We start from the raw sequence: 47764 nt of genomic DNA, 5'->3' as shown, positions 1-47764 counted from the left end.
CTCGCCCAAGCCAGCCACGCTTACCAATATTTGGCGGTGTTCGACAAGGACAAAACCAAAGCCCTGTATCACGGCAAGCGCATCGCTTCGCCCGAGCAGCGGCTGGCGCTGCTGTCTAAAGAGCGGGGTTGCACCTGCCCGGGTTGCACGGTCAAGGGCTACTGGACCCAGGTCCATCATCTGGAGGGCTGGTTCGCCAAGCGCCGCACGCACATCGACGAGCTGACCCTGGCCTGCGGACCGCATAACCGCATGGTCGAACTACGCAAATACACCACCTGCAAAAACGCCCACGGCCAAACCGAATGGATCCCGCCCAAACATCTCGACCACGGCCGCCCCTACATCAACTGCATGCACCACCCCGAAAAACCACTCAAACCCGACGACGACGACGAACCGTAGGGTCAGAACGCGTCCGTCCGGGACACTAGTGTCCGTACCGCCTACTTCCAGGCGAACAGCGGTTGCTCGAGTTCGTCGACCGGGTCGTGCCTGCCTTCCAAACACCACCATCGAAGTTGCAACAGCACGGCGCCAGTCGGTGCGTGAATCAAGTCGTTACCCAACGGCATCTGGACCACCGGCCGCGGGCTCTCCGGGATCGAAATGAAGCGAGGGGAATCCGCGCGCAGTAGTTGATGCAACCCCACTCGGTATACGGCGACCACCTCCGCCGGCGCAGGCCGCAGATCGAGCCGGCCACCGCCCCAGATGACCACCGGGGTGATCACGTATCCCGACCGGGTCGGGTAGTCGTCGAGCAGGCCCAGCACGGCCGAGCCGGGCAGCGTGACGCCGACCTCCTCGTCCAGTTCACGGAGCGCGGCGTCGACGGCGGTTTCCCCCGGGTCCAGCCGACCACCCGGCAGCGCCCACTGCGCGGCATGCGACGAGAGACGAGATGTCCTGCGGCACAGGAGGAAAGCCGCACCGCCGGCTACGTCGACCATGTGTCCGTCAAGGCCGCCCGGCATTGGCCGGTCGGCGATCCAGTCGTCCACCGGCGCGGGGTCCACCCTGTCCTCGCCGGCCTCGGAATCGACGAGAACCACCGCTACCGCGGCATGCCGCTTCGTGGGGTCGGTCACCGCACGCCGCTCGTGCTGCGCCAGCCGGCCCCGAATCTGTTCACGCAGCGCGTCGTCGTAGCCGATGGTCACAGCTCGACCATAGGCCGCGCGACGACCAGCACGCACCCCGATGTGACTCGGCCAACATAGTTAGGGCGCTAACTATTGGCGTACTATGGGATACAAAGCAATTCCGAAACTCAGGAGCGATGATGGCTTCCGCGCGCCCGAACCTCTGGCAGTACCTCACGTACTCGTACGGCCGGCGTCTGCCCGACTCGATGCGCGAGTGGGTTGCCGACGACCTCGCCGGCCCGGGCGCCATCCGCCGGCACATGATCCGGGTCTCGATACCGCCCCTATTCGTCCTTGCGCCGTTGTGGCTGCTGCCGGCGTCGTTGTACGTGCACCTGGAGATGACGGCGCCGATCTACATCTGGAGCCTGCTGATCGCGTTCGCACTGAACAAGGTGTGGCGACGACACCGCCTGGCGCAGCACGGTCTGGATCCCAATCTGGTCGACGTACTGAAGCGGCAACGCGACGCGCACATCCACGAGGACTACGCACGCCGCTTCGGGCCGCGCCCGGAATCAGCAGAGTGGCAGGCGAACAGTAGCCCGTTCTAGTGCGAGGAGCCGCGACGATGCGCCGACAAACGGCCACGGCAATTGCCCCGGACATCGACCCCTTGTCGTTGGAGCGTCAAGTCTGCTTTGCGCTGGCCGTGACCAACCGCGCGGTGCTGGCGGTGTACCGTCCGTTGCTCGAGCCACTCGGACTGACCCATCCGCAATACCTGGTGATGCTGGCCCTGTGGGACAACGCCAAATCCGGCGGAGCGCCACTTTCGGTCAAAGACGTTGCCGCGCTGCTGCAAATGGATCCGGCGACCCTTTCACCGATGCTCAAACGGCTGCAGGCGCAGGGCTTGATCACCCGTACCCGCAGCGCCGCCGACGAGCGGACCACCCACATCGAGTTGACCCCGCAGGGGCGCAAGCTGCGTCGCCAGGCGCTGAAGGTTCCGCCGGCGGTGGTCGAACGGCTCGGTGTCGATCTTGCCGAACTCGAGCAGCTGCGTGAGGCGCTGACCAAGGTCAACGCCGCGGCCCTGGGGGTCGGCGCGCTCGACCTGCAGGGCGCATCCGGCGGCCGACCACGGGAAATACCGTAAGCCGTACAGTACGATCCTTTGGATGGCTGGCCATGTCGTCCACAAACCCACGTTCTGCCGGATCTGCGAGCCGTTGTGCGGCATGGTGGCCACCGTCGAGGACGGCAAGCTGGTGGCATTGCGTCCCGACAAAGACCATCCGCTGTCCGCCGGGTTCGCCTGCCAGAAGGGTATTGCGTTCGCCGAGGTCGTCAACGATCCCGACCGGGTGCAGACACCGTTGCGCCGCACCGAGACCGGGTTCGAGCCGGTGTCGTGGGACGACGCGCTCGACGACATCGCCACCCGCGTCGCGGCGATCCACCGCGCGCACGGCTCCGGCGCATTCGGCTGGTATTTAGGCAATCCGGCGGCATTCAGCTACTCGCACCTGTTCGCCGCGATGTCGTTCATCAAGGGCATCGGCCGGCACAGCCACTTCTTCACGTCGTCGTCGCAGGACACCAGCAGTCGGCTCATCGCCAGTCAACTGCTTTACGGATCGCCGATGTCGGTGCCGATCCCGGACCTGTCGCGAACCGACCTGCTGGTCATGATGGGAGCCAATCCCGTTGTCTCGCACGGTAGTTTCCTGACCGCCCCACGCATCAAAGACCGCATGCACGACATCGTCAAGCGCGGCGGCCGCGTGATCGTGGTCGACCCGCGCCGCTCGGAGACAGCCGCCCAGTTCGAATGGCTGGGCATCGTGCCGGACACCGACGCGTATCTGCTGCTCTCGCTGTTGGAAGTGATGTTCAGCGAGTCGCTCGTCGATCGCGCTGCGGTGACGGACTGCGCCGACGACGTGGCGTGGCTGGAACAGCAGTGCGCGCCGTTCACTCCGGAGCGCACCGAGCGGCACACCGGGATCGCGCCGGCGACGGTGCGCACGCTGGCCAGGACGCTGGCGTCCACGCCGCGGGCCGCGGTGTACGGGCGCCTCGGCACCTGCGTGGGCAGACAGGGCACCTTGACCACCTATCTGATCGATGCGGTGAACCTGGTCGCGGGCAACCTCGACCGTCCGGGTGGCAGCGTCTTCAGCACGCTCGGGATGCCGGGACAGAAGTGGACGCTGAAGTTGGCGGGCTGGTCGCTGCGCCGCACCTACCGCCGCAAACGCACCCGCGTCGGGGGTTTCGGCGCGGCCATCGGGGCGGAGCCCGCCGCGCTGATGGCGAAGGAGATCACCACGCCCGGCAATCGGCAGATCAAGGCGCTGTTCGTCGGGGCCGGCAACCCGGTGCTGTCGGTCCCCAATGGCGACGAATTGGAGCGCGCCGTTGCCGGTTTGGACCTGATGGTCGGGCTCGACCTGTATGTCAACGAGACGACGGCGCACTGCGACTACGTGCTGCCCGTCACCACGATGTACGAGCGCGACGACTTCGCCGTGACTTTTCAGACGTTCCAGGCCACGCCATTCCGTCAGGTCACCGAGGCGGTCGTGGAGCCGGTGGGCCAGGCGCGCACCGAGTGGGACATCATCACCGATCTGATCGCCCGAATGGCCACCCGCACACCCGTGTTCGCAGCGCTGTCCGGGTTGCGGCGCGTGCTCGCCGCGACGGGCAGAAGTATGCAGCCCAGGCCGGTGGTCGACCTGATGATCCGGATGTCCGAAGGGGGCGACCGATTCGGTATCCGGCGCGGCGGGTTGACCTTCCGCCGGCTGTCCGGCCGTCATCCGCACGGGGTCGTCGTCGCACCGCACCTCCGAACCGGTCTGCTGAGCGAGGTGGTTGCATACTTCGACGGACGAATCAAGCTGCGGCACAACGCGATCGCGCAGGAGATCACTGCGCTGTCGAATCGGGTTGCCCCGGTGGAGTACCCGTTGCGGATGATCGGCATGCGCGAATCGCGTTCGGAGAACTCATGGCTGCACAATTCTCCACTGTTGATGCGCGGCAACCGTTCTCACACCGCGTTGATGCACGCCGACGACGCCGCGCAGCGCGACGTCGTCGACGGGGACACGGTCACGGTGCGCTCGCCGTACGGGCAGATCACCATCGCGGTGGCGTTGAGCACCGATCTTGTCCGCGGAACCGTCGCCATTCCCCACGGGTGGGGCCACAAGGGCACCGGCAGATGGCAATTGGCCAACCGGGCCGGCGGTGCGAACGTGAATCAGCTGACGTCCAGCGCCCCCGAGGACCTGGAGGCGCTGGCCGGCATGTCCTGGCTGACCGGGGTGCCGGTCGAGGTGGACGGGGCCGGCTTCGCCAACGGATCTCGGTAGCAGCGGCTCAGCCGGCGGGCGCCGAAACCGCCTCTCCCGTCCCGGAGAAACCCGCCGCGTCGCGCAACTCGGCAAAGGCGGCGACGAACGCGTCGGTCACCTCGTGGGTGTCGTCCAGCGTCGTGTCGTCGCTCAGAACCGCGACGCTGAGTTGGTCGACATAACTCCAGACGGTGATGTTCAGCGCGGCGCCCGCGGCCAGCGGTCCCACCGAATAGAACTCGGTCACCACGGCACCGGCGACGTGGCCCCGTTCGCGGGGGCCGGGGACGTTGGAGACGATCAGGTTGAACAGTTGGTTGGGCGCCTCCCGCCGCGACATCCACCCGAACGTCGCGCGGGTGAGTGTCGGCGGCACGAACTCCAGCCACCGACCGACCAGGGTCGGGCCGAGCAGTTGGTGATCCTCCTTCGCGATGCGCGTCGAGGTCCGGATCAGCCGCAACCGCTCCATCGGGTCCTCGACCTGCACCGGCAGCGACACCAGCATCGTCGCCAACGCGTTGCCGGTGATCCGGTCCGGCGAGGTGTCGGTGGCCGTGGGAATCGAGGCGACCAGCGGCCGCTGAGCGGATTCGCCGTGGTTCAGCAGCACCCGCCGCATCGCACCTGCCGTGACGGTCAGCACCAGATCGTTGATGGTCACTTCGAGCTTCTTGCTGACCGCCTTGACGTCGGCCAACGGCAGCGCGGCGCTGGCGAAAGTCCGTCCCGGCGAGAGCTTGTGGTTGAGGAAGCTGGGTGCCGGATCGAACCGGTCGGCCAGTTCCGGCTCCCGCAGACGCTGACGCGCCCGGCGCTGCAATCGGTAGGCGCCGATCACGCCGTCGCGGACCGCCGACGGCAACGTCCGGATCCGGCTCGCGTGGTCGCGGGCCGCGAACCGCGCGACATCCCCGGTGGTCGGGTGCGGCACCCCCGGTTGCGCCCGTCGCGCCGGGTCGGCGCCGGGGTCCTCCATCGTCCGGGCCATCAGATTGGCCGAGGCGACACCGTCGGCCAGCACGTGATGGACCTTGCCGATCACCGCGACGCGACGGTCGGCCAGACCTTCGGCGTAATAGAACTGCCACAGCGGGCGGCTGCGGTCCAGCGGTGAACTGGCGATCGCGCCGATCACCGCGTCGAGTTCGCGGCGGCCGCCCGGGGCGGGCACCTGCACGTGTTGCAGGTGATAGTCCAGGTCCAGTGGGGCGTCTTCGTGCCAGATCGGGCGATGGAACCGCAACGGCGCCGCCACCATCTGGTAGCGCATCGGCTCGAGCACCGGCAGTCGGTCCCGGAACACCTCGCGGAACGCCTCGAACGTCGCCTTGCCCTGGAACTCGGAGGTGTCGACGACCGCCACCTTCAGCGTGTGCTGGTGGACGTTCGGCGTCTCGCTGGCCAGCATGAACACGTCCCAACCACTGAGTCGCTTCACCGCCGCTCCTCTCAGCGAACGCGTCGGGCTACGGGACTGCCCGCCTGCCATCGTGGCACGCGGGCAACCGGCGGTGTACCGATTCGACCGCTTGGCTGACCCCGGCGACGAATGCCGTCGGCGCGAAGGTGCACCCGGCGTGCCCGGCGTCGATCTCGATCGCTTCCGCGTCCGGGATCTGGTCGGCCAGCCACTGCTGCCGACGGACGCCGAAGGCACGATCCTTCATGGTCACGACCACCGCGGTCGGCACGTCGATGTCGGCCACCCAGGACGTCGAGTCGAACCGGACCACTTCGGCGACGGCGCGGGTGATGCCGCCCGGCGACGTGGCGCGGAACTGACCCAGCACCCACTGGTGGTCCGGCAGCAGACCGCGGCTCACCGCTGCGGCGGGCTCGCAGCGCCGCGGCGCCGGGGTGAGTGACTCGATGAGGGCTGCGAACAGGCCGGTGGCCACCCGTTCGTAGGCGGCGCGACTGACCGCGGCCGCGGCGGCGCACAGCACCAGCCCGTCGACCCGCTCGCGGTGGCGCCGCCAGACCAGTTGGGCCACCAGGGATCCCATCGAGTACCCGACCGGCACGAAGGAGTCGATCTCCAGGACGTCGGCCAGCGCGGCGACGTCGTCGGCGCAGTCTTCCAGCAGCATCCGTGGCGGCGAGATCCCTTGTCCGTGGCAGCGCTGGTCGAATACCACCACGCGACCGAATTCGCGGATCACGTCCAGCGCGGGATACCACGTCATCATCCCGGTGCAGGCGAGCGAGTGCAGCAGCACGAAGGTCGGGCCGTCGGAGGGACCCGAATCGAAGACATACGTGCTGCCCCGGCCAGGGAGGTCCACGACCGCGCCGGCCGGGAGCTGACCGACGGGAGCCACCGCGGGCACCTTCGGAAACCGCATCATGGGGGACTCCACCGCAAGCTGTCGATGGGTAATTAGAACACGTTTCAGTTTCCGCCCGGCGCGGTGGCCGGTCAGCGGCGGTTGTGATCGCTACCCGATCGATACCTCGAGTGCCTCGTCCATCGGATAGGCGTCGATCAGCTGCGCCACCACGTAGTCGGTCAGAGTGCCGCGTTCCCCGTCGGCCACTTCGAACAGCAGGTCGTCGCCGAGCGGCGCCAGCATGCGTGACTTCAACCCGGCCGCCGTTATCAGCTGGTCGACGTTGATCATCGCCAGCTTGACCAAGTCGGCGACGCTGCCCTCGACGGACATCTGCACGGCGTCGCGCTCGGCGGCCAGCCGCAACCGGTGGACGCTGCTGGACAGGTCGGGCAGATACCGCCGGCGGCCCAGCAGTGTGGACGCGTACCCCGTCCGGCGCGCGTCCTCGACGAGTTCGCGGTGACCAGCCCCGGCGGTCATGTGGTCGATGATCCGCCTCTCGATGTCGCGGTAGCCCACCGTCATCAGCTGGTAGCCGTCCGCCGCGACCAGCGCGGCGCGCAGCTCGAGTCCCAGAGCCGGCCGCGACCACGCCAGCCGACCAGTCACGGCGCCGGTCGGGACCAGGATGGGATGGATGCGCCCGTCCGGGCCAATCGATTGCGGCAATTCATCACCGGCCACCCTTGCCTGATCCACCGCAATGCCCGTGGTCTCCAGCCGTGCCAGCACCCCGGCGGCCGGCAGCTCCACCCGTCCCAGCAGGGATGAGGCGTCGATTCGCGCCAATTCTTCGTCGAGCACATCGGCCAGGTCCAGGACTGCGCAGGTCCGCAGGATCAGCGCCTGCATTGCCGGCTCGCTGGCCGAAAAGTGTTGTTCTGCAACGGCTTCGGCGGGCAACGCGCAACGCATATGACGCACCAGGAGGTCGTTGAGCGACCACCGCCGCTGCTCGGGCCGCAACAAGTGCGCCGCCAGCAGCGTGTCGGAGGTGACCCCGCGCAGCGTCCAGCCGCGACCCGCCAGCGCATGCATGGTCGCCTTCACGTCGTGCACCGCCTTGGGTGGGCCCGGATCGGCCAGCCACGACGCCAATGCTGCTTCGTCGTCGGCGATCAGCGCCGCGATGTCGATAGAGCGGCCGTCGCCGTCTGCGGCAACAATCGCCAGCGCCTGGTCGCCGACGACGGCGAGGCCGAACCGATTGCCCAGACTGTGCTCGGCCAACCACGCGGCGAGCTCACCGGCGCGCAACGCCCGCCCGCGTACGTCGAAACCACCCGGCACGGTGAACAATTTTGGTGGCTGACCCGGCGCGGTCGCGACCCGGGTGTGTACGCGTGAACGCGGCGAACCTGAGCCGCTGCAGTACGGTTTGGGATCCCCAACCGTCGGCCCTAGCTACAGCAACCGCGATCGCCACCGCCCGCGTCGGCTCCCCGGTGATCGTCCGTGATGTCAGGCCCAGCGCATCGGCGTCACAGCGCTGGTCGCCCGCGCCGCCAACTGCTCGTACTGGTGCACCAGCACGCTCTTGCCCTGCACCGTGATCCAGCCGTAGTCGCCGAATTCCAGCAGCACCTTGTTCGCCGTCTCGCGGGAGGTGCCGGCCAGCTGGGCGATCTCTTCCTGCGACAGTCCGTGGTCCAGCCGCCAGGAGGTACCCACTCGCACCCCGAATCGCTTGGTGAGCAGCACCAGTTGTTGGGCGACCCGTCCGGGCACGTCGTTGAAGACGAGATCCGAAACGGTGTTGTTGGTACGGCGGATCCGGCGGGCCAACAGCCGCAGCAGCTGGTCGGCGACCTCCGGGCGCCCGTCGAGCCAGGCACGCATCGTGTCGCCCTCCATCACCGCCGCGCGGACCCGGGTCAGCGCCACAGCGGTGGAGGAACGCGGTGCGGGATCGAAGACCGAGAGTTCGCCCAGCATGTCGGACGGGCCGAGCAAGGTGATCAGCGTCTGCCGGCCGTCGCGGCCCTTGCAGCCGATCTTCACCTTGCCCTCGGCGATGATGTAGAGGCAGTCGCCGGCCTGACCTTCGACGAAGATCGTCTGCCGACGGGCGAACGTCACCATCGGTAGCGACTTCGCGAGCTCACTGAGCACACCCCGGTCCACGCCGTGGAACAACCCGGCCCGCGCCACATTGTCGTCCAGGTCGTCCACCAGACCCTGCCTCTCGTGTAGTGCGCAATGATCATACAGCACGACTAGACGACTTGTCTGACTTGTCTAGTCGCGGCCGCTTGCCAGGTCCCTGCGCGGCTCTGGTGTCGTTCCAAACCCCATCGGGGACTGCAGCCGTGCGGGCGGCAGGTGCTCCGTAGGCTGCATGAGGAGACGATGGAGGTTGCTGTGGCAGGTTCGAAGGCTGGCCAGATCCCGTTGGTGGACTATCTGGTGCTCGACGACGGCGAGCCGCACCTCGTCGCGCAGGAATGCACCACCTGCGGCGCCCGGTTCTTCGACCGACGCAACGCCTGCGCCGCGTGCTTCGCCACCGAGTTCACCACGGTTCCCGTCGCGACCGAGGGCACGGTGCGCACCTTCACGATCGTCACGTTCGCTGCGCCCGGGATCCCCACCCCGTTCGTGGCCTCGGTGGTGGACTGTGACGGCACCCAGGTCCGCGCCAATCTCATCAACGTCGAGCCCGACCCCGAGCATGTCCGCGACGGGATGAAAGTGCGGCTGGCCACGTATCCGCTGGGCACCGACTCCGAAGGCACCGAGGCGATCGGGTTCGGGTTCGAACCCGCGACCTGAGACGCCGCTCAATCCAACGCAAGGAGCAACGATATGGGCGCCAGCGACGAGATCTGGATCCTTGGCATCAAGATGACCAAGTTCGGCAAGCACCCGGACTCCGACACCGTCGACTTGGCCGCCGAGGCCGCGACCGGCGCGCTTGCCGACGCGGGTCTGACGATGGCCGACATCGGCGTGCTCGCCGCCGGGAATCTGATGGCGGCCAACGCCGGAATCGGGCAGCAACTACAGAAGCAGATCGGTCAGACCGGCATCCCGGTCTACAACGTGGCCAACGCGTGCGCGACCGGCGCCACCGCGTTGCGGACCGCGATCATGGCCGTGAAGGCGGGCGAGGTCAAGTACGGAATGGCCGTCGGCGTGGAGAAACTGTCCGGTGCCGGATTGCTGGGCGGGGGCGGCAAGAAGAAGAGCGACGCCGACGTCTGGGCGCCCAAGGGCCGCTACGGCGCGGTCGCGCCGGTCGACGGGCGGATCGGCACCGAGGCCATGCCCGGCGTCTTCGCCCAGATCGGCACCGAGTACGGCCACAAGTACGGCGGGACGAGCTTCGAGTTGTTCGCCAGGATCAGCGAGAAGAACCACGCGCACTCAACGCTGAACCCGTTGGCCGCCTACCAGAAGCGCTTCACCCTCGACCAGATCATGAACGACGTGATGATCGCCTACCCGAACACGCGGGCGATGTGTTCGGCCAACTGTGACGGCGCCGCCGCCGCGATCGTGTGCAACGGCAAGACGCTGAAGTCGCTGTCGCTGGAACAGCGTCGCCGCGCGGTGAAGGTGTCGGCGTCGGTGCTGACCACCGACCCCTTCGAAGACGGCTGCCAGGTGTTGCCGAATGTCAACACGCTGACCCGCAACGCCGCGATGACCGCCTATGACCAGGCCGGCATCGGACCGGCCGACCTCGACCTGGTCGAGCTGCACGACTGCTTCGCGACCGCCGAGCTGGTGCATTACGACAACCTCATGCTGTGCGAAGAGGGCGGTGCCGCCGACTTTTTCAACACCGGTGCCACGTGGCGCGACGGTTCCACGCCGGTGAATGTCTCCGGCGGGCTGCAGTCCAAGGGCCATCCCATCGCGGCCACCGGCATCGCCAACATCTGGGAGGTCTGCCACCATCTGCGCGGCGAGGCCGGGGACCGTCAGATCGAGAACGCCAAGGTGGGGTTGGCGCACGTGATCGGACTGGGCTCGGCGTGCGGGGTGCACGTGTTGGAGAAGTCGGCCGTTTAACCCCGGTCGGGTGAGACCGGCGCTGCCCGGACTTCGTGCGTAATCTCGAAAAGAGCCCCGACGACGAAAGATTCACACACTATGCAGGCAACGGTGACCCCTGAAGCCGAGAACGCCATCACCGAGATCGCGCAGCGCCACGGCCTGTCCCGCGAAGCGGTGCTGGCGATGCTGTTCGCCATTCACACCGGCGGGGGCACGATGGCACAGTTCTCCATCCCCGAACTCGGCGGTTCCGGGCAGTGGATGCGGGGCGGGATGACGATGGTCGGCAACATGTTCGACAACGCACTCAAGGCACGCGTCGACGCGCTGTGCAACGAACTGACCCAGCTGATGGCCACCACCCCCGTTTTCCGCAACGCGAGCAACGCGACCAGCGGATCCCAGCCCCACTCCCAATCGCAATTCCAAGGCGCCGGACCGTCCGCCGGCTTCACCTCCGCCAACTGGTGGCCCGCGGACCTCGGCGTGCCGAGCGCAACCGGCGGACAGAACGACGCCCGCTACGCGGTGTTCCCGAACACCCGCCGGCTGGCGATCCAGATCAACGGCGTCACAAAGGTTTTCGACACCGGCGAACACCAGATCAACGGTGTGCAGCAACAGCAGGGCGGCGGCTACGGTTCGGTGTACTTCACCAGCCAGATCGGCACCTTCGACGTATCCAGCCTGCGTGAACTCGGTGCGCATCAGGTGGCGGAAACCCCGGCCGCCGCGCCCGCCCCGCACTCCCAGCCGGTGTCCGCGCCGCCGGCGGGGGCGCCCGACGATTCAGCGGGCATCGTGGCGGCCATCGAGTCGCTGGCCGGGCTGCATCAGCGCGGCATCCTCTCCGACGAGGAGTTCGCCGCGAAGAAGGCGGAGTTGCTCGCCCGACTCTGAGGTGGGGCGTGGCGCGCCATCACTGCTCGTGGGAATAGCGCCACCGCGACACTGCGTTTGAAACCCGCATGAAGAAATTCTCGGATGCCGAACGTCAGCAGTTCCTCGCCGACAAGCACGTCGCCGTGCTGTCCGTCGACGCCGCCGATGGCCGGCCGCCGGCCAGCGCCCCGATCTGGTACGACTACACGCCGGGCGGGAACATCCGGATCACCACCGGTCCGGCGACCCGCAAAGCCAGGCTCATCGAGCGGGCCGGTGCGGTGACACTGGTTGTGCAGCGGGAGGAACCGCCGTACCAGTACGTGGTGGTGGAGGGCTCCGTCGTCGAGACCACCGCACCCGCCCCGGCGGACGTGCAAGAAGAGATCGCCGTCCGCTACCTCGGTGAGGAAGCGGGACGCGCCTTCGCCCGGCAACTCGACGGCCAGGACACCGTGCTGCTCACCATCCGGCCCGAGCGCTGGCTCACCGCCGATTTCTCCGACGAGCTCTGAAACGCGGATTTACCGCGCGCGCAATACGGTTCGTCGACAAGCGGGGTGTGAGACGACGGCGGCCGGGTATACCTGCCGCGTGTTCGCATCCGCGCTGTTGAGCGCCGACGATGGCCGGTGACGGTGGGCGCCGGACCATCCCCGATGACCTGCGCCGGGTGGCCGCTGCACACGGGGTGGCAACCAGCTATCGCAACGAGCGCCGTGAACCGGTCGAAGTAGACCCCGATGTCGTGATCCGGGTGCTGGGACTGCTCGACGTCGAGGCCGGCACCGAAACCGACCGGCGACGTGAGCTGACCCGGCTCGCCGAACTCGACAAGGCCGGCACACTGGCACCGACGGTCGCGGTGCGTCTGACCGGGCGACCGCATCCGATGCCCGGCGCGGCCCTGCTGGAGGCCGAAGACGGCAGCCGCAGCGAGGTGCGCGACGAGTTACCGGCCGAGCTGCAGCCCGGCTGGTACCGGCTGCACACTCTCGACGGCCAGCAGGCCACGCTGGTGGCGGCGCCCCCCGGAGTGCCTCCGACGCCGGACACGTGGGGCTGGATGCTGCAGCTCTACGCGCTGCGCTCGGCTCGTTCGTGGGGGATCGGTGACCTGGGTGACCTGCGGGATTTCGTGGAGTGGACCGCGACTGAGCACGGGGCCGGCGCGGTGCTGCTCAACCCGCTGCACGCGCCCGGCCCGACGCATCCGGTGCAGCCCTCCCCGTACACCCCGTCGAGTCGCCGGTTCGCAAACCCGTTGGCGCTGCGCATCGAAGACCTCGATGCGTACCGGCGCGCCGATCCGGACACCCGGAGCGAGGTGGATGCGCTTCGGGTATCGGCGAGCACTCCGCGCATCGACCACGATTTGGTCTGGGCGGCCAAACGGGCTGCGCTGGAGTTGTTGTGGCGCTCGGAGGGCAGGCCCGGTCCGGGAGAGGGCGCAGCGTCGGGACTGACCGACTGGGCCACCTATTGCGCGCTGGCCGAGCGGCACGGCGGCCGATGGACCCGGTGGCCAGAACCGTTGCGCGACGTCGCGAGCGCGGCGGTCGGGGCGGCGCGCCGAGAGCTGGCGCCCAGGGTCGCGTTCCACGCGTGGGTGCAACAGCGCTGCGCCGAGCAGCTGACCGCGGTGCGCCGGGCAGCCCGCGACGCCGGCATGACGCTGGGCGTGCTGCACGATCTCGCGGTTGGAGTCGACCCCGAAGGCGCCGACGCTTGGGCGCTGGCCGACGTACTCGCGACGGGGGTGAGCGTGGGGGCGCCGCCGGACAATTTCACTCCGCGCGGCCAGGACTGGGGCCTGCCGCCGTGGCGGCCCGACCGTCTCGCCGCCACCGGCTACGCGGCGATGCGGGAGATGGTGCGGGCTGTCCTCGCCCACGCCGACGGGCTGCGGATAGACCATGTTGCCGGCCTGTGGCGGCTGTGGTGGATCCCGCCGGGCGACGGCCCGGACCGTGGGACCTATGTGCACTACGACGCCGACGTGATGCTGGCCGTCCTGGCCCTGGAAGCGCACCGCGCCGGGGCCACCGTGGTGGGCGAGGACCTGGGCACCGTCGAACCGGAAGTCACCGAAGCCCTTGCGGCTAACGGGATGTTGGGCTGTGCGGTGTCCTGGTTCACCCGGGACCAGTCCGCCCCGGACGAGCCGCTGCTGCCGGCGGCGCGCTGGCCCGCGCGGGCTGCCGCCACCCTCTCCACGCACGACTTACCCACGGCGGCAGGGTTTCTCAGCGGCGAACACGTGCGGGCGCGCGCCGAACTCGGCTTGCTCGACGATGTACCGGCCGAACGGTCCGGCGCGGAGAAGGAACGGACGGAATGGCTGGCGCTGCTGCGCTCCGAAGGGCTGCTCGACGAGACGACCGAGCCCGACGACAACGCGATAATCGTTGCGATGCATCGTTTTCTGGCAGCAACTCCGAGCCGGCTGAAGTTGATTTCGCCGTACGACGTATTGGGCGAGACGCGTCAACCGAATCTGCCGGGCACGGTGGACGAGTATCCGAACTGGCGGTTGCCGCTGCCGCAGACTCTGGAACAACTGCGTGACGACGACAGGGTGGCCGAGACGATCGCCGTCTTCCGCGCGGCCGCCGGCGGTTGATGCTCACGCGTGACGCAGCGCCGACAACTCATCGGCGCGGCGGCAACACGGGAGTCACCAACTCACCGCTGGCCAGGTAACTGTCCAGGTTGCGGATTGCCAGCAGCGCCATCGCTTTGCGGGTGCGTGCCGTGGCACTGCCGATGTGCGGGAACAGCACCACGTTGTCCAGGTCGAACAGTTCGGCCGGGACGTTCGGTTCGTCGGCGAAGACGTCCAGCCCGGCGCCGCCGAGGCCGCCGGCGGTGAGCAGCGCGACCAACGCATCCTCGTCGACGACGCTGCCGCGGGCGATGTTGACCAGGTAGCCGTCGGGGCCCAGCGCTTCGAGCACGCGCCGGTCCACCAGGTTGCGGGTGTCGTGACCGCCCGTCGTGGCCACGACCAGCACGTCGACCGACTCGGCCAGTTGCACCGGCGACTCGGTGTAGCGATACGGCGAGCCGTCGACTCGACGGCGATTGTGGTAGGCGATGGCGCAACCGAATCCCTGCAGCCGGGACGCGATCGCCGAGCCGATCCGGCCCAGGCCCAGGATCCCGATCCGCAGCCCGCTGACATCCGTGGCGTAGCGGAACGGGCCTTCGTCGGTCCACCGGCCGGCCCGCACATAGCGGTCGGCGGCGCCGAATCGGCGCACCGACATCAGGATCAAGCCCAACGCCGTGTCGGCGACGGTGTCGGAAAGCACGTCCGGGGTGTTGCTCACCCCGATGCCGAGCCGCTCGGCCGCCGCCAGATCGATCGAGTCGACCCCGGCGCCGTTGTTGACGATGACCTCCAGACCGGGCAGCGCGGCCATGGTTTCGGCGTCCACACCGGGCGGTCCCGAGGTCACCACGATGCGGACCTCGGCCGCGCGCTGCACCAGGCACTGGGCACGGCCCGGTCCGTCGGGAAGCTTCGGCAACTCGTAGCGTGCGGCCAGTTCCGCTGCGAAGGTTCGCTCCAACTCACCGATTTGCAGGACATCGTTCAGCTTTCGCGCCGTCACGCGTCCATCATCACTCAACGCGGCGCGCTGCCCACCGTCTCCTCGACCGGACGGACGAATTCGGTGCCCAGCGTGATGGTCTTCTCGGCCTTCGGGTACCACCCTTGCGGGGCGTACTGGCTGGTGTGCAGGTAACACTGGACGCGCACCTCGCGGCTTCCCGGGATGAACGTCAACAACCTGCTGATCGGTAGCGTGGTGATCGGCATGTGGTAGCGGCTGAGCGATGCGGCGTTGAGAAACCAAGTGCCCCACCGTTGTTCGATGTGGGTTTTGCCGCCGAAATTGTCGTCGGGGTGGGTGTGGGTGTGGCCGGCTATCCACAACGCCACCCGGCCCGGGTGTTGGGCCAGAAACTGTTCGAACGCACCGGAGTCCGGTTGGCTGTCGACCCAGTAGAGGTAGGACGCGCCCTGCGGAGTGCCCTGCTCGAATGGTCGATGGTAGTGCTCGCACCATCGGCCGTCCGCGTCCTTGCGCACGCCCTCCCACTCGCCGGAAGCCACCGTGGTGTCCTTCAGCACATAGTGGTGCACGGTGACGATGATCGCGTCCCGGTTGCTCAGCACCATGTGTTTCCACCAGCGGAAGGTCTCGCCGGTGACGACCCCGCCGGGATTGCCGCCCAGGGTGCCGCGCCCGACCGTCTGGGTGGGTTCGTTGCGGTCGCTGAGCATCAAGAAAAGCAGGTTGCCGACGCGGAAGGAGTAGTGGTGCCATGTCCCGCGCACCGGGTAGCGCCGGGCCGACGGGTCTACACCGGAATAGGCCGTGTGCTGCCCCAGCGGGTCGACCCATTTCTGCCACCACCAGGCTTCGGGTTCGTCGAGCCCACTGCGGTCGTGGTTGCCGCACACACTGAAGATGTCCTCGCGCCGGTGCCGACGCAGAAACCCGAACTGCCGCCGCAGTTCCCGGCCTTCGGCGTCGTCGGGCAGGTGGTGATGCGCCCCGGACATGTCACCGGCGTCGATCGCGATGTCCCAGTCGAACGGTGGCCCACCTTCGTTGCCGCCGTGCTCCGACTGCGAGATCGCCTCGGCCAGGCTGTCTCTACCGTGCTCCTTGTCGGTTCCGACATGCGCGTCGCCGAACGCCCAAATCCTGAACGGCTCAGCCATACTCGGCCTCCAGCAGTCCCCAGCGGCGGCGGATGCGCCGGTCGGCGGCGGCGAACGCGGCATCCATCACGATGCCGATCAGCAGGATGACGATCATGATGGCGATTGCCGACGGCATGTCGGTCATGTTCTGCGCATTCTCCAGGAGCACCCCGATCGAGGCGGTGTTGTTCACCAAGACCACCAGTTCGCCGGCCATCAGGCTGCGCCAGGCGAAGGCCCAGCCCTGGCGCAAACCGCTGACGAACATGGGCAGCGATGCGGGCAGAATCACGTGCCGGTACAGCGCGAACCGTTGCAGGTTCATGGTTTTCGCGGCCCTCAACAACAGCGGGGGGATGTGGTCGGCGCCGGTGATCACGCCGATGGCCACCGACGGCGCCGCCCCGATGACGATCACGAACAGGATCGCCGAGGTGTGCAGACCGAAGAAGATGATGGCGAACGGAAACCAGGCGATGGCCGGCATGGTTTGCAGACTGGTGACGACCGGGCCGAAGGCGCTGCGCGCCAACCCGTTCCGTGAAATCGCGGCACCGGCAACGGCCCCAATGACCACCGCCAGAGCGAATCCGACCAGCGCGCGGTTCATCGTCGTCCAGATAGCCTCCCAGAGCAGCGGCTCCTGCAGTTGTTGCCAGAGGTTCGCCAGCACCGCCCCCGGGCTGGGCAGCACGACCGACGGCTTCCAGCCGCTGAGGTAGAGGACCTGCCACGCCACCAAGATGACGGCAACGGCAAGCAGTTTCGCCCGTATCGACGCCAGCCCGGCCATCAGCGTCGAGCCGCGCAAGCGTGTTGCGCCGGTGACCAGAGGGTGCCGGCCGGGAGCAATGTCGTTGGGAGCGGCCATCATCCGGCCCCTTCTCGGTGCAGGCGGGCCGTGATGCGCGAGGCCAGTTCGGCGACGTCTGCGGTGTTGATGTCCCGCGGTCGCGGTGCAGGAACGTCGAATTCCTCCACGATGCGGCCCGGTCGAGCGCTGAGCACGATCACCCGATCAGCCAGACGCGCCGCCTCCCGTACGTTGTGCGTGACGAAGACCACGGTCAGGCCGCGCTGCTCGACGATGCGTTCGAGTTCCCCGTGCAGGCGGTCGCGGGTCAATGCGTCGAGCGCGCCGAACGGCTCGTCCATCAACAGCACATCGGCATCTTGGGCAAGCGCGCGAGCCAACGCCACGCGCTGCCGCATCCCGCCGGACAGTTGGTGTGGCCGTTTGCCGGAGAAGTCACTCAGTCCCACCGTCGCCAGCAGGTGCGCCACACGACGGCGCCGTTCGGCGCGCGGCACACCACGGGCACGCAGTGCGAGCTCGACGTTGCCGGCAGCGGTCAGCCACGGAAACAGCGCCGACTCCTGAAACATCAGCGCCACCCGCCGGCCAGCGGTGTCGATCACACCGCTGGTCGGCTCGTCCAGACCGGCGATCAGCGAGAGCAGGGTGCTCTTGCCGCATCCGGAAGCTCCTACGACGCACAGGAATTCACCGCTGTGCACAGTCAGCGAGATCTCGTCGACGGCGACGGTCGTCGACCCGCGCTGTCCGTAGCGCTTGGTGACGCCGTGTAACTGCACCGCCGCGGCGGGCGGTCCTTGGTTCACCGCGCGATCCCGGGGATAAGCGACGCGCGTCATGTGGCGACCGGGGGCCGGCCGGACGCGGCCAGTACCCCGTTGAGTGGGGCCTGGTCGAACAAGCCGTCGATGTCGAGCGGCTTGAGCAACCCGATCGCGACCGCCTTGTCGACCTGGTCTTTCAGCGAGGCCATACCGGGGTCGTTGGTGAAGGTCGTCTCCTGAAACGACGCGGTCAGCACATCCGGCTCCAGGCCCTTGCCGAGCGCGCGGGCCAGCGCGGCGTTGGCCGATTGCGCCGCGCCCGCCGGGTCATGGGCGATCTTGTCGTTCGCCGCGACCTGTCCGCGCAGCAGGCCCGCCACCACATCGGGATGCGCGGCCAAGAACTCCTGCCGCACCACCAGCACCGTGATGGTGTTGGGGTCAGACCACAGCCGCACGCCGCCGGCCTTGACCAACTGCACATCGAACGGCGCGGAGTCGATGGCGCCCTGGATCTGATCGGAGATGAACTGCTGCACGATAGCCGACTCCGGGCTGGTCGGCTTGATCGAAACATCCCCTCCGCCTTGGGTATTCGTGTGCAAGCCGCTCTTGGCCAACCAGTGCCGCAGGCTGACGTCCTGGGTCCCGCCCAGTGCGGGGTCGGCCACCGTCTTGCCGCGCAGATCCTGCGCTGCATTGATCCCGGGCTTGACGACCAGCGACGTGCCACCGCTGGCTGCGCCGGAGACGATCCTGACGGCTTTGCCACCCGATCGCTGCCAGGCGTTGAACACCGGGTTGGGTCCGATGTAGGCCGCGTCGAGCTGACCCGACAGCAGCGCGGTCACCTCCTCGGTGCCCTGGCTGAACGGTTGGGTCGTCAGGTTGACCCCTGCTCCGAGTTCTCTGCTGAACAATCCGTCGGTGATGCCGACGAGCGCGGACGCATGGGTGACGCGGGTCAGATAACCCAACCGCAGTGGGACGGCGCCCGAGGACGTCGGGGACGTGGTGGAGTGCGAGCACCCCGTCAAACCCGTTGCCAGGGCGGCAAAGGCGACTGTGGCGGCGATGACGTTGGCGAACAGACGATGGCGCGACATGAGGGGATCCTTCGGGACTCGGCGCACCTGAGGCGCCAGGGATTGCTAGACCAGGAGGCTTGCGGCCCGACAGGACGCACGCGTGACGCGCTGCAAGTCGATGTGCAGCCGGCGGATCAGACGGCGGTGGGTCATCGGGACCGCCGGGCGCCGGAGCGGTCGACGAACAGCGGGCTGGTCCAGACCTGGTGGCCGTCGAACTGCCGTGCGCGCAGGTACACCGCGCTGCTCGCGGCCGGCAGCCGCAAGTTCAGGTCGCCGCTGACGGTGGCGGGTAGTGCCGCGGGTTCGGCGATGCGTTCCAATCGAATCCTCAAGTTCAGACCGCCGACGACGACGTCGCGATGGCGCTCGGCGACGAGCTCGGCGCCGGTCAGTGTGACCCCGGCGGTCAGGTCGTCCTCCTGCACCGTCGTCTCGAGTTCGAAGCGCGCTCGGGTGAGGTCGGCGACCCTGACCACGATGCCGACGTCGGAACCATAGGTGACGGTCCGCCAGCTGGCCCCGTCCTGGCCCATGCTGATGACCTGTTCGGGATGCGTTGTGGCCCAAGGTGTTATATCGTGCACCGCGGTTTCGGCGATCGTTACCTTGCCCTGCCAGGTCGCCCAGCGGTAGCGGTCGCGGTGCCGTGCGCCGCCCCAGCGGATCCGGACCAGATTCCCGGAGAGCCCCGTCTCGCCGTGCAAGTCGCGCCGCCAGACGGCGCCGGTGCTGTCGTACACGGTGAGGTCGTCCCAGCCCGTCGTGCCGTAGAGCGCATAGCTGGCGGTCAATTGGTCACTGTCGCTGATGATTTCGTCGCCCATCCAGTTGTCTGCGCTGCGCAGCAGGGCGACGGCGCGGGCGCCCGTCGTGGCCCAGGTGCGCCGGGCGCGTAGTCCCCGTCCGACGTCGGCGGCGGTGAGCGACGGGGCCAGGACGCCCGTCAGCCCACCGAAACCACCGAAGATGTTCGCCCCTGGCGCACCTCCGCCGGGCCTGCCGCGATGCTCGTCGCTGGCGGCGCTCGCCCCCAGCCGCAGACCCCGGGACAGCGCGTCTTCCAGGAACCATGGGCTGCTACCCCAACTCGAATGCACCTCGATCAGCCGTTCCAAATCAGGATGATGCCAATCGAGGATCGCGCGGCGGCCGCCGACATGTGGGACGAGGAGATAGGACTCCGGGTCCTTCTCGTACGCGGCGTACAACTGCGTCACCGGCCAGGTCTGCGGGGTGGGTGAGGTGCTGGACATGCCCTGGCGCCATTCCATCGAGCGGGCCAGTGTGGTGTCCTCGCCGAGGAAGACGACGTTGTGGTCGCCACCGACGCCGGCGGTTCCGCACCACTCGACGCCGGGAAAGCAGACGAACGCACCGTCCTTCGATGCCGCACGGCATGCGGCCACCACGTCGACCCACCCCTCGTCGGTGATTTGAAAGTCGTTGGCGGTGTAGCCCAAGACGTCCAGCGCGCCGATGTCGCGTCCGTACCGCAGGTTCCACCCGGTGTCCTGGGTGCCGACGGTGTCGTTGGAATGCACGTGCAGGTCGCAGAAGAAGGCCCGCGGCGCCGGGAAGTCGTCGATGACATCGACCATGGTCGAACCGCGGCCGAGCACCTGTCCGCCGGATTCGGCGACCACGTCGATGCGGCCCGGGTTTGCCGGCGCCACGAGCCGGGTGGCGGCCCAGCCGGTCGCCGGGGTGCGGCCCTGGGCGACCTGCACGTCGTCGGCGTAGGCGCGCAGGACGCCCGGCAGGTCGGTGCAGGTGTTGCCCCAACGGTCCTGCACGTGAGTCCGTAGTTCGATCGAGGATGTGTCGGCGCGTACCAGCCGCGGACCGTGCACGACGACCCGATCGGGCGCTCCCGGCACGACGGCGAGCTTGCTGATTCCCGCGCGAGCCATTCGTGAAGTGCCCAGCGGGTCGACGAACAAGTGGAACTCGAACTCGTCCTCGACGAATGTCTGCACGCGAGTGCCGGGGCCTCCGAAGCGGCGGTCTCCCAGCCGGATTTCAATGACGTCGCCAGGGCGCAGATACCCGTCGACCACGTGGACGAGCAATGATTTCTGAAACGGCCGCTCCCCGCCCTTCACGTCGTAGCGGGTCAGCAACTGGCGCACCGTCGCGACGCCGTCCTGCGATGCACCGCCGACCAGAGACCGGCTGACCAGACGGGCCGAGACGTAGTCGCGGCGACCGGGATCGGAGGTCTGCAAGTCCCAGTCGGAGTAGTACCGGAAGCACAGCTTCAGCCAGCCACTGTCGGCGATTCCGGAGCGGCCCACGGTGTAGGTGAACACCACCTCGGCGAGCGAGCCGGCGACCAGCCGCCGGTGGGAACACACCAGCTCGCCGAGGAAAGGCAGCGCGTCGAATTGCGCGGTGATCCGATCGCGCACCGCGGCCACCGAGCAGTCGTTGCCGGACGGCGGGCCCTGCGGGCGCAACGCCACGACTGGCGGGCGGCCGGGCACTGACATGGGCCCATCCTGCTGTCCGACGACCTAGGAGTCCAACGAATAGATTTGATGCGATTCATCATCAATACTGATCAATCGTGAACCTGCAGCAACTGCGCTATGCCGTGGCACTTGCCGAAACGAAGAGTTTCACCCGGGCGGCCGAAGGCATGTTCGTGGTTCAGTCCGCACTGAGCCAGCAGGTGCGTCGTCTCGAATCGGAACTCGGCGTGCAGTTGTTCGAGCGGACGACGCGCACGGTGACCCTCACCCCGGCCGGCGAATCACTGATGCCGCTGCTGAATCAGGTGGTGGCCGGTATCGAGCAGATCAAGTTCGACGCGCAAGCGCTCAGCGGCACGGTCGCCGGCCGCCTCACGATCGGCATGATGGAAGTCCCGTCGGAGAGCCTGGACGTGGCGGCCCTGATGGCGAATTTCCACGCCCGCTATCCCGACGTCAGCGTGACCCTGCGCAGCGGTGGCAGCGACGTCCTGATCAAGTCGGCCGGCGAACGACGACTCGATGCGGCCATCGTGGGCTCCAACGTGTCCCGGGCCGGTGACCAACTCGTCTTCACCCGGTTGTTCAGCGAATCGTTGGTGGCCGTCATGCCGGCCGATCACCGCCTGACCCGCCACACCTCGGTGTCGGTCACCGAGCTGGCCGAGCTCCCCTTCATCGACTTTCCGTCCGGATACGGCCTGCGTCACGAGACAGACCGCGGCTTCGCCGGTGTGCCCCGGCGGGTTGCTTTCGAAGTCACCCGGGTGGACGAGGTCATTCACTTCGTGCGCAGGAACCTCGGGGTGGCGCTGTTGCCCGAGTCGGTCGCCAGAAACCGCGCTGACTCCGACTCGACCCTCGCCCTGCGCTCGGTGGCCGGAGCCGATATGCACCGCCAGGTCCACCTCGTGACCACCCGCCCACAACTACGGTCGGTAGCGTGTCAGGCCTTCATCGACTGCGTAGCGGATCATTTGCGGCATACCGGGGACGGCCGCCGCTAGCGAACGGCGCACTCAATTGCGATGTGCGCGTAGTTGATACAGCCCATGGGTGGTGGCGACCACGGTTCCGGCCGCATCGGTGACCACCGCGTCCAGTGTGTAATCCGCCTTGCCCTGCGCGGCGGCCTCCGCCTCGACGCGGGCGATCGTCTCGTCGTCCATCGCCGTCTCGGCGCGCAACTCGGTTGTGGCTCGGCCGACGAAGGCGATGTCGACGCTCTTCACCAGCGGAAAATACTTGCCGGAGTCGAACGTCGCCAACGCGATGATGCCGCCCAGGATCTCGGCGACGGTGAACTGCACGCCGGCATAGACGACACCGAAATGGTTGCCGTTGCCCTCCACCGGAACGCTGGCGGCGGCAAATCCCCGTCGCGCTTCCAGCACCCGCACCCCCATGCGGGCAGCGGCCGGGATGGTCGATGCCATACCGGCATTCATCATTTCGACGAACTCGTCAGCCACGTCGTCGATCGTCGCACACGGGCGCGACGGCGACGGCTGCCGGTCCGGCCGGTCCGGTCAGCAGAGTCGATGGTGGTGACACCCGTTACCACCGAGACGTTTGGCCTGGTACATCGCCGCGTCGGAGGCGGTGATCAACTGGTCCAGCAACTCTTGATGCTCGCTGGGCGGAGCGTCGTCGAGCAAAATACATGCGGTGCCGATGCTGGCCGTGACCCCCGCGGTCGACGTCCCGATGGCCTTACACATCTGGCTGGCCAACGACTCGGCGTTGCAGTGCCCCGCGGTGCCTGCCACCAGGAACTCCTCGCCGCCACTTCGCGCCACCACCGTCTGGTCGTCGGCCGCGGCCAGCAACACTTGCGCGACCTGGACCAGCGCGTTGTCGCCGGCCGCGTGCCCGCGCCGGTCGTTGAGGCTCTTGAAGTTGTCCAGGTCGATGACCAACACCACCAGGTGCTCGTCGATGCCGCGCCGCGCGAGCATCATGCCCAGGGCATGGTGCTGGAACGCTCGTCTGTTGAGCAGACCCGTCAGCGGGTCACGGTCCGCACGCAGCAAATCCCCCGCCAGGGCGCGGACCAGAATCCGGATAGCCAGTGGCAACGCGATGTTGACTTCCAGCACCAGCCACAGGTCCACCCCCGCGAGGTAGGGATGCCCGGAGGCGGCCAGGCGGGCGGCCTGGAACGACGCCACGCCCGCGGCGATCGCGAAGTTGTACAGCACGAAAGCCGTCGTGTGGAAGAACGCGATGTATGCGCCGAAGGTGGCGAAGGCGATGCACCCGATCAATGCGGCGAGCGGATTGGGGTGGGCCAGACAGGCCAGGGCAACCGCGGTGTTGCACATCACCGCGAAGGCGATCGACAGGCCGCGGGTGGGCCAGCGCCAGACCCACAGCAAAGCACCCGCGACTCCGCCGGCGACAGCGATCCCGGTCATCGCGACGGGGACCGCCCCCCGAGGTCCGTCCGAGCCGGCCAGCAGCGCGATCAGGCACAACACCATCGACGACGCGATGAACGCCATCAGGGCGCGGGTGGCGCCGCTCAGGCCCCGGGCCGCCAGGTAGCCGGACAGCCAGTCGAACTGGTCGCCCCGACGCCACCGGCTGAATGCCGCAGTTCCTGTTGCCTTAATTGCTTCCACCGAGATCGAAGTCGGGCCTGCGGCCCCGATGTACGGCTGCGCCGACATCGTCGAAAAAGATTATGGCTGATGCGTGGGTTTAGCTCGGCCGGGTGGTACGGCAACGCCGGCTGGTTGCAGGAGATTTCATCTGCCGCGGTGGGGCGGTGCGATGTAATGCATGCAAACAGTGGTCCCTTCGGGACGGACTTTGATGGTGCACTGCTCCGACAGTGCCTGCATCAAGGTGATCCCGCGGGAGGCTCGGGGGTCGACTCGCGACCGTGACGCGGGCCGGCGCCAGGTGCCGCGGTCGCTGACGCATATGTGCAGACTCCGCGCGGTCCGGTCGTAGCTGACCTGCAGTTCCATCGGTCCGACCCCGTCTTGCGCGCGGTAGGCGTGTTCGACGCAGTTCGCCAGGGCCTCGTTGACGCTCAGCACGATGTCACCGACCTCTGGGGAGTCGTCCACCACCTCCTGCAGCCACCTCTGCAAATCGCGGCGGAACCTGCCCGCCGTCGAGGCGTCAGCAGCACCGGCCGAACTCATCTCGCAGACCTGGCCGACGGCCGTCCGTGACAACGAATTCATAAGTGGGGCATACCCCGTCGGCCGTGAACCTGAAACCCACGACGGGTCTCGCGGCCGCTACGAATGGATGTCGTTACAGCGGCGCGACCCGGTCGGTCCACGGGGCCGCCTGCTCGAGTTGGGCGGCCAGCTGGATCAGGAGCGATTCGCCGCCCAGGGGCGCCACGAACTGCACACCGAGCGGCAGGCCGTCGGCGGTCCAGTGCAGCGGGAGTGAGATCGCCGGTCGGCCGGTGAGATTCGCCAGCTGCGTGTACGGCACCCAGCCGAGGTTCTTGTCCACCATGTCGTCGACGATGTTGGTGTAGCGCAGCAACCGGGCGCTGCGCGTCTTGATCAGGGCGTCGGCGCCGCGCTGCAGGACGACCGGTAAGTCGAACTCGCCGATCTGTGGCGGCGGCGTCGCCAACGTAGGCGTGAGCAGCAGGTCGTAGGAGTCGAAGAACTCGCTCAACCGGCGGACGTGGTCGTGGCGCCGTTGCACCGCGTCCACGTAGTCGACGCTGCGGGTCGCTCGACCGAGCGCAGCCATGATCAGGGTGTCGCGCTCGAACGACTCGTCCCCGGCGCCGGTCAAGCGCTTGGCATCGTCGACTTCCCACGCGATGTTGACGAACCAGGTGAGCAGGAACTCGCGCGCCAGCGCGGCGTCGTCGTAGGGGGCCCGCGGCAGTTCGTCGACGAAGTGGCCGAGGCCGGTCAGCGTCCGCACCGCGCCTTCGACGGCCGCGAACGCTTCGGGATGCGGCTGGGGCTTGATCGCCGACGGCACCCGGACTCCGATGCGCAGCTTGCCGGGATCCGATCCCACGCACTCGGCAAAAGGCGCCGCGGGCATCGCGGGCAGGTACGGCCCCACCGGCTCGCCGCCGCTGATGACGTCCAGCATGGCGGCGGTGTCACGCACCGTGCGCGACACCACGCCCTGGACCGCCGCGCCGTGCATGAATTCGCTCGCCGCAGGTCCCACCGGGGTGAGCCCGCGACCCGGCTTCAGCCCGACCAGTCCACAGCATGCCGCTGGGATGCGGATGGAACCGCCACCGTCATTAGCGCCTGCGCACGGCACGATGCCCGCGGCCACCGCCGCCGCCGATCCGCCCGAGGAGCCGCCCGGCGTACGGTCCAGGTCCCAGGGGTTGCGTGCCGGCCCCCAGGCGACGGACTCGGTGATCGCCTTCGCACCGAACTCGGGCAGGTTGGTCTTGCCGAAGATCACCAACCCGGCGTCTATCCAGCGCTGCACCACGGTGGCGTGCTCGGCGGCCGGGGTGGACATCAGCGAGCGGGACCCTTGCGAGGTGGGCAGCCCCGCATAGTCCTGCGAGATGTCCTTGATCAGGAACGGGACACCGGCGAACGGGCCGCTGCGCCGGTCGGTGGGCGAGGCGGGGATGTCGCGCACGATGGCGTTGATCCGCGGGTTCACCACCGCCGCGCGGTCTCTGGCCAGCGTGAGCAACTCGGCGGCGGTGACCTGCCCATCGGCGACGAGCTTCGCCAGGCCGGTGGCGTCGTAGGTGCGGTACTCGTCGAAGTCCATGACCTGACCGTAGGTGTCGCCGGCGTCGCTATCCAGGTTCACCCGTTTCGGAATCCGCGGTTCTGGCGATCCTGGCGGGAACATGGTGAGGATTCTCGAGGAGGTTTCGCGTGGACCAGCACACCGACGGCGACCCGGCGCCGGTGCCCAAGGACGCCAGGGAGACGACCGAAGCGCAGCGTGCGGAAGAGGCGCAGCTGGAGCATGCCGGCGGCGAGGACCCCGACGCGCCGGGACTGCAGCAGTCTGCCGACCGGATCGCAGACGAGAGCCGACGGTAGCGGCCGCCCGGTGCTGCGGACGGGGCTACCCGCCTTGACGTCGGCTGCGTATGCCCATCGAGTCCGACACCAGCCCGCCTGGCATCACCCATTGCTGCGGCTCGCGCCGGATGAACTGGGCCATCGCGTCGGCGATGCGCTGCGAGGTCGCCGCCACCAGCTCCCGCAACCGGGGGTCGTCGCGGGCGTACGGGCCGCCGGCGAAGATCGGCTGACCCAGCACCGGCTCGCGCAGATGTCCCTTCTGCAGGACCGTGCCGGGCACGATCGCCGCGCCGGTCCGCAAGGCCAGTAACGCCGGTCCGGCGCCGATCGTGCGCCGGGTCCCGGCCAGTTCGACTTCGACCCCTTTGCTGGTCTCGTCGCGGGAGCGGAAATAGTCCCCGGCGATCACCACGACCCGGCCGCGCCGGATCGCGGCTTCCAGTTCGGCGGTGAGACTTTCGCCCTTCTCGCGGTCGACGACCACCAGTTCCAGGCCGGCCTTGTGCGCGCCGCGGGTGATCACCCACTGCATCAACCCCACCTGCCGGTTGGCCACGACGGTCACCGGCACACCGTTGATCGCCAGCACGACCGGCAACGCCGCGTAGGAACCCAGGTGCGGGAAAGCAACGATCACCCCGACATTTGTCTGCCGCCCCACCTCGAGCGCGACGGCAATGGGTCCCGGGTCCGCCAAATGGAAGCGCCGCAGCACAGCGGCGTGGGATGCGGTGACGAACCAGATTCCGTCGCTGGCGTTGCGGACCACCGCGCGGTACATCGCCTGGACGGGCCGCCACTTCCGTGACGAGAGCTGCGCTGTCGGGTCGACGTTGTCGCGAAAGTCCTGCAGCACCTGCTGGTGCAGGCCGTGGCCCTTCCAATAGATGAGGCGGGCCGCCACGGTGGACACCGCATCCGACAGCCAGCCCGGCAGCAGTCGGTAGCAGGTCGAGACCAGCAGCGTCAGTTGCCTGCCGACCAACGAGACCCGTTGCCGGCGGCTAGGTTCTGACATCCGGCCGGTCCAGTCCTAGGTCCTCGTCAGTTCCGCGTACCGCGCGACGTGCTGGTCGGTGGTTCCGAACTCGTACTGAATCGCGGTGAGCCGCTTGAAGTAATGGCCGATCGCCAGCTCTTCGGTCATCCCCATCCCGCCGTGCAGCTGCACGGCCTGCTGACCGATGAACCGCGCGGCGCGGCCGACGGTGGCTTTGGCGGCCGACACCGCGCGGGCGCGCGTCGGCTCGTCTTCGTCGAGTTTGAGGATCGCCAGATACACCGCGGCGACCGACTGTTCGAGTTCCATGTACATGTCCACCATGCGGTGCTGCAGCACTTGGAAGCTGCCGATCGGCTGACCGAACTGCTGGCGCTGCTTGCAGTATTCGACGGTGTCCGCCAACACTTTCCGCATGAGGCCGACGGCCTCGGAGCAGATCGCCGCGGCGCCTTCGTCGCGCGCGCGACGCAGCGACGGCCCCGCCCCACCCGGCTCGCCGAGTAACGCCTCCGGGCCGAGCCGCACGTTGTCGAACGTGATGTCGGCGGCCCGCCGGTCGTCGATGGTGCGATAGGGGTGCATCTCGAGGCCCGCTGCGTCGATCTCGGTGAGCAACAACGAGATTCCGTCTTCGGTGTCCGCGGTGACCAACAGGTGGGTGGCCAGCGGCGCGCCCACCGCCATCATCTTCTGACCGTTCAGCACCCAGCCGTCGCCGTCGCGTTCGGCTCGCGTCGAGACGTCCTGCCGGTGATCGGCGGACACCGGTTCGGCATCGGCCAAGGCCACCAGCGCCGAACCGTCGATGATCTTCTCCAACAACGCGGTCGCGGCCGGACCACCGGCACGGTGCAACAGTCCGCCCGCCACCACCACGGTGTCGACGTACGGTTCGATCACCAGCGCATGCCCCAGCTGCTCGGTGATGACCATGAGTTCGGTTGGGCCGCCGCCGATTCCACCGACTTCTTCCGGGAATGTGGCACCGAGGATGCCCAGCTCGGTCGCGAACCCGCGCCAGATGTCCGGCTGCCAGCCGGCACCGGTCTTGGCGGCCGCACGGCTCTTGTCCAGGTCGTAGCGGACGGACAGGAACTTGCCCAGCCCGTCCCGTAGCAGTTCTTGCTCTTCGGTGAGATTGAAGTCCATCTACAGCCCCAGTGCCGCCTTGGCGAGGATATTGCGTTGAATCTCGTTGCTGCCGGCGTAGATTGAGCCGGCCCGGTCGTTGAAGTAGCGCAGTGGCGCCACCGCCTGCCACGGCTCACCGGCGGCGTATCCGTCCGCGGGCGGCACGAATTCGGCGATCCGGCCTCCGGGTGCGGTCACGTGCGGCTGGTAGGCGCGGCCCCACGGTCCGGCCGCCTCCAGTGCCAGTTCGGTGAGGGCCTGGCTGAGTTCGGTGCCCAGGATCTTCAGCATCGACGACGCCGCACCGGGATTGCGGCCCTGCGCCACCGCGGCCAGCACTCGATACTCCAGGATCTCCAACACCTCGGCCCGGATTCGCGCGTCGGCCAACTTATTTGCGAAGGCCGGATCGTCGGCCAGCGCTCCGCCGGCCGGCCCGGGCTGGCGTTGGGCTGCCGTGCCGATCTCCTCCGCCATCACCTGCAGGCCCGGCGCCACCGCGCCGCCACCGCGCTCGAACTCCAACAGGTACTTGGCGACCGTCCAGCCCTGGTCGATCTCGCCGAGCACGTTGGACTTGGGCACCCGCACCTCGTCGAAGAACACCTGGTTCTGTACCTCTTCTCCCGACGTCATCACCAGGGGCCGAATCTCGATCCCTGGCGAGGTCATGTCGATGAGGACGAAGGTGATGCCCTGTTGCTTCTTCTGGGAGCGGGTCGTGCGCACCAGGGCGAACATCCAATTCGCTTCTGTGGCATGGGTTGTCCAGATCTTGCTGCCGGTGCACACCAGGTCGTCGCCGTCGGAGGTGGCGGCCATCGTCAGTGCGGCGAGGTCGGATCCGGCCTCCGGCTCGGAGTAGCCCTGGCAGAAGAACACCTCGCCGGTCAGGATCCGCGGCAGGAAATAGTCCTTCTGCGCGTCGGTGCCGTAGCGGATGATCGCGTGGGCGACCATCCGAATCCCCATCGGCGACAAGGACGGGGCGCCCGCCAGCATCGATTCCCGGGTGAAGATGTAGTGCTGGGTCAGGCTCCAGTCGCAACCGCCGTGTTCGACCGGCCAGGCCGGTGCCGCCCAGCCGCGCTCGTGCAGAATCGCCTGCCACGCCATGCTCGCCTCGTGGTCGGCGTACACACTGGTCATCAGCCGCCCGGCGCGCCGCAGCTCGGGAGTGAGCTTCTGGGTCAGGAAATCCCGGACCTCATCACGGAAGTCCAGCTCGTCCTTCGACCACTGCAAATCCATGGGTTACCGGCCTAGCGTCGTCGCAAGCGAATTGTCGGCGCGAGTCTAGCCCAGCTCGCGGATCAGCCGGCACCCTTGCCGTTGTCGACTCGATAGACCGCGCCGTGGACGGCCGCGGCGTCGTCGCTGGCGAGGAAGGCGATCACGCGGGCGACGTCATCGGGCTGCATCATCCCGCGGGGCGCGGCCGAACGCATGATCAGGTCGTAGTTCGGGTCCTCGGGCGCACTGAATCGCTCGATCTGCGGGGTCATCATGCCGCCGGGGCATACGGCGTTGACGCGCAACCGATCCGCGGTGTACTCGACGGCCAGCGCCCGGGTCAGACCGATCAATCCGTGTTTGGCCGAGCAGTAACCGGCGGAATAGGCCTGGCCTTCGACGCCGGCTATGGAGGCCACGTTGACGATATTGCCGCCGCGGGCCAGCAGGTGTGGCAGCGCGGCCCGGCACAGGTAGAACGGGCCGTTCAGGTTGACCGCGAGGTCTTGGGCCCAGTCGTCGTCGCTCATCGACTCGGTGCGGCGCATCTGGTGCCGGCCGGCGACGTTGACCAGCACGTCGAGTCCGCCGAATTCCGCGACGCATTGTTCGACGGCCCCGCGGCAGGCCTGCGGTTCGGTCACGTCGACGACGGCGTACGCGCCTGCGTCGGCGAACACCTCGCTGAGCCGGTCTTCGTCACGCGCAATGCCGAAAACCTTTGCGCCGCGCCGGGAGAAGAGCCGCGCCGTTTCCGCACCCAACCCGGACGACGCGCCGGTCACCAACACGATCTTGTTTTCGAACGATGTCATGAATTGCCTTTCGACGTAGCTTGCGGTGAGACGAACGGAACCAGCACATCGTCGACGAGGCGGACGATCAACTCGTCGTCGATCGGGTCCCCGGTCACCAGCAGACGGTGCCACAGCACGCTCTGACCGAGCTCGCGGGCAATCTCGACGGGCACGTCGGCGCGCACGTCGCCGCGGGCGATCCCGCGGGCCAACAGCTCGCTCATCTCCTTCTTGCGCCAGCCGATCACGTCGGTGCGGAAGGCCTCGGCGAGTTCGGCATCGTGTGTCGTCGCACCGATCGCGGCCCGGATGACGCCGGCACGCGGACCGGTGAACAGCTGTGCCCACCCGCGCAGGATCGCCAGCATGTCCTGCCGGTAACTGCCGGTGTCCTCGTGCGGGATCGCGGTGACGGCGATGCGCAGCAGGGTGTCGCGCACCAGCGCCCGACCGTCCGGCCAGCGGCGGTAGAGCACCGGCTTGCTGGTGCCGGCGGCCGCGGCGACAGCTTCCATCGTGACGCCCGCCGCACCGTGCTCGGCGACGAGTGAGGCGTGATTCACGCAGTCGGCGAGAAGACGACCGGCATCGATTCCAGGCCGCTGACGAAGTTGGCCGGGCGCAGCGGCAGCTCGGCGCCGTCGGCCAGGGTCAAGTCCGGCATCCGCCGCAACACCGTGCCCACCATGGTGGACAGTTCCAGCCGGGCGAGCTGGTTACCCAGACAGAAGTGGGTCCCGAAGCCGAATGCCAAGTGGTTGTTGGGGTTTCGGCGGATGTCGAACTCCTCGGAATCGGTGAACACCGCCTCGTCGAAGTTGGCCGACTCGAACAGCAGCATGATCTTCTCCCCGGCATGAAGATCGGTGCCGTGAAAGACGTTGTCGGCGGTCAAGGTTCGGCACATGTTCTTCACCGGTGACGTCCAGCGCAGCATCTCCTCGATCGCCGAGCCGAGCAGATCCGGCTCGGCACGCAGCGCCGCCCACTGCTCGGGCCGCTGGATCAGGGCGGCGACCCCACCGGACAGGGTGTGCCGGGTGGTCTCGTCACCCCCGATGAGAATGAGCAGGGTCTCAGCGGTGATCTCGTCGTCGGACAGCCGGCGCCCATCGATCTCGGCTGCCACCAGAACACTGACCAAATCGTCGCCGGGATTTCTGCGGCGCTGCCCGATCAGGTCCTGCATGTGCTGGTTGTAGGCGCCCAGGGACGCCATCGATCGTGTCAGCAGTTCGGGGGAAGCCGTGGAGCTCAGCGCGACGACCATGTCGTCGGACCACGCCAGGAACATGTCGCGCTCCTCGGGCAGTACACCGAGCATGTCGCCGATCACCGCCATCGGCAGCGGCGCGGCGATGTCGGCCACGAAATCGCACTCACCTCGTTCGCAGACCGCGTCGACCAGCGCCTCACACAGCGAACGAATCGAATCTGCATGTGCAGCAACACGTTTGCGGGTGAAGCCGGTGTTGACGAGTTTGCGTCGCAGCAAATGGGCGGGGTCGTCCATGTCGATCATGTGCAGCAGCGGCGGAGTGGCGGGCCGGATGCCGCCGGCATTGGAGAACAGGCCCGGATCTCGTTCCGCATCGATCACAGCCCGGTAGCTGGCGGCGGCGGCGAGCCCGTTGCGATCCCGGAAGACCGGCCGGTGGGTGCGCATCCAGCGGTAGGCCGCGTGCGCCTCGCCGCTCGAATAGAACCGCCCGTCGGTGAGGTCGACGTCGGGCGGTGTCAACACTGTCTGCTTACTGGCCGGCGTTTTGACCCAGCTCGATGGCGTAGGAACTCACGAAACGTCCGGCCGACGGCCCGCCGTTGCAGGATCCGTCGGACTCTCCCGGCCGCTTGATCCAGAGATAAGCATCGGCGTGCCCGCCGGCGGTGGCCGTGGTGGGCGGGGTGCCCAGCGCCCGGCCACTGGGGTTGCACCAGCTCAGCGCGGAGTCGGGTGCGGGTCCGGCACCGTTGCGTCCGGTGTCGATCACGTAGTGCGCGCCGCCCGTCATCCCGGAAATGGCTTCGCCGTAGCCGGTTTCTTCATCGGTGGTGAAGAAGTTGGACACGTTCAGGCTGAAGCCGCGCGCGTGGCCGACGCCCGCGGCGTTGAGCCGGTTGGCCATTTCCTCCGCGCTCACCCAGCGCGAGTGCCCGCCGTCGACGTACACGGCGGCGTTCGGATCACGGGTCAGCGTGTCGACGGCGTAACGGACCAGGTTGTAGCGCTCTTGGCGCTGGTCACCGGACAGGCAGTCCGCCATGGCGAGCGCGTCGGGTTCGACGATGATCGCCACCGGCGAGGCGCCGAGGCCAGAGGAGATCGAGTCGATCCACGCGCTGTAGTCCGCTCCCGAGGAGAAGCCGCCGGAGGCGTAGCTGCCGCAGTCGCGGTGCGGGATTCCGTACAGGGTGATGATCGGCATGCTCCCGGCGGCCTGCGCCGCACCGACGTAACTGGCGACCCGGCCGCCGACGGAGCCGGCCGGAAACGCCTGGTCGAGCCAGTACGACTGGGGGGTGTTGGCGATGGCGGTCAGCTGGGCGCTGGGTGGATTGGCCCCGCGCGCGGCGTTCATCGCCGCCGAACCCGGGTCGACATAGAAGGGCTGCCCGGCCAACGGGTTGCCCGCGTCGACCAGACGCATCGCTGGGGCGGAACCGCTCGGGGTAGCCGTGAAAGCTCCCGCGGCAACGGCCGCCACGGCCAGGCAAGGGACGATCGATCGCGCGACTGCACCAGCAGCTGAGAACATCACGAAAGCAAAATAGTGCCGAACCGTGATAATCGCCAGCGAATCGAGGTTCTAGCAGCCGTGCCCCTCACATCGCCGAGGTCGGGTACGACCATCGCGGCGCGGGTCGGCGTAGGTTGGGTGGCACGGAGCCCGCGCGAACCGCCTGGCGATGTTCTGAGTTTCAGCACGACAGCCAGGGGTAAGCCGTGCCGAGCCGCGAACAACCAGGAGTAGCGCATGACCGACGTTGCCGCTTTGCCGCCCGATCCCGACGACACCCGGGACATCCTCACCGACCGGCAAGGCCACCCGATCTACGACAATCAGAACCAGCGCACCATCGGTGCCCGCGGGCCGGCCACCCTGGAGAATTACCACTACCTGGAGAAGATCAGCCACTTCGACCGCGAACGCATACCGGAGCGGGTGGTGCACGCTCGAGGCTTCGTCGCCTACGGCTACTTCGAAGCGACCGGAAAGTGGGGCGACGAGCCGATCGCGAACTACACCAGGGCCAAGCTATTCGCCGAACCGGGCAAGCGCACCGACCTGGCCATCCGGTTCTCCACCGTCATCGGGGGCCGCGACTCGTCGGAGGCGGCGCGCGACCCCCGCGGGTTCGCGGTCAAGTTCTACACCGAAGACGGCAACTGGGATCTGGTGGGCAACAACCTCGGCGTCTTCTTCATCCGCGACGCGGTGAAGTTCCCCGACGTCATCCATGCGCTCAAGCCGGATCCGGTCACCTTCCGACAGGAGCCCGCCCGCATCTTCGACTTCATGTCCCAGACCCCGGAGTCGATGCACATGCTGGTCAACCTGTTCTCTCCCCGCGGCATCCCGGCCAACTACCGCACCATGCAGGGCTTCGGCGTCAACACCTACCGGTGGGTCAACGCTGACGGGGAGTCGCGCCTGGTGAAGTACCACTGGATGCCCAAGATCGGCGTGCAGAGTCTGACCGAGGCGGACGCCGCGGCCATCCAGGGCCAGGACCTCGGCCACGCCAGCCGAGATCTCTACGAGGCCATCGAGAACGGCGACTTCCCGGAATGGCAGCTGCTCGTGCAGATCATGAGCGATGACGACCACCCCGAGTTGGACTTCGACCCGCTCGACGACACCAAAGTGTGGCCCGAGAACGAATTCCCACCGAAGCTGGTCGGCACGATGGTGCTCAACCGCAATGTCTCCAACTTCTTCAACGAAAACGAACAGTCCGCTTTCGGCACCGGGGTGCTGGTCGACGGGCTGGAGTTTTCCGACGACAAGATGCTGGTCGGGCGGACGTTCTCCTATTCCGACACCCAGCGTTACCGGGTGGGTGCGAACTATCTGCAACTGCCGGTGAACCAGCCCAAGCACGCCAAGGTGGCGACCAATCAGCAGGGCGGACAGATGCAGTACGGCGTCGACAACAACGGCGCCAATCCGCACGTCAACTACGAGCCGTCCATCACCGGCGGCCTGCGGGAGGCCACCAGCCCCCTACCGGACGAGGTCGGTCCCGAGATCCGCGGGCGGTTGACCAAGAAGCGGATTCCGCGGACCGACGACTACACCCAGGCCGGACAGCGTTATCAGCTGATGGAGCAGTGGGAGAAGGACGACCTGGTGCTCAACCTGGTCGACGGCATCTCCGAGGCGGTGCGCGAGGTCCAGGAGCGCATGGTCTGGCACTTCCTGATGTGCGACGACGAGCTCGGCACCCGGGTCGGCGAGGGGCTGGGCATCACCCCGGACGACGTGCGGCATCTGGAGCCGTTGAGGTCCCAGACGCTGTCGGAGGACGAAGAGCAGCGTCGGGCCAACCTCGGCAAGAACGGACCGCGCGACGTCGCAGGGCTGACGATGACGCACTGCGTGCCCAACAAGCACGTCGCCGCGGCACAGTCCTAGGTCAGGCGGCGAGCAGGTCGTCGATCTGGTTGATCGCCGCCGACGCGCCCTCGACCACGCCCATGTCCAGCACCTGCTGAAGCGCCTCGGCGGATGCGTACGTGCTGACGAATACCGCGCGGGTGCCGCCGTTGTGCTCGGTGAAGGTGTAGACGTTGCGGGAGACCGGCAGCTCGGGGTTGGGGTTGAGGTCCGAGTCGGCGAAGCCGTCGACGAAGGAGAAGCTGGTCGGCTCGTCGACCGCCGTGACCTCCCAGTACCCGGCGTGCTTGTCGCCCTCCGGCCCGGTCATGTAATACGTGACGCGACCACCGGGCGTGAGGTCGTGATCGACCACAGTCGCCGGATAGGTCGGCGGCCCCCACACTTTCTCCAGTTGACGCGGGTCGGCGTAGATCTGCCAGATCCGCTGCACCGGGGCCGCGAAGTCGGCGGTGATGGTCAGGGTCAAGTTGTCGAGGTCTTGTTGGACGTCGGTCACGGGCATGGTTCAGTCCTCCTTCGGGTCCGATGAGATGAGTTCGTCGATACTCGCGACGCGATGCCGCCAGATCTGTTCCAGCTCGGTGAGCATCGAGGCCACCGACCGCACCGCTGTCACGTCACCGCTGGCCAGCTGCTCGCGACCGGTGCGTCGCTTGGTGAGCAGGCCGGCCCTCTCCAGCACGGCGACGTGTTTTTGGACCGCGGCGAAGCTCATCTCGTAATTCACCGCGAGCGCAGAAACCGAGTGCTCCCCGGTCAGTACCCGGCGCATGATGTCGCGCCGGGTCCGGTCGGCGAGCGCGTGGAACAAGGCGTCAGCCCTGTCCTCGATGTCCACGGTCACGAGTCCAAACATACAACCAATCGGTTGTATGTTGTCAACCCCTCGCCCTTCTGTAGTCCGGCATAGACCCGCCTGTTGTGGGTATGCGGGACGGATGAGCGAATCTCCTTCTGTCGCAGGCAGCACCGTGGTGATCACCGGGGCGTCCAGTGGTTTCGGTCGCGGCACGGCTTTGGAGCTGGCCCGGCGGGGCGCGAAAGTCGTTGTGGCAGCACGCCGTCAGCATGTCCTCGACGAGCTCGCCGCCGAGATCGAGGCGGCCGGTGGGACGGCCGTCGCGGTTCCGACCGACGTCAGCGAAGCCGGTGACATAGCCAAACTCGCCGCTGTGACGCTGGAACGGTTCGGTGGCTTCGACGTCTGGATCAACAACGTCGGCGTCGGGGCGCTCGGATTGTTCTGGGACATCCCCATCGAAGACCACGCCCGCCTCGTCGACGTGAACCTCAAGGGTCTGATCTATGGGACCCACGCCGCGTTGCTTCAGTTTCGCGCACAGGGCAAGGGCACCTTGATCAACATCGGTTCGGTGGACAGCGAAGTTCCGTTGGCCTACCAAAACACGTACGCCGCCACCAAGGCGGCGGTGCTGAGCCTCGGACGTTCGTTGACCGAGGAATTGCGACTCAACGGTGACACCGACATCAAGGTCGCCACCATCATGCCGTGGGCGGTGGACACACCGTGGTGGACGCACGCGGCGAACTACACCGGCCACGCACCGCGGATGGCGGCGATGGACGACCCGAAGATCGTCGTCGAAGCCATCGTGAAAGCCTGCACCGATCCGAAGGAACAACAACCCGTCGGGGTGAAAGCGCACGCCGCCAACATCTCTCACGAACTCTTCCCGGGCCTCACCGAGCGGATGTCCGGCAAGACCGCCAAGTCGGAGATCGAGAAGGCCGACCCGGTGCCGCGCAACTCCGGTTCCATCCACGAACCGATGGCCGAAGGCACCACGGTCGGCGGCGGGATTCGCGACCGGATGAAGCGCGAGGACAGCAGCGACTGACGAGCCGCTAGTGCCCGGAGAATTCGTCCATCGAGTTGTAGACGCCGACGCGGCGTAGGTAGAGGTCCCGCAGCCGGATCGGCAGCACCGCGGTCAGGACCTTGTTCATCTTCGACGTCCACGGCATCACGACGAACGGGTCACCGGCGAGCATCGCGGCCCAGGTGCGGTCGACGACGTCTTCCTGCTCGAGCATCGGCGTGAACAGGATGCCCTTCGCGCCGTCGAACATGCCGGTGTTGATGTAGGTCGGGCAGACAGTGGTGACCTTCACCTGGTCGTGGCCGGCCTGTTCCAGCTCGAGCCGTACCGAGTCGGAGAAGCCGATCGCCGCCCACTTGGAGGCCGAGTACGCGGCCATCCGGGGGATGGCGTTCAGACCCGCCGACGATGCGATGTTGACGACACGACATTGGATGTTGGACTCGATCATCGCCGGCAGGAACTCCCGCAGCACCCGCATGGGGCCGATGGAGTTGACTTCCATGGTCAGCGTGAAGTCGCGTGGTTCGTTCTCCCAGAAGTAGCCGTTGCCGCGCACGATGCCCGCGTTGTTGAACAGCACATGGATCGCGCCGACGTCGGTACGGACCCGTTCGGCAGCCTCGGCCACCCGATCCTGCGAGGTGACGTCGACGGTGTCGTAGTGGACCTTGCCCCCGGCCGCTTCCAATTCGGTCGCGGTCTCTTTGAGCGCCGCCTCGTTGGCGTCCCAGAGGACCACCGAAGCGGCGCTTTCCTTGACGGCATTGGTGGCAAAGAGTTTGCCGAGGCCCATCGCGGCCCCGGTGACCAGAACGTTGGTTCCCTTTACGGACTCCATCTGCTGAGCTCCTCTACGGCGTCGTGCGCGAAGCGATCGGATAGCTCTATATACCCCGTTCGCGCACCGCCGAAGAAGAATTTCGTCAGACGGTATTCGCGACGGCTCGGTCGGCCCAACCTGAGTCCGCCACCACATCGGTAAAGTCGATCCGCGGTCCGTTGTTGATCGACTCGTGCAGGTGCGCGGGGAACGAGAACGGGGGCGCTTTCCCCGGATTGGCCCGAACGTCCTCGGCGATGGCCCGGGCGATCGCATAACCCAGATCGAGGCGGGGCCATCCGGCCAGCACCCGATCGGTGAAACCGGTTGAGAGACGGTGCCTTTCCCTGCCGTCGATATCCAGCGAGATTCCGCGGTGCGCGGAGGACTGGACGGGGCCGAAGCGATGCGCCAGACCGACACTGGTGTGCAGCGCGATCGCTTGCCACACGGTGTCCAATCGGTCGTCGGGCAGCGCGTGCTCGCGGAGGAAACGCACGGCGGCATCGGCTCCCTCGACCTCGAAACGCTGATCACCCGCGCCGTAGGCGGTCACACCGAGGTCGTGCAGGATGCAGGCGAGGAAGAGCAGTTCCTCGTCGTAACCTGCGCCGCCGTCAGCGGCGGCCAATTCTCGCGCGAACAGGTAGCTGCGCACGCAATGATTGGCTAGATACGGCGGTGAGACGTCGTGCAGTAAGGCCATTGCGGCCGAACAGATTTCCGTGTCCGGGAATGCCCACTGGACGAGCTGGCCAGTGTTGAAGTCGCTCATCAGATCACCGTGCCGAACCTGCACGGATCTGTACCAGTGGGTTCATTGCCAGAATCCGCCGGGATCTGGACAGACTTACCGGGTCGGCGGGCGGCAAAGGGTGTCACCGTGCACTGCCTGGTAGGTGCCCGCGTTAGTGTGCTGGGGTCTGCCTCAGAGAAAAGTTGAATTTGATGACCACAGCAGAAGCGTCGGCGATCGAATCACGGGTCGGCCACTTCTACCAGATGGACAACACCTACCTGGTCGGCCGGGAGAAGGTACGCGAGTACGCCCGTGCCGTGCAGGACTATCACCCTGCACACTGGGACGTCGCTGCCGCCGCCGAGTTGGGATATCCGGACCTGGTGGCCCCGCTGACGTTCACGTCGGTGCCGGGCATGGCCTGTAACCGGCGCATGTTCGAATCCGTCGTCGTCGGCTACGACACCTATGTGCAGACCGAAGAGGTCTTCGAGCAGCACCGCCCCATCGTGGCCGGCGACGAACTCGTCGTCGATGTCGAACTGACGGCCGTGCGCAAAGTCGCCGGCCGAGAACTGATCACGGTGACCAACACCTTCACCGACCTCTCCGGCGAGCGGGTCCACACCCTGCACACCACCGTCGTCGGTGTCACGACCGAGGAGGTCGATCCCGCCGTCAAGGCCGCCGTGCAGAACGCGATGATGCACGACGTCAAGGTGATGGTGAACGAGGCTGACGACGCGTCCTACCGGAAGACCGTGCGTCCCGACGGCGAGATCCGGATTGCCGACGGAGGCGACCGCACCCCCGGGACGCCGTCCTTCGATGATCTGCAGGTGGGCGACGAGCTGCCCTTACAGACCGCCCATCTGTCCCGCGGGGACGTGGTGAACTATTCCGGCGTCGCCGGTGACGCCAACCCGATCCACTGGGACGAGAACCTCGCCAGGCTGGCCGGGCTGCCCGACGTGATCGCGCACGGGATGCTGACCATGGGTCTGGGTGCCGGATTCGCCTCAGCGTGGTCGGGTGACCCGGGAGCGGTCACCCGGTACGCGGTGCGGCTGTCGGCGCCCGCGATCGTGTCGGCCATCGAGGGCGCCGACATCGAATTCAGCGGCCGGGTCAAGTCGTTGAACCCGGAAACCCGCACCGGTGTCGTCATCGTCGGCGCGAAATCGGGCGGGCGGAAGATCTTCGGGTTGGCGACGCTGGACGTGCGCTTCCGCTGACCCGGCGGTAGCGCGTCTGCTGACGCAAATGTTCTTAGGCACAACAATATCGGGTTCGCGCGCGGACTGAATGCGACAATCCGGGTTTCCGATGCAGCTGTCGGCAAGTTTCGCGCGGGCCAAACCGGGTTACGCACTGCATTGATGGCGGCACGGACAGGGTGCCCAGCATCGCAGAGAAAGTCCAACGATGACGGCCAACGTGACCGAGAAATTGATCGATTCGCATCTGGTCTCAGGTGAGCTGAAACCGGGTGAGGAGATCGCCATCCGGATCGACCAGACGCTGACCGAGGACGCGACGGGCACGCTGGTGATGCAGGAACTGGAAGCGCTCGACCTGGACCGCGCCCAAACCGAGGTCAGCGTGCAATACGTCGACCACAACTTGCTGCAGACCGACGAGAAGAACGCCGAGGACCACGAGTACTTGCGTACCGCCGCGCAGCATTTCGGCTTGTGGTTCTCCAAGGCGGGCAACGGGGTGTCGCACCCGACGCACATGCAGCGCTTCGGCATTCCCGGCAAGACGATGGTCGGCTCGGATTCGCACACGCCGGCGGCGGGCTCGCTCGGCATGCTGGCGATCGGGGTCGGCGGTTTGGAGGTGGCCGTCGCCATCGCGGGCAAGCCGCTGCATCTACGCATGCCCGAAGTGTGGGGCGTGCGGCTGGAAGGCGAACTGCCGCAATGGTGTTCGGCCAAAGACGTGATCCTGGAGATGTTGCGCCGCCATGACGTCAAGGGTGGGGTGAACCGCATCATCGAGTACTACGGGCCGGGATTGGCCAGTGTTACCGCGATGGACCGACACGTCATCGCCAATATGGGTGCCGAACTCGGCGCCACCACGTCGGTGTTTCCCAGCGACGACGCCATCCGGGACTTCCTGCGCGCCGAGGGCCGCGAGGATGACTGGGTCGAGCTACTGGCGGACGACGGCGCGGACTACGACGTCGACGAGACCATCGATCTTTCCGAACTCGAACCCTTGATCGCCAAACCATCGTCGCCCGGCAACGTGGTACCGGTACGGGAAGTAGCGGGCGAGCCGATCGGCCAGGTGGTGATCGGGTCGAGTGCCAACCCCGGCCTTCGTGACTTCGCGATCGCCGCGGCGATGGTCGACGGTCGTCAGACCTCACCCGAGGTCAGCTTCGACATCAACCCGACCTCGCGCCAGATTCTGGCCGACCTGATGTCCATGGGTGCGACGACCTCCCTGGTGATGGCCGGTGCCCGCATTCACCAGGCGGGGTGCATGGGCTGCATCGGAATGGGTCAGGCGCCGGCGACCGGACACAACTCGCTGCGCACCATGCCACGCAATTTCCCGGGCCGGTCGGGCACCAAGGAAGACAAAGTGTGGCTGTGCTCGCCCGAGACAGCCGCCGCTTCGGCGCTGACCGGAGTGATCACCGACCCGCGGGACTGGGCTCGCGACGAAGACGTGGAGTACCCGACGTTGAATCTCCCGGAGAACAGCAGCGTCAACACCGCGATGCTGGTGCCGCCGTTGGACCCTGACGAGGCGGCGGAGGTCGATCCGGTCAAGGGGCCCAACATTTCTGGGCTGCCCGACCTGGAGCCAATTCCCGACGAATTCGAGGCCCCGGTGCTGTTGAAGGTCGGTGACAACATTTCCACCGACGAAATTTCTCCCGCTGGCGCCCGCGCACTGCCGTTTCGGTCGAACATCCCGAAGCTCGCGACGTTCGCCTTCACCCAGGTCGACGAGTCCTACCCCGACCGCGCCCAGGAGACCGAGGAAACCGGCCACGTCATCGTCGGCGGCGACAACTACGGTCAGGGTTCCTCGCGCGAGCACGCGGCCATCGCGCTGCGCCACCTCGGGTTGCGGGTCGTCATCGCGAAGTCGTACGCCCGCATCCACTGGCAGAACCTCGCCAACTTCGGGGTATTGGCGTTGGAGTTCGCCCATCCTGACGACTACGACAGCATCGAGCAGGACGACACCTTGGCGTTCAGTGACCTTCGCGAGGCGCTGGACAGATCCGATCGCATTACCGTCAAGAACGTCACGCAGGACACGACAATTGAAGTGTGTCACCGGCTTTCGCCGCGACAAGTCGAATACATCCTGGCCGGCGGACTTATCCCGCAGTTGACGAAGGAAGACGACTGACCCCGCTGGAGCATTCGGACGAACCCTTGGCTTTGGGTGTGAACACTGGGCTTTGCCGGGGCAGCCTTGGCGGGATTTCGCGTCGTGGCCTCACGCCGAAAGCCGCTGCGTCACAATCAAATCCGACACCGAAATCGTGACGCAGCCAAACGTCTTACGCTGCCGCAGGAAACGGTGCTCTGCCGGTGAAGTCAAGGTTAGACCCAGAACACCGTTCCCCGGCGCGACCTCGTTCCGCGAAGGTGCGCTCGAGCCTCGCCTGGCCAGTGGCCAGGAAACCCCAGCGACACCGACGCCGTTGTCGGACATGCCTTAGTTTGGCTAGCCCGCTATCGATTCGCGCACGTCGAGCAAATGCCATATCCGCCGCCGCGCGCCCGGCGCCCCAGCCGGCGCCGTTGGACGCTGCCACCGGATGCGGCCTCGTCGATGGGAACAGACGGGCGGTGAACTCCTCGACCTTTTGGCTGGTGGCCGCCAGAACGGGGAGCAGCCGACGATCTTGTTTGATCTCTTCGGTGACCGATGCGCTGGTGCTGTCGAGCCGTTCGCCGATGCGCTGGGCGTAGGCGACGAGGAACGAATGCCGAAACGACCGGGTTCGGGTCTGACCGTCGGCGCCGCTGCGTCGTCCAGCAGCGAGCATGGCTCGGTTGGCTTGCACCAACAGCGATGTGGTGAGTAGCTCGACCAGGTTGAGGTCGGTGTCGGAACCGACGACGGTGGCCAGTCCGAGATTCTCCACCCACACTGCGCGACAGCGGTTGGCTTGGCATACTGCGTGCACCAGCACCGCCTTGGCAGCGGCGTAGGGATTCTCGATCCAGATCCGTCGAGCACCCGCCACCGGCGCCCGGCCACGGTCGTGATCGGCGATCGCTTCATGTAGCGAGTGCCTGCTCATCAGTTCTTGCGCCTTGGCTGAGAGGGCTTCCGCTTCGTCGGGGAATCCCGTGGCCTCGGCCTTGGCCAGCAAAGCGCGCACCTTGGCGAGCGTCTTCTCGTCGACGTTGCTCACTGTCGATGGGATGTGTCTGTAGGCACCGGGTGGCGGCAACAGAACCGCGAGGGCAGGAAGTCTCCCGAGCAGAGTCAACACTGCCAGGACGGCGGTCAAAGCTGCATGGCGGTCGACGCCGTTCGCCGTTGCCCAGCGCCCCATCTGCGGTACCTGCGCTACGGGACCGACGACGGTTGCAATATCGGCGAGGTCCGACCGCCATTTCGGGTGCAGTGTCGCGACCGCGTACCGCTGGGACTCAACGACGATGGCCTCGTCGAGGTAGCGGGCGTCGGCTGACTGCAACTTGCGTCGGGCGATCTCGTGCAGGTCCGAGGGCAACCAGCCGTGCTCCCAGGCCGCTCTGATCGCCTCTTGCACGGCGAGCTCGGCCGCAATGTCGAGGTCACTTTCGGACGTCCCGTACTCGGCGAGAATGTCAGCGGCGTGCCGTGCCGCGTGGTCATCAGGACACGAAGCGGCCTGGCTCAAGGCCAAGACGAGGCGTTGAAGGAGTAGCACCCGGTCCGGACCCGGGGAAAAGCCAGCGCGTTCTCGTCCGGCTGCGCCCCGACGCCGGTTCTTCTGCTTGGCTGCCCGCTTCTCACGGTTGCGTCGACTCATGCTTGGAGTCTGCCCACGGGGTGTGACAACTTTCGGTTGCAGCGCCGTCGGCTAGAGCGGATGGCGGGTCACCCGCGAACTTCACCTTCAGCGGTGGTGAGCCAGTGAGCCGATCGGCTCACTCCTCGACGGCGTTTTGGTCCAGATTTCGATTCGAGGGCACCGTCGACCGCGGCGACCGTCGCCGCGGAATCCGGTCTGCGATGCCACTGAGTGAGTTGATCATCCTGTTGAGGGTGTCGACAGCAGACTCCAGGGTGTCAGCCGTGGGTGTCAACCTCTCCACCGCGGGCGCCAGCCGGCTCAGGATTTCAGCGGCTTCGGTGAATTGTTCGAGCGGTCCATCCTTTGCCAGCAGCTTGTCGATGACACCGTCCTGTGCGAACATCCGCTCGATAACGCCGTCCTCTGCGAATATCCGCTCGACCGGCCCGTCCTTGGCGAGCAGCCGATCTGCGAGCCCACCGGGCTCCAGGATCCGCTCCAGGGCGCTACCTTCGACGGATACCCGATCGAGAAGTCCGCCGGGTGCGGTCAACAGGTCGACAACTCCGCCCGCACGCATCAGCTTGTCCGCCGGCCCGCCGCGGGCCAGAGCGCGCCCCATCGCCCTGTCGCTTTCGGTGAATTCGGCAACTCGATTGGCGCCCACGATCGCGCCCCGCAGCGGAAATACGTCGGTAATCGAGTCTGCTGTCTTCGGGGCTTCCCCGCCCAAGGATTGCTTCACAGCCCCGAGCGCGATGGTCGCAGTGGCGAGTCCGGCGTCGGCCACCGCGACACCGGCCCGCGCCGGGGCCATCGCTACGCCGGCGATGAGTTTGCTGAGGTTCACCCGACAAGTGTATGGCGCGGGTGTCGTCTTCGGGGGCGACGGGACCAGCACGGCTGACAGTGGTCCGTCGACGCCTCCGCCATTCATCCACGCCGGAGCGCCAAATCGACTGCAAAATGTCATTTTTGGCTGCATCTACAGATACTGCTGGACGGGTTGTTGCGCACTGCCTCGCGCCCGTTGAATCGCGGGAGATCGCTACATGTTGCTCGTATCGCACTTCCAACGGCAACGGCACGAGACGTCCTGCGTCACATGACAAGTGCCCCACAGTGGTCCGAATGTGCGCGCTGCGTCGATTGGTTTGCTGGTCGGAGAAGGCGAACGAGAACTGTTCGCGCAGATTGGATTTCACGACCAGGCCGGTCGGATTTCGACACGCCACCACGGCACAGTGTCGTCGAGCAGACTCATTGCGCGGCCGACCTGAAGGGGGCCGACCCCGACCCTATTGCCGATGTCTCCGTAGGCCGTGCGGAGCCAAAAGGAAGGGTTTGGACGTCTTCCGGACATCATCGACGATGCTCACCTAGTCCTCAGCCAGCGGGCGGGTAGGTGAGGTGGCCGTCATCGACATGGGCGAAGTCGCTCAACGTCGCTCGGGTTGTGGTCGTTGCGGACATAATGTGGCGGACCTCGGCTCCAGCGACGATCAGCGCATCGGTGATCAGCCTGCGGTGACAGCGCCAAGGAACCGCCTCGCTGCACATGATCGCCGGACGTTGCTGGTCGCTGAGCTCGAGCAGCTCGCCCAGTCCATCGGCGAACTCGGTGGTTTGCATGTAATCGGCGTAGTCACGGAACGCCTTGACTCGCCACGCACCGTTCGGGCTTTCGACACCAGCCGGGGTATGACGCCGGCCACCCAGTTTCTGAATCCATCGGTAGCCAATGTCGGCCGGCATCTCCTCGATTATCGCCGCTTTGTTCCACTGCGGAAACTTCCGTGACGCCGGGTAGGAGCGCACATCGACCAGAACGGTGATCGCGGTGCCGCGCAACATGGCGATTACGTCCTCGAACGCGCGTGTTGAATGACCGATCGTCCAGACACGAGGGGCCATCTTGAAACCTTCCCTGCGGTCGTAGGCGATCCGAACGCATCGAGCATTTCCCCCGGGGCGACGGCGATCGCCGTGCCGTAGCAGCCCGCCAACGGATTATCGACGGTGTTGGGAGCTGATGCCGAAGGTGTCGGAGTCGGCGAGCACGGTGTAGATCTCCCACTTCTCCGCGCCAGGCCCGGTGACCCAGACCTTGTCCTGGGTGGCGAAGCAGCAGGTGGTGCCGAACTCTTCCTCGGTGAACATGCCGACGTCGGTTAGCCGGGCGATCTCGGTGTGCACGACGTCACTGGACTCGACCTCGACCCCGAGGTGATTCAGGGCGCCGCCCTGGCCGGGGTTCTCCAACAGGACCAGCTTCAGTGGCGGGTCGGCGATCGCGAAGTTGGCGTACCCCGGTTTGATCTTGGCGGGCTCGGCGTTGAACAGCTTGGAGTAGAACGTGATTGCCGCGTCGAGGTCATCGACGTTGAGTGCGAGCTGAACACGAGACATCGGAGCCACCCTCTAAGTTGTGAGACATATATCGAACTTGCTGATCCGTTCGACTGTGTCTACCTTTTTGATATATGTCAAGACAGAGTGACAGGATGGTGTGATGCCGAAAGCGTTGCCGGTGATCGATATGACCTCACCGGTGTGTTGTGCGCCGGTCGCGTCGGGCCCGATTAGTGATGCCGATGCGTTGCAGGTGGCGTTGCGGCTCAAGGCGCTGGCCGATCCGGTGCGAGTGAAGATCGTGTCGTATCTGTTCAGTTCCCCGGTGGGAGAAAAGATTTCCGGCGAATTAGCAGCCAGCCTGGATTTGAGTGAATCGACGGTCAGTCACCATCTGACCCAGCTGCGCAAAGCCGGGTTGGTGACCTCGGATCGTCGTGGCATGAACATGTTTCATCGGGTGCGTCCCGAAGCGCTGCAAGCTCTATGCACCGCCCTGGATCCGAACTGCTGCCGGTAGAGAGCCTCTCGAAAGGTTCTCGGCTGGGAGTTGGGCGGTGTGGTCTGCTGCGGAATGTTTGTGATGGCAAAACACGTCGTGACCTGCCGGGCAGGGATAGCATCGCGCCCGTTGGGCGGGTGAGTGGGGCAGTTCCTGGGGGTCTCCTGACGACCAGGCTGGTGATAATCCCTAGGGCGAAGAGTGGTGCACGGTGTCGGTGGCGCCGCCGAATTTACCAATGCTGACGACGGAGGCGAAGAACGCGAAGACTGGTCGGCGCGTCACTGGGCCTTTGGGTTCTTGCCCGAAACAGATCGTCGGATTTGTGCATTGGCCTCGTCGTTACGGAAGCTGACCGGGGTCTCCCCCCTCGCCTCCGTCGCCTCCTGCACCAGGACCGTGGTCCGGGGGTTCCCCAGGTCCGCCCGCAGTCCCGGGGTTGCCGGGGACGGTGACTGCACCGTTGGAGCTGGAGCCGCCGGCGCCACCGTTGCCCCCGTTGGCGCCGCTGCCGCTTGCGTCTAAGAACGGAAAGTCCGAGTCATAGCCATCGCCGCCTCCGCCCCCAACACCGCCATCACCGCCGAATCCACCCCTGCCGGAAGTGCCATTACCGCCGTTGCCGCCGAAGCCACCGTGACCGCCGTCGCCGGCCGAACCACCCGCGTCCAAAACGCCGCCGCCGGGGCGGCCGTCACCGCCACGGCCGCCGTCACCGCCCGATGCCCCGGTGCCCCCATTGCCGCCGGAGCCGCCGATCCCACCCGCGCCGCCGTCGGTGAAGGGAAAGCCACTACTGTCCCCGCCGCTCCCGGCTTCGCCGCCGTCGCCGCCCGCGCCGCCGTTCCCGTTGCGCACCGTTCCTGCGCCTCCGTCGCCGCCGTCGGCGCCTTGACCTCCCCAGCCGCCGCCGCCGCCGTTGCCAAACGAAGTCGTAGCCCCATTGGCGCCGGCTCCACCGGCGCCTCCCTTGCCGCCGTCTCCGCCAGTGCTACCCGCGCCGCCGAGCCCAGCCCGTCCGCCATTGCCACCGTCTCCACCCCGGTCGCCGTCGCTTGCTACGCCGCCGTTACCGCCGTTACCGCCGTTACCGCCGTTGCCGCCGGCGCCGTCGGTGCCGGCCGGGGCGAAGGGCCCGCCACCGGCGTGGCCGCCGGCCCCGCCGTCACCACCGCGGCCCGCA

The 47764-nt window shown here is 67.1% G+C and carries 45 protein-coding genes and 2 pseudogenes; 16 read left to right on the top strand and 31 right to left on the bottom strand.

The window, feature by feature from the left end; translation table 11 throughout:
* A partial coding sequence (locus tag AC5Y46_RS23045; RefSeq protein ID WP_499993261.1) for an HNH endonuclease signature motif containing protein occupies positions 1-405 on the top strand: 405 nt, incomplete at its 5' end.
* A 41-nt stretch (positions 406-446) separates the two neighbouring features.
* Here AC5Y46_RS23045 and AC5Y46_RS23040 read toward each other — a convergent pair.
* Complete coding sequence (locus AC5Y46_RS23040; RefSeq protein WP_499993259.1) at positions 447-1163, bottom strand: NUDIX hydrolase; 717 nt, start codon at positions 1161-1163, stop codon at positions 447-449.
* A 122-nt stretch (positions 1164-1285) separates the two neighbouring features.
* On the opposite strand from AC5Y46_RS23040, the gene AC5Y46_RS23035 reads away from it, so the two are divergent.
* Genes AC5Y46_RS23035 through AC5Y46_RS23025 form a run of 3 tightly spaced genes read left to right on the top strand, consistent with a single transcriptional unit; the run spans position 1286 to position 4477 of the window.
* Complete coding sequence (locus AC5Y46_RS23035; protein WP_499993256.1) at positions 1286-1702, top strand: DUF5313 domain-containing protein; 417 nt, start codon at positions 1286-1288, stop codon at positions 1700-1702.
* A 17-nt stretch (positions 1703-1719) separates the two neighbouring features.
* Complete coding sequence (locus AC5Y46_RS23030; protein ID WP_499993254.1) at positions 1720-2250, top strand: MarR family winged helix-turn-helix transcriptional regulator; 531 nt, start codon at positions 1720-1722, stop codon at positions 2248-2250.
* A 22-nt stretch (positions 2251-2272) separates the two neighbouring features.
* Positions 2273-4477 (top strand): molybdopterin-containing oxidoreductase family protein, encoded by a 2205-nt coding sequence (locus AC5Y46_RS23025; protein ID WP_499993253.1) that lies wholly within the window; start codon positions 2273-2275, stop codon positions 4475-4477.
* Between the two features lie 7 nt (positions 4478-4484).
* Here AC5Y46_RS23025 and AC5Y46_RS23020 read toward each other — a convergent pair whose 3' ends face one another.
* The 4 genes and pseudogenes from AC5Y46_RS23020 to AC5Y46_RS23005 form a co-directional block, all read right to left on the bottom strand.
* Entirely contained in the window at positions 4485-5900 is a 1416-nt protein-coding gene (locus tag AC5Y46_RS23020; RefSeq protein ID WP_499993251.1) for a WS/DGAT/MGAT family O-acyltransferase, read from the bottom strand.
* Positions 5901-5928: 28 nt separating this feature from the next.
* Positions 5929-6810, bottom strand: coding sequence for an alpha/beta fold hydrolase (locus AC5Y46_RS23015; RefSeq protein WP_499993250.1), 882 nt, complete (start codon positions 6808-6810; stop codon positions 5929-5931).
* Positions 6811-6900: 90 nt separating this feature from the next.
* Positions 6901-8085: pseudogene (locus AC5Y46_RS23010) on the bottom strand (DNA polymerase); the annotation flags it as partial.
* A 171-nt stretch (positions 8086-8256) separates the two neighbouring features.
* Entirely contained in the window at positions 8257-8958 is a 702-nt protein-coding gene (locus AC5Y46_RS23005; protein ID WP_499943910.1) for a Crp/Fnr family transcriptional regulator, read from the bottom strand.
* 186 nt (positions 8959-9144) lie between these two features.
* Here AC5Y46_RS23005 and AC5Y46_RS23000 point away from each other — a divergent pair, with 186 nt between their 5' ends.
* The 5 genes from AC5Y46_RS23000 to AC5Y46_RS22980 all read left to right on the top strand — a co-directional run bounded on the left by AC5Y46_RS23000 (position 9145) and on the right by AC5Y46_RS22980 (position 14302).
* On the top strand, positions 9145-9567 hold the full coding sequence (locus AC5Y46_RS23000) for a Zn-ribbon domain-containing OB-fold protein (RefSeq protein WP_499943726.1): 423 nt from the start codon (positions 9145-9147) through the stop codon (positions 9565-9567).
* A gap of 33 nt (positions 9568-9600) precedes the next feature.
* Positions 9601-10812, top strand: a complete 1212-nt coding sequence (locus tag AC5Y46_RS22995) for a thiolase family protein (protein WP_499993248.1) — start codon at positions 9601-9603, stop codon at positions 10810-10812.
* An 81-nt stretch (positions 10813-10893) separates the two neighbouring features.
* Entirely contained in the window at positions 10894-11697 is an 804-nt protein-coding gene (locus tag AC5Y46_RS22990) for an SHOCT domain-containing protein (protein ID WP_499993247.1), read from the top strand.
* Positions 11698-11765: 68 nt separating this feature from the next.
* Positions 11766-12194, top strand: a complete 429-nt coding sequence (locus AC5Y46_RS22985; RefSeq protein ID WP_499993246.1) for a pyridoxamine 5'-phosphate oxidase family protein — start codon at positions 11766-11768, stop codon at positions 12192-12194.
* Positions 12195-12304: 110 nt separating this feature from the next.
* Positions 12305-14302 (top strand): 4-alpha-glucanotransferase, encoded by a 1998-nt coding sequence (locus tag AC5Y46_RS22980; protein WP_499993245.1) that lies wholly within the window; start codon positions 12305-12307, stop codon positions 14300-14302.
* A 28-nt stretch (positions 14303-14330) separates the two neighbouring features.
* On the opposite strand, the gene AC5Y46_RS22975 is transcribed toward AC5Y46_RS22980, so the two are convergent.
* From AC5Y46_RS22975 to AC5Y46_RS22950, 6 genes are all read right to left on the bottom strand, one after another.
* Positions 14331-15296: a 2-hydroxyacid dehydrogenase gene (locus tag AC5Y46_RS22975; protein ID WP_499993243.1), complete on the bottom strand. Its 966-nt coding sequence runs from the start codon at positions 15294-15296 to the stop codon at positions 14331-14333.
* Between the two features lie 14 nt (positions 15297-15310).
* Positions 15311-16417, bottom strand: a complete 1107-nt coding sequence (locus AC5Y46_RS22970; RefSeq protein ID WP_499993241.1) for a hypothetical protein — start codon at positions 16415-16417, stop codon at positions 15311-15313.
* Complete coding sequence (locus AC5Y46_RS22965; RefSeq protein ID WP_499993240.1) at positions 16410-17270, bottom strand: ABC transporter permease; 861 nt, start codon at positions 17268-17270, stop codon at positions 16410-16412. Before AC5Y46_RS22965 ends, AC5Y46_RS22970 begins: the two co-directional genes overlap by 8 nt.
* Entirely contained in the window at positions 17270-17995 is a 726-nt protein-coding gene (locus AC5Y46_RS22960; RefSeq protein WP_499993264.1) for an ABC transporter ATP-binding protein, read from the bottom strand. The genes AC5Y46_RS22965 and AC5Y46_RS22960 overlap by 1 nt, the downstream gene beginning before the upstream one ends.
* 56 nt (positions 17996-18051) lie before the next feature.
* Positions 18052-19086, bottom strand: coding sequence for an ABC transporter substrate-binding protein (locus tag AC5Y46_RS22955; protein WP_499993238.1), 1035 nt, complete (start codon positions 19084-19086; stop codon positions 18052-18054).
* 131 nt (positions 19087-19217) lie between these two features.
* On the bottom strand, positions 19218-21560 hold the full coding sequence (locus AC5Y46_RS22950; RefSeq protein ID WP_499993236.1) for a CehA/McbA family metallohydrolase domain-containing protein: 2343 nt from the start codon (positions 21558-21560) through the stop codon (positions 19218-19220).
* A gap of 77 nt (positions 21561-21637) precedes the next feature.
* Between AC5Y46_RS22950 and AC5Y46_RS22945 the strand changes: the two genes are divergently transcribed.
* Positions 21638-22549, top strand: coding sequence for a LysR family transcriptional regulator (locus AC5Y46_RS22945; protein ID WP_499993235.1), 912 nt, complete (start codon positions 21638-21640; stop codon positions 22547-22549).
* A gap of 12 nt (positions 22550-22561) precedes the next feature.
* Here the strand turns inward: AC5Y46_RS22945 and AC5Y46_RS22940 are convergent, their stop codons facing one another.
* The 4 genes from AC5Y46_RS22940 to AC5Y46_RS22925 form a co-directional block, all read right to left on the bottom strand.
* Positions 22562-23014, bottom strand: coding sequence for a YiiD C-terminal domain-containing protein (locus AC5Y46_RS22940; protein ID WP_499943715.1), 453 nt, complete (start codon positions 23012-23014; stop codon positions 22562-22564).
* 57 nt (positions 23015-23071) lie between these two features.
* Positions 23072-24214: a GGDEF domain-containing protein gene (locus tag AC5Y46_RS22935; protein ID WP_499993234.1), complete on the bottom strand. Its 1143-nt coding sequence runs from the start codon at positions 24212-24214 to the stop codon at positions 23072-23074.
* A 78-nt stretch (positions 24215-24292) separates the two neighbouring features.
* Positions 24293-24739: an ATP-binding protein gene (locus tag AC5Y46_RS22930; protein ID WP_499993232.1), complete on the bottom strand. Its 447-nt coding sequence runs from the start codon at positions 24737-24739 to the stop codon at positions 24293-24295.
* A 73-nt stretch (positions 24740-24812) separates the two neighbouring features.
* Positions 24813-26282, bottom strand: a complete 1470-nt coding sequence (locus AC5Y46_RS22925) for an amidase (protein ID WP_499993262.1) — start codon at positions 26280-26282, stop codon at positions 24813-24815.
* A 110-nt stretch (positions 26283-26392) separates the two neighbouring features.
* Here AC5Y46_RS22925 and AC5Y46_RS22920 point away from each other — a divergent pair, with 110 nt between their 5' ends.
* Positions 26393-26563 (top strand): hypothetical protein, encoded by a 171-nt coding sequence (locus tag AC5Y46_RS22920; protein WP_499993231.1) that lies wholly within the window; start codon positions 26393-26395, stop codon positions 26561-26563.
* Positions 26564-26588: 25 nt separating this feature from the next.
* Here the strand turns inward: AC5Y46_RS22920 and AC5Y46_RS22915 are convergent, their stop codons facing one another.
* From AC5Y46_RS22915 to AC5Y46_RS22885, 7 genes are all read right to left on the bottom strand, one after another.
* Positions 26589-27566 (bottom strand): lysophospholipid acyltransferase family protein, encoded by a 978-nt coding sequence (locus AC5Y46_RS22915; protein ID WP_499993230.1) that lies wholly within the window; start codon positions 27564-27566, stop codon positions 26589-26591.
* A gap of 15 nt (positions 27567-27581) precedes the next feature.
* Positions 27582-28700: an acyl-CoA dehydrogenase family protein gene (locus tag AC5Y46_RS22910; RefSeq protein ID WP_499943709.1), complete on the bottom strand. Its 1119-nt coding sequence runs from the start codon at positions 28698-28700 to the stop codon at positions 27582-27584.
* Positions 28701-29933: an acyl-CoA dehydrogenase family protein gene (locus AC5Y46_RS22905; protein ID WP_499943708.1), complete on the bottom strand. Its 1233-nt coding sequence runs from the start codon at positions 29931-29933 to the stop codon at positions 28701-28703. It lies immediately after the preceding gene.
* A 62-nt stretch (positions 29934-29995) separates the two neighbouring features.
* Positions 29996-30730: an SDR family NAD(P)-dependent oxidoreductase gene (locus AC5Y46_RS22900; protein ID WP_499993227.1), complete on the bottom strand. Its 735-nt coding sequence runs from the start codon at positions 30728-30730 to the stop codon at positions 29996-29998.
* The gene (locus tag AC5Y46_RS22895) at positions 30727-31275 is read right to left on the bottom strand and encodes a TetR/AcrR family transcriptional regulator (protein ID WP_499943706.1); all 549 of its coding nucleotides are present in this window, start codon (positions 31273-31275) and stop codon (positions 30727-30729) included. Before AC5Y46_RS22895 ends, AC5Y46_RS22900 begins: the two co-directional genes overlap by 4 nt.
* Complete coding sequence (locus AC5Y46_RS22890) at positions 31272-32456, bottom strand: cytochrome P450 (protein ID WP_499943705.1); 1185 nt, start codon at positions 32454-32456, stop codon at positions 31272-31274. The genes AC5Y46_RS22895 and AC5Y46_RS22890 overlap by 4 nt, the downstream gene beginning before the upstream one ends.
* A 7-nt stretch (positions 32457-32463) precedes the next feature.
* Positions 32464-33468, bottom strand: coding sequence for a glycoside hydrolase family 6 protein (locus tag AC5Y46_RS22885; RefSeq protein ID WP_499943704.1), 1005 nt, complete (start codon positions 33466-33468; stop codon positions 32464-32466).
* 219 nt (positions 33469-33687) lie between these two features.
* Between AC5Y46_RS22885 and AC5Y46_RS22880 the strand changes: the two genes are divergently transcribed.
* Complete coding sequence (locus AC5Y46_RS22880; RefSeq protein WP_499943703.1) at positions 33688-35349, top strand: catalase; 1662 nt, start codon at positions 33688-33690, stop codon at positions 35347-35349.
* Position 35350: 1 nt separating this feature from the next.
* Here the strand turns inward: AC5Y46_RS22880 and AC5Y46_RS22875 are convergent, their stop codons facing one another.
* Together AC5Y46_RS22875 and AC5Y46_RS22870 are read right to left on the bottom strand one after the other, a co-directional pair.
* Positions 35351-35836 (bottom strand): SRPBCC family protein, encoded by a 486-nt coding sequence (locus AC5Y46_RS22875; protein WP_499943702.1) that lies wholly within the window; start codon positions 35834-35836, stop codon positions 35351-35353.
* A 3-nt stretch (positions 35837-35839) separates the two neighbouring features.
* Entirely contained in the window at positions 35840-36178 is a 339-nt protein-coding gene (locus AC5Y46_RS22870) for an ArsR/SmtB family transcription factor (RefSeq protein WP_499943701.1), read from the bottom strand.
* A gap of 94 nt (positions 36179-36272) precedes the next feature.
* Here AC5Y46_RS22870 and AC5Y46_RS22865 point away from each other — a divergent pair, with 94 nt between their 5' ends.
* Positions 36273-37193 carry an SDR family NAD(P)-dependent oxidoreductase gene (locus AC5Y46_RS22865; protein WP_499943700.1) on the top strand — a complete coding sequence of 307 codons (921 nt, stop codon included), beginning with the start codon at positions 36273-36275 and terminating at the stop codon, positions 37191-37193.
* A 7-nt stretch (positions 37194-37200) separates the two neighbouring features.
* Here the strand turns inward: AC5Y46_RS22865 and AC5Y46_RS22860 are convergent, their stop codons facing one another.
* Together AC5Y46_RS22860 and AC5Y46_RS22855 are read right to left on the bottom strand one after the other, a co-directional pair.
* Complete coding sequence (locus AC5Y46_RS22860; protein ID WP_499943699.1) at positions 37201-38016, bottom strand: SDR family oxidoreductase; 816 nt, start codon at positions 38014-38016, stop codon at positions 37201-37203.
* Between the two features lie 85 nt (positions 38017-38101).
* The gene (locus AC5Y46_RS22855; protein WP_499943698.1) at positions 38102-38773 is read right to left on the bottom strand and encodes an HD domain-containing protein; all 672 of its coding nucleotides are present in this window, start codon (positions 38771-38773) and stop codon (positions 38102-38104) included.
* Positions 38774-38946: 173 nt separating this feature from the next.
* Here AC5Y46_RS22855 and AC5Y46_RS22850 point away from each other — a divergent pair, with 173 nt between their 5' ends.
* Entirely contained in the window at positions 38947-39972 is a 1026-nt protein-coding gene (locus AC5Y46_RS22850; protein WP_499943697.1) for a fused (3R)-hydroxyacyl-ACP dehydratase subunits HadA/HadB, read from the top strand.
* A 190-nt stretch (positions 39973-40162) separates the two neighbouring features.
* Complete coding sequence (locus AC5Y46_RS22845) at positions 40163-42118, top strand: aconitate hydratase (protein WP_499943696.1); 1956 nt, start codon at positions 40163-40165, stop codon at positions 42116-42118.
* Between the two features lie 154 nt (positions 42119-42272).
* Here AC5Y46_RS22845 and AC5Y46_RS22840 read toward each other — a convergent pair whose 3' ends face one another.
* From AC5Y46_RS22840 to AC5Y46_RS22825, 4 genes are all read right to left on the bottom strand, one after another.
* Positions 42273-43742: a DUF2786 domain-containing protein gene (locus tag AC5Y46_RS22840; RefSeq protein ID WP_499943695.1), complete on the bottom strand. Its 1470-nt coding sequence runs from the start codon at positions 43740-43742 to the stop codon at positions 42273-42275.
* Between the two features lie 118 nt (positions 43743-43860).
* On the bottom strand, positions 43861-44577 hold the full coding sequence (locus AC5Y46_RS22835; RefSeq protein ID WP_499943693.1) for a hypothetical protein: 717 nt from the start codon (positions 44575-44577) through the stop codon (positions 43861-43863).
* Positions 44578-45113: 536 nt separating this feature from the next.
* Complete coding sequence (locus AC5Y46_RS22830; protein ID WP_499943691.1) at positions 45114-45641, bottom strand: DUF488 domain-containing protein; 528 nt, start codon at positions 45639-45641, stop codon at positions 45114-45116.
* A gap of 96 nt (positions 45642-45737) precedes the next feature.
* Positions 45738-46136 (bottom strand): ArsI/CadI family heavy metal resistance metalloenzyme, encoded by a 399-nt coding sequence (locus tag AC5Y46_RS22825; RefSeq protein ID WP_499943690.1) that lies wholly within the window; start codon positions 46134-46136, stop codon positions 45738-45740.
* Positions 46137-46239: 103 nt separating this feature from the next.
* Here AC5Y46_RS22825 and AC5Y46_RS22820 point away from each other — a divergent pair, with 103 nt between their 5' ends.
* Complete coding sequence (locus AC5Y46_RS22820) at positions 46240-46599, top strand: Rv2640c family ArsR-like transcriptional regulator (protein WP_499943689.1); 360 nt, start codon at positions 46240-46242, stop codon at positions 46597-46599.
* 324 nt (positions 46600-46923) lie between these two features.
* Here the strand turns inward: AC5Y46_RS22820 and AC5Y46_RS22815 are convergent.
* Positions 46924-47764: pseudogene (locus AC5Y46_RS22815) on the bottom strand (hypothetical protein); the annotation flags it as partial.

This window comes from Mycobacterium sp. NGS59, assembly GCF_059812345.1.
Note: the sequence above shows the minus strand (reverse complement) of the source record. Positions and strands in the feature narration are given on the sequence as shown.

What these genes read in the sequence shown, in the direction of transcription:
- AC5Y46_RS23035 (WP_499993256.1), top strand. Translation starts at nt 1,286, where the DNA reads ATGGCTTCCGCGCGCCCGAACCTCTGGCAGTACCTCACGTACTCGTAC.
- AC5Y46_RS23030 (WP_499993254.1), top strand. Translation starts at nt 1,720, where the DNA reads ATGCGCCGACAAACGGCCACGGCAATTGCCCCGGACATCGACCCCTTG.
- AC5Y46_RS23025 (WP_499993253.1), top strand. Translation starts at nt 2,273, where the DNA reads ATGGCTGGCCATGTCGTCCACAAACCCACGTTCTGCCGGATCTGCGAG.
- AC5Y46_RS23015 (WP_499993250.1), bottom strand. Translation starts at nt 6,810, where the DNA reads ATGATGCGGTTTCCGAAGGTGCCCGCGGTGGCTCCCGTCGGTCAGCTC.
- AC5Y46_RS23000 (WP_499943726.1), top strand. Translation starts at nt 9,145, where the DNA reads ATGGAGGTTGCTGTGGCAGGTTCGAAGGCTGGCCAGATCCCGTTGGTG.
- AC5Y46_RS22995 (WP_499993248.1), top strand. Translation starts at nt 9,601, where the DNA reads ATGGGCGCCAGCGACGAGATCTGGATCCTTGGCATCAAGATGACCAAG.
- AC5Y46_RS22990 (WP_499993247.1), top strand. Translation starts at nt 10,894, where the DNA reads ATGCAGGCAACGGTGACCCCTGAAGCCGAGAACGCCATCACCGAGATC.
- AC5Y46_RS22985 (WP_499993246.1), top strand. Translation starts at nt 11,766, where the DNA reads ATGAAGAAATTCTCGGATGCCGAACGTCAGCAGTTCCTCGCCGACAAG.
- AC5Y46_RS22980 (WP_499993245.1), top strand. Translation starts at nt 12,305, where the DNA reads ATGGCCGGTGACGGTGGGCGCCGGACCATCCCCGATGACCTGCGCCGG.
- AC5Y46_RS22970 (WP_499993241.1), bottom strand. Translation starts at nt 16,417, where the DNA reads ATGGCTGAGCCGTTCAGGATTTGGGCGTTCGGCGACGCGCATGTCGGA.
- AC5Y46_RS22965 (WP_499993240.1), bottom strand. Translation starts at nt 17,270, where the DNA reads ATGGCCGCTCCCAACGACATTGCTCCCGGCCGGCACCCTCTGGTCACC.
- AC5Y46_RS22955 (WP_499993238.1), bottom strand. Translation starts at nt 19,086, where the DNA reads ATGTCGCGCCATCGTCTGTTCGCCAACGTCATCGCCGCCACAGTCGCC.
- AC5Y46_RS22950 (WP_499993236.1), bottom strand. Translation starts at nt 21,560, where the DNA reads ATGTCAGTGCCCGGCCGCCCGCCAGTCGTGGCGTTGCGCCCGCAGGGC.
- AC5Y46_RS22935 (WP_499993234.1), bottom strand. Translation starts at nt 24,214, where the DNA reads ATGTCGGCGCAGCCGTACATCGGGGCCGCAGGCCCGACTTCGATCTCG.
- AC5Y46_RS22930 (WP_499993232.1), bottom strand. Translation starts at nt 24,739, where the DNA reads ATGAATTCGTTGTCACGGACGGCCGTCGGCCAGGTCTGCGAGATGAGT.
- AC5Y46_RS22925 (WP_499993262.1), bottom strand. Translation starts at nt 26,282, where the DNA reads ATGGACTTCGACGAGTACCGCACCTACGACGCCACCGGCCTGGCGAAG.
- AC5Y46_RS22915 (WP_499993230.1), bottom strand. Translation starts at nt 27,566, where the DNA reads ATGTCAGAACCTAGCCGCCGGCAACGGGTCTCGTTGGTCGGCAGGCAA.
- AC5Y46_RS22910 (WP_499943709.1), bottom strand. Translation starts at nt 28,700, where the DNA reads ATGGACTTCAATCTCACCGAAGAGCAAGAACTGCTACGGGACGGGCTG.
- AC5Y46_RS22905 (WP_499943708.1), bottom strand. Translation starts at nt 29,933, where the DNA reads ATGGATTTGCAGTGGTCGAAGGACGAGCTGGACTTCCGTGATGAGGTC.
- AC5Y46_RS22900 (WP_499993227.1), bottom strand. Translation starts at nt 30,730, where the DNA reads ATGACATCGTTCGAAAACAAGATCGTGTTGGTGACCGGCGCGTCGTCC.
- AC5Y46_RS22885 (WP_499943704.1), bottom strand. Translation starts at nt 33,468, where the DNA reads ATGTTCTCAGCTGCTGGTGCAGTCGCGCGATCGATCGTCCCTTGCCTG.
- AC5Y46_RS22880 (WP_499943703.1), top strand. Translation starts at nt 33,688, where the DNA reads ATGACCGACGTTGCCGCTTTGCCGCCCGATCCCGACGACACCCGGGAC.
- AC5Y46_RS22875 (WP_499943702.1), bottom strand. Translation starts at nt 35,836, where the DNA reads ATGCCCGTGACCGACGTCCAACAAGACCTCGACAACTTGACCCTGACC.
- AC5Y46_RS22865 (WP_499943700.1), top strand. Translation starts at nt 36,273, where the DNA reads ATGAGCGAATCTCCTTCTGTCGCAGGCAGCACCGTGGTGATCACCGGG.
- AC5Y46_RS22860 (WP_499943699.1), bottom strand. Translation starts at nt 38,016, where the DNA reads ATGGAGTCCGTAAAGGGAACCAACGTTCTGGTCACCGGGGCCGCGATG.
- AC5Y46_RS22855 (WP_499943698.1), bottom strand. Translation starts at nt 38,773, where the DNA reads ATGAGCGACTTCAACACTGGCCAGCTCGTCCAGTGGGCATTCCCGGAC.
- AC5Y46_RS22850 (WP_499943697.1), top strand. Translation starts at nt 38,947, where the DNA reads ATGACCACAGCAGAAGCGTCGGCGATCGAATCACGGGTCGGCCACTTC.
- AC5Y46_RS22845 (WP_499943696.1), top strand. Translation starts at nt 40,163, where the DNA reads ATGACGGCCAACGTGACCGAGAAATTGATCGATTCGCATCTGGTCTCA.
- AC5Y46_RS22840 (WP_499943695.1), bottom strand. Translation starts at nt 43,742, where the DNA reads ATGAGTCGACGCAACCGTGAGAAGCGGGCAGCCAAGCAGAAGAACCGG.
- AC5Y46_RS22830 (WP_499943691.1), bottom strand. Translation starts at nt 45,641, where the DNA reads ATGGCCCCTCGTGTCTGGACGATCGGTCATTCAACACGCGCGTTCGAG.
- AC5Y46_RS22825 (WP_499943690.1), bottom strand. Translation starts at nt 46,136, where the DNA reads ATGTCTCGTGTTCAGCTCGCACTCAACGTCGATGACCTCGACGCGGCA.
- AC5Y46_RS22820 (WP_499943689.1), top strand. Translation starts at nt 46,240, where the DNA reads ATGCCGAAAGCGTTGCCGGTGATCGATATGACCTCACCGGTGTGTTGT.